Genomic DNA, 57,671 nt, shown 5'->3' with positions numbered 1-57,671 from the left:
GTTGGCGACCCGGGAGAACGAGATGATCAGGCCGAGCACCAGGCCCACCATCGCGGCGCCGATCCAGGCCGCGCGGAGGAAACCGTCGGGGATCAGGTTCCACGCCGCGGCGCCGGAGACGCCGACGATGCCGAGCAGGATGACGGTCTTGACGACGACGTCGTCGATGGTCATCGGCTGTACGGCCGGCGGGGCGGACGGGTAGCCGCCGTCGGCCGACGGGTACGGCTGACCGTAACCCGGCTGACCGGCGCCCGGGTAATAGCCGGCGGCCCGCTCCCGCTCGGCCGCCTGGCCGAGGCGCGAGAGCACCGGGTTGCTTGTCTTCACTGTGTCCAGCCTCCCTTGAGGTTGCGGCACGTCTGGTTGTGCCGTTCAAGAGTAGGCGCAAACGACCAGGTTCGCCGCGCCCGGAAGCTGTGAGCCCCCTGAGAGCGCCCAGGCCGCCGACCTGCGCAAACGGGGGGTGCTGTCCACAAGAGCCGGCGGCCCGCAACCAGTGCGGCGTCCGGGGCCGAGGCCAGGTGTGCGCGGCTCAGGCCGGTCAGAGAGGGAGACACTCCCAGCACGGGCGTCACGCCGGTCAACGGGGACCACAGTTCCCTGGGTGCCCGGGGCGGGGGTCGAACCCGCACGCCTGGTTAGGGCAGCCGCTTTTAAGGCGGCCGTGTCTGCCGTTCCACCACCCGGGCCGTCAAGAACTGGGCTAACCGTATCTGCTGGCCACCGCCGGGCGCCGTACGCCGGACGGCTAGTAAACCGTTGTCCTACCGGGTGCCCGCACCCACCGGCTCGGCGGGTCGATCGCTGGTCAGAGGGGGTGTGACGTGAGTGAACTCCTCGCGCGGCTCGTGCAGCTGGCCGAGTGAAATCGTCTCGCGGCGGAACACGAACGCGAGCGTCCAGTCGGCTACCACCCGGGCCTTGCGGTTGAACGACGGGATGCGGCTGACGTGATAGGTCCGGTGCATGAACCACGCGGGCAGACCGGTGAGTTTGATGCCGTAGACATGCGCCACGCCCTTGTGCAGGCCCAGGCTGGCGACGCTGCCGGCGTACTTGTGCTTGTAGGGCTTGGGCTCGCCGCCGAGCAGGACCAGGCGGATGTTGTCGGCCAGCACCTTGGCCTGGCGGACGGCGTGCTGCGCGCTGGGCGAGCAGTAGGCGCCCTCGGGCTTGGTCAGGTCGGGCACCTGGGCGCAGTCGCCGGCCGTCCAGGCGCCGTCGAGCACCCGGTCGCCGTCGACCACCTGCAGGGTGGGCCGGGCGGTGAGGTGGCCGCGGGGGCCGCGGGGCAGATCGGTGCGGTCGAGCATCGGCGACGGCTTGACGCCGGCCGTCCAGACCAGCGTCTCGGCCTTGAACCGGTCGCCGTCGCTGAGCACCACCCAGCCGTCCACGCAGGATTCCAGCCGGGTCTCCAGGCGCAGGTCGATGCCGCGCCGGTCGAGCTGACGGGCGGCGTACGCTCCCATCTTGGCCCCGACCTCGGGCAGGATCCGGTTGGTCGCCTCGACCAGAACGAAGCGGACTTCCTCTTGCCGGAGCTCGGGATAGGTCGGCAGGGCGTCGCGAACCACGTCCTCCATCTCGGCCAGCGCCTCGATGCCGGCGTAGCCACCGCCGACGAACACGAACGTCAGCGACGCCTTGCGCACTGCCGCATCCGGCGTCACGGCGGCCACGTCGAGCCGGTCGAGGATGTGATTGCGCAGGTAGATGGCCTCGCCGATGGTCTTGAAGCCGATGCCGCGCTCACGCAGGCCGGGCACCGGCAGGGTGCGGGACACCGAGCCGGGCGCGACGATGATGTGGTCGTAGGTCATCTCGGTCGGCGGGCCCTCGATCGGCTGCACGGTCACCGTCTTGCGGTCGTGCTCGATGCGGGTCACCTCGCCGGAGACGATGCGGCAACGCTTGAGCTCGCGGCGCAGCGGCACCACCGAGTGGCGCGGCGAGATGTTGCCCGCCGCCGCCTCGGGCAGGAACGGCTGGTAGGTCATGTGCGGCTGGGGGTCGATCACGACCACCTCGGCCCGCCGCGGGCTCACCCTCCGCGACAGCCGCAAGGCGGCGTAAAGGCCCACATGGCCGGCTCCGACGACAATCACACGCTGCGGTCTCACGTGGTCCATTGTCCGCACCCGACCCCTCGGACGCGTGCGGTTGTGACGCAGCACAACCCCAGGTGGGGGTGCTGAGGAACACACGTAAAAGGTTAGTTACCGGTACGTCGCAGCAACCTTGCCAACAGCAGGGCGGCGGCCGTCGCGGCGGCCAGCCCGACCACCGTCGCGAGCACGAAGGCGCTGCCGGCGAGCACGTCGGACAGACCGAGGGCGATCACGGTGAGTACGGCCGAGACGAGCACCACAGCCGCGGCCCGGACCAGCCAGCGGACCACCACGTCGAGGTTGACCACGCCGTCGAACGGCAGCACCGCGGCCAGCGCGGCCAGCGTGTGCCCGAGGTAGAGGAAGGCGCCGATGGCGATCACCCGCCACGCCTCCACACTGCCGTCGTACCAGCTGGTGCCGGCCACCCAGCCACCGGCCACGACCAGCACCGCGAAGGTCGGGCCGCGGCCGCGCGGCGCGAACGCCGGGTAGGCCGCGACCAGCAGCAGCGGCACCACGAACTGGCTCAGCACGATCTGCGCCGGCCAGGCCACCCCGACCGCCGCGGCGAACGACACCGCCACCCCGAACTTCACCAGCAGGGGTACGAGCGTCGCCCGGCTGATCGCGTTCTGCATGCGGTTGAGCCGGCCTGTCACCCCGTCCAACATCAGTGACCCCTCGGCGCCGAAGCCATCCGGGCCACGTCCCGCAGCACCAGGTCGAGGCTGCCGGCCCCGGCCCAGGACACCACCGGCACGCCGTGCTCCCGGAGTCGCCCCAGCACGTTGTCCCGCTCGATCCGCCACAGCCGGGTGCCCAGCGGCGTCCACTGGCTGCGCTGCGGCGGCGCCAGGCCGTCGGGCAGGGTGTCCACCGCCACCGTGTAGCGGCCGCTCTGAGTCAGCCGGGCCAGCATGTCGGCCGACCGCGGGTCGACCAGCGGGGTGAGCACCACGACGAGCGCGTCCGAGGACACGTGGTGGGTGCCGAAGGCGTGCTCGAAGGCGGCCTCGGCGTCGTCGTCGGCCTTCACGTCGAGCAGCCACTCCAGGACGGTGAGGTATTGCCGGCGGCCGGTGGCGGCGCGCAGCCGGCGGGCGTTGGCGCCGTACTCCAGCAGCGACACCCGGTCGCCGCGCTTGAGGTAGTGCTCGGCGATCGCCGCCGACGCGCGCACGGTCGTGTCCAGCACCGAGGCGCTGCCGTTGACCCCGCCCGACACGCCGGCTTCGCCGAGCACGTCGAGCAGCAGCAGGACCTCGGCGTCACGGTCCGAGAGGGTCGAGGCGACATGCAGATCACGGGTACGCAGGGAGACGCGCCAGTCGATTCGGCGGAGCCGGTCGCCGGGCATGAACGGGCGTACCCCGGCCAGCTCGCCGCCCTCCCCCGGCCGCCGCGACCGGTGCGGCCCGACCAGCCCGGCCGCCGCGGGCATGGCCTCGACCGCGGCGAACGGCTCGGTCACCGGATAGACCCGCACCGCCCGGGCCGGCGTCACCACCGGCCGGCAGGCGAGCAGCCCGGCGCAGGCGGCGACCCGCGCCGCCGCCGGGCCGACCTCGTGCCGGCCCCAGCGGCTGGCCTCGCCGGTCAGTTCGATCTCCATCCAGTCGCCGGCCGGCACGCTGACCGCGAACGGCCGGTCGGCCTGTTCCAGCTCCACCCACGGCGAGGTGCGGGTGCGCATCACGACCAGGTCGTAGTCGATGACGTCGGGGTTGGCCACGGTCACGCCGGCGGCCACCGCGCCGCCCTCGACCAGGTGCTCCTCACCGGCGGTGATGGTCACCTCGGGCGCCGACCGGGGCATCCGGCGCAACGCCATCGCCGCACCGATCGCGAATGGCGCCCCGAGCAGCACCAGGTCGATCCGGCCGAGCGCGACCCCGGCCACCAGCAGCAGGCCGGTGAGCAGCACGGAGCGGCCCAGCGCCCGGGTCGGCACCCAGGCCGGCCCGCTCAGCACCTCGTCGGCCGGCTCCACCGGGGGCGGAGCGGCCTGCCGCAGCCGGAACGCGTCAGTCATGCCGCGCGTACGTGGGCATCGCGCCGCTGGCCGGCGCCGGCACCGCGGCCAGCACCTCCTCGACCACGAAGAACGGGTCGACCTTGCGCAGCCACATCTCGGGCCGCAGCGTGATCCGGTGGGCCAGCGCCGGCCCGGCGACGTCCTTGACGTCCTCGGGCACCACGAAGTCCCGTCCGGCCATCGCCGCCCGGGCCCGGGCCAGCAGCAGCAGGGCCAGCGAGCCGCGCGGCGACGAGCCGACCAGGGCCGAGGGGTGTTCCCGGGTGGCCGCGGTCAGCGCCACGATGTACCGGCCGATCGAGTCCTCGACCACCACGTTCTCCAGGGCCGCCTGCATGGCCTGCAGCGTCTGCGCGTTCACGACCGGGGCGAGCTGGGATTCCTCCTGACGGCGGCCCATCCGCCGGCGCAGCACCTCCCACTCCTCCTCGGAGGTCGGGTAGCCGAACGACACCCGCAGCAGGAAGCGGTCGAGCTGGGCTTCGGGCAGCGGGTACGTGCCTTCGTATTCGATCGGGTTGGCCGTCGCCAGCACGTGGAACGGCGGGTCCAGCCGGTAGGTCACGCCCTCGACCGAGACCTGTTTCTCCTGCATGGCCTCGAGCAGGGCGGACTGGGTCTTGGGCGGCGTCCGGTTGATCTCGTCGGCCAGCAGCATGTTGGTGAAGACCGGGCCGGCCCGGAAGGCGAAGTCGCCCTTGCGCTGGTCGTACAGGAACGAGCCGGTGACGTCGGCGGGCAGCAGGTCGGGGGTGAACTGCAGGCGTCGGAAGTCCAGCCCGAGCGCCTGCGCGAAGGACCGCGCGGTCAGCGTCTTGCCCAGGCCGGGCATGTCCTCGAGCAGCACGTGCCCGCCGGCCAGGATGCCGGCCAGCACCAGCTCCAGGGCGTCCCGTTTGCCGACCATCACGGTGCCGACCTCGTCGAGCACCGCACCGGCCAGCCGCCCCACCTCGTACGGGGGAAGGCCCTGCGCCGCGTCCGCCACCGATTCACTCCTTCGCACAGTCACAACCGTTCCAGGGCATCGACATGGTTGGCCAGCTCCGCCCGCTTGGGCGGCCGCCGACCGGGGTCGGTGAGCAGCTGCCAGAGCGGCTCACCGATCAGTTCACGGGCGCGGCGCGGGTCGGACGCCCGGGTGATGCCGTGCCGCAGACGCAGGCGCTCGTCGGTCAGTTCGCCGAGCACCGGCAGCACGTTACGCGAGAATCGGTCGGCGTCCGACTGCGACCAGTCCAGCCGCAGCTCCCACCGGCGGACCGCGACCCGCAGCGAGTCCGAGCCGGCCCAGTGGTACTCGCCCGGCTCCTCGCCCCGGGTCCGCACGTCGGCGCGGGCGGCCGGGGGTGGCGCGACCGCCGACACGGCCAGCATGAGCAGCCGCAGCGCGACGAACGCGGCCACGATGATCAGCAGCGAGAAGCTGAGCCCGAAGTACCGGAGGGCGGCCACGGTGACCGTGCTGGCCACGGCGACCAGCAGCAGGTTGCGGACCACCCACCAGGCCCGCGACGGCGGCCGCTCGGCCACCGGCTCGGGCGCGGCCGGGGCGGCCGGCGCGTCGGCGTACTGGAACAGCGCGTCCAGCCCGCCGCTGGGTTCCTCGCCCCGGCTCATGACGCCGCCTGCGGTGCGCCGAGGTCGGCGCGGAGCCGTTCCAGCGCGAGGCGGGCCTGGGCGCGCATCTGGTCGTCGACCGTGTGCGTGGCGTAGCGGGCCTGCCGGTAGACCTCCAGCAGGGCGGCCAGTACGCCCGCGTCCACCTGCTGCTCGCGGAGCAGGCGGCCGACCAGGTCGGTGGGGCTGTCGCCGGCGTGCCGGGGGGTGCCGGCCGCGGCGGCGGCCTGTTCCAGGCGGACCCAGCAGGCGATCACCGCCCGGCGCGGGTCACGGTCGGCGTCGGAGAGTTCCTCGAGGCCGGCGTCGAGCGCGGCGACCAGGTCCTCGGCGGTGTTCGGGTCGGTGCGGTCGCGTTCCGGCATGGGCCGGCGGCCGCGGCGGCGGGCCTGGTCGCGCAGGATGGCCCAGACCACCAGGCCGATCAGCACGAGGGCGGCGACACCGAGCACGACCAGCGCGGCGGTGGTCAGCCAGGGTGGCAGGCCGGCGTCGGTCGGCGGTGGGGTGCCGGAGCCGTCGGCCGTCGGCGGCGGGGGCCGGAGCGGCTCGGTCGGCAGCAGCGGCGCCTCATCCTCGGCCTGTCCGGCCGGGCGGATGCGCTCCAGCTGCGGCAGCGACCGGGTGGCGGCTACCGAGGCGAGGAAGAGCAGGCCGATGACGGCGGCCAGCGGCCACCATCGACGAAGTCGGGCGAGGTCCATCGAGCACGAATCATGCCAGGCCCGCGACAGCTTTCGCACGGGCGAGCACCTCGTCGAGCATGACCGGGGTCAAGCGGCCGGTGAAGGTGTTCTGCTGCGACACGTGAAAGCAGCCCAGCAGGGTCGGTACGCCGGGCATCTCGACCTCGGCGCCGTGCCCGAACTTCGGCCGTGGAACGGGCGCTTTCACCCCGTACACCCGGGTCAGGACGGGCCACCACGCGGCCCAGGCGAAGGCACCCAGCGCGATGACCACCCGCAGGGTGGGTCGAATCAACGACAGCTCGCGGTGCAGCCACGGCGCGCAGGTGTCGCGTTCCGACGGCAGCGGCTTGTTGTCCGGTGGGGCACAGCGGACCGGCGCGAACAGGCGGGTGTGCGCGACCGTCAGGCCGTCGTCGGCGGCGACGCTGAGCGGCTGGTTGGCCAGGCCGGCCCGGTGCAGGGCGGCGAAGAGCACGTCGCCGCTGCGGTCGCCGGTGAAGAGCCGCCCGGTCCGGTTGCCGCCGTGCGCGGCCGGAGCCAGCCCGAGAACGCCGATGGACGCGTCGGCCGGGCCGAACCCGGGCACCGGCCGGCCCCAGTACTCCTGGTCGCGAAAGGCGGCCCGCCGTTCCCGGGCGATTTTCTCGCGCCAGGCGACCAACCGGTCACAGGCGAAGCAGTCGGACACCTCGGCGTCCAGGCGGGCCAGGTCGGGCGCCGCCGCCGCGTGCGCCACAACCTCTTCGGGGGTACGAGCGGTCACCTGCTGGGCGTCGGGACCGGCGCCTTGCCGGTCATCCGGAACGGGGCGTTCTTCGCGCAGTACGGGTAGACGTTCTCCTGCACGTTCTCGACATAGTTGCCCTGCTCGTCGACGCAGTTCGGGCTGCCCAGCCGGATCGGCTGACCGTCCTGGTCGAGCAGGCGGGCGCCCTCGACCAGGTTGCCCTCGCGGTCGTAGACGAAGACGTCCCGCACGTTGCCGTACGGGTCGGAGTAGCCCGCGTTCATGTACGGGTCGTAGCGGTTGGTCTGGTCGATGTCGGCGAACCCGACCAGCCCGATCAGCACCAGCACGCCGGTCGCCACGGTGTGCACCAGGCGGACCGGCCGCTTCATCGTGAACCGGCGGCGCCCGAACCAGATCGAGACGACCACGCAGGCACCGAGCAGGCCGAGGGCAACCAGGTCGCTGCCGCCGACCCGGGGCAGCAGACCGATCTGGCTGCCGTCGCCGAGCGCGCTGGCCAGCACCATGGCGAACAGGTAGCCGCGCAGCACCCACCACGCCGGCCGCAGCTGGATCAGGAAGTCACTGGCCCGGGGCTTGCCGAACAGCGGGCCGGAGCTGGTGTCGAGCTCGCGCAGCCGGGAGCCGAGCGAGGCACGGGCCCGGCGCAGCGGGCCGAGGCGGCGCGGCGCCGGTGGCGGGTCGGGGAAGCCGCCGCCCACATAGCCGGCGCTGGCCAGCAACTCGGCGGCGTAGACGGCGGGCGGCCCGAGGCGCTCGGCCAGCGTGCCGATGTCGTCGGCCACCACCTCGGCCAGGTGCTCGGGGAGATCCTCGAGCAGGCCCTCGCGGACCTCCTCGGGCAAGCCGGCGAGCGCGGTGCTGACCGCCTCGACGTAGGCCGTGATCTCGTCGGTGTCGGTTGCGTTCACGCCGTCCCCCGCTCGCCAAGAAGGTCGTCCATGGTTCCTCTGAACTCGTGCCAGATCTTGCCGGAGCGCTGCAACTCGGCCCGGCCGGCGGCGTTCAGCCCGTAGTACTTGCGGTGCGGGCCTTCGTCGCTGGGCACCACGTACGCGTTCAGCAGCCCGGAGTTGAAGAGGCGCCGCAGGGTGCCGTAGACGGAGGCGTCGCCGACCTCCTCCAGCCCGGCCACCCGGAGCCGGCGGAGGATGTCGTAGCCGTACCCGTCCTCGTCACGCAGCACCGCCAGGACGGCCAGATCGAGCACGCCCTTGAGCAGCTGCGTCGCATCCACGCACCGCACACTACTGTGCAGTGCGAAGTACCGCAACCGCGGTGGTGGCCCCGGGCGGCATCTCGGGCTCCGATACCGCTCAGGGCTACCACCGTGGGTTGGGACGGCTAGACGCTGACCAGGCCGTAGGCGATGCCGTCGAGAATGTCGTGCTCGCTGGCCACCACGTGATGCTGCTCGGCCCGCTCCATGACGATGCGCAGGATCAGAGCGCCCGCCCCGATCACATCGGCCCGGCCCGGATGCATGACCGGCCAGGACCGGCGCTCGGCCACGGTCGCGGCCAGCACGTCGGCGCTGACCTTGGCGACCTGGTCGTACGACACCGTCGCGTGGTGGATGCGGCTGGGGTCGTACCCCGGCAGCTCCAAAGCCAGCGCTGCCACCGTCGTGACCGAACCGGCCAACCCGACCAGCGTGTGCGCGAGCCGGCCGGGCACGGCCGCGAGCGCGCGATCCACCTGCGCCGTGATGTCCTTCTCGGCCGCCGCGACCTGCGCGGCCGTCGGCGGGTCGGAGAAACCGTGCCGCTCGGTCATCCGCACACAGCCGATGTCCACCGAGATCGCCGCCTCGACCGCGGCCAGCCCGGTGACGAACTCGGTCGACCCGCCGCCGATGTCCACCACCAGGAAGGGCGGCTGCTCGGCGAGCCCGTTGACCGCCCCGGTGAACGACAGCGCCGCCTCCTCGGCCCCGGTGATCACCTCAGGGCCGACGCCCAGCACCGACCGCACCATCTCGCGGAACTCCTGCGCGTTCGACGCGTCCCGCGAGGCCGAGGTGGCGACCATCCGCACCCGCTCGATGCCCAGCTCGGCGATCTCGGCGGCATAACCGAGAAGCGCCTGCCGGGTACGTTCGATCGCCGCGCCCGCCAGCCGGCCGGTGCGGTCCACGCCCTCGCCCAGCCGCACGATCTCCATCCGGCGGGACACGTCGGTCAGCCGTTCACCGTCCACGTCGGCGATCAGCAGGCGGATCGAGTTGGTGCCACAGTCGATGGCCGCGACTCTCATAGGTGCAACAGCATTCTCGTGTTTCCCAACGTGTTCGGCTTGACCCGTTCCAGGTCCAGGAACTCCGCGACACCCTCGTCGTAGGAGCGCAACAGTTGCTCGTACACCGCGTGCGGCACCGGAGCGCCGTCGATCTCGGTGAACCCGAACGAGCCGAAGAACCGGGTCTCGAAGGTCAGGCAGAAGACCCGGGCCACACCCACCTCGCGGGCCACCCCGAGCAGCTCGCTGACGATCCGGTGGCCGATCTTCTGCCCGCGGTGGGCCGGATCGACCGCGACCGTACGGATCTCGGCCAGGTCCTCCCACATCACGTGCAGCGCGCCGCACCCGACCACCCGCTCGCCGGCGCCGACCGCGACCCAGAACTCCTGCACGCTCTCGTACAGGGTGACCGTGGCCTTGCTGAGCAGCCGCCGGTCGGTCGTGTAGGTGTCCACGAGATCGCGGATCGCCCGCACGTCACCAGTCCGCGCCCGCCGTACCTGGATCATCGGCACTTGCCCTCGGACCAGTACTCCCCGATCGCGTCGCGCACCTCGTCGCCGAACGGGTTCACCCCGGGCCCGGCGGCCAGCGCGTGCGCCAGGTGGACGTGCAGGCACTTCACCCGGCCGGGCATACCGCCGGCCGAGACCCGGGCGATCTCCGGCACATCCTCGATCTCGGTACGCCGGGCCAGATAGTCCTCGTGCGCCCGGGCGTAACGGGCGGCCAGCTCCGGATCGGTCGAGAGCCGCTCCTGCATGTCGCGCATCACCCCGGCCGACTCGAGCCGGCTGCACGCGGCCGTCGCATGGGGACAGGTCAGGTAATACAGGGTCGGGAACGGGGTGCCGTCGGGCAGCCGCGGCGACGTCTCGACCACGTCCGGGTTGCCGCACGGGCAGCGGTGCGCGATCGCGCGGGTGGCACGGGGGCGGCGACCGAGCTGGGACTCGACTACGTCCAGGTCGGCCGGCTGGGGGGATTCCATCTAGTTCCGGGGCTCCGAATCGGCTGCTTGCACACTGGACCACAGGGTGTCGTACCAGCGGTCGGCCGCGGGGGCGGCGGGTGCGTGGCCGGCGTCGCGGGCGGCACCGGCCGGATCGTTGAGCACGATCAGCGGCGTCTCACCGGGTCGTACGTAGTAGAAACGCTCGCGCGCCTGCGCGACCACGTACTCCTCGTCCGACCAGAGCGCGACCTCGTCCGCCTTCTCTGCGATCAGCCGGCGCTGGATGTCCTGCGCCTGCTTCATCTTGGCGATCTGCGACTCCTGGGCGAGATAGACCCGGAGCGGGTACGTGTAGGCCAGGACCAGCGCCACCAGCACCGCGATCACGACCGTGGCCCGGCCGGTGATCGCCCGGGGCCGCGGCGCGACGGTCCGCTTGGTCGCGCCCTTCTGCGCGGCGGTGCGTTTCGCGGCGACCGGACGGGCCTGCCGAGCCACTCGTGGTTCCACCCGGGTCGACGACGTGTCGCGCACGCGAACACGCTGCGTAGGGCGGGAGGTGCGCCCGGGACGGCGCGCCGGGCCCTGGCCGCTCGGCGTGCGGCGCTGCGTCATCCCTGCCCTCCCCCGGTACCACCGCGGTCATGGAGCTGCGGCACCTGCCACGCCGAACCTACGTCCGCGCGCGTCGATGCCACAACTCCATGATCCGACGTTGTGGGACTACGCGGTGCGGTAACGCGGGAACGCGCCCGCTCCGGCGTACCGGGCCGCGTCGCCCAGCTGCTCCTCGATGCGCAGGAGCTGGTTGTACTTGGCCACCCGGTCGGACCGGGCCGGCGCGCCGGTCTTGATCTGGCCGGAGCCGACCGCGACGGCCAGGTCGGCGATGGTGACGTCCTCGGTCTCACCGGACCGGTGGCTCATCATCGTCTTGAACCCGTTGCGGTGGGCCAGGTCGACGGCGTCGATCGTCTCGGTCAGCGAGCCGATCTGGTTGACCTTGACCAGCACGGCGTTGGCGGCGGACTCGGCGATGCCGCGACCGATCCGGGTCGGGTTGGTCACGAACAGGTCGTCGCCGACGATCTGGATCTTGCCGCCGAGCTGCGCGGTCATCGCGCTCCAGCCGGCCCAGTCCTCCTCGGACAGCGGGTCCTCGATGGAGACGATCGGGTACGTCTCGGCCAGCTTGGCGTAGTAGTTGACCATCTCCTCGGACGACTTCGGGGTGCCCTCGAAGACGTACGAGCCGTCGGAGTAGAACTCGGTCGCCGCGACATCCATGGCCAGCACGATGTCGGTGCCCAGGGCGAAGCCGGCGGCCTGCACGGCCTCGGCGATCAGGTCCAGTGCGGCCGCGTTGGTCGGCAGGTTGGGCGCGAAGCCACCCTCGTCGCCCAGGCCGGTGGACAGACCCTTCTTCTTGAGTACGGACTTGAGCGCGTGGTAGACCTCGGCGCCGGTCCGGAGCGCCTCGGAGAACGTGGGCGCACCGATCGGCGCGATCATGAACTCCTGCACGTCGACGTTCGAGTCCGCGTGGGCGCCGCCGTTGAGGATGTTCATCATCGGGACCGGCAGCAGGTGCGCGTTGGGGCCGCCCAGGTAGCGGTAAAGCGGCAGCTCGGCCGAGATCGCGGCCGCCTTGGCCACGGCCAGCGACACGCCGAGGATCGCGTTGGCGCCCAGCTCGGACTTGTCCGCGGTGCCGTCCAGCTCGAGCATCTTGGCGTCGATCAGGCGCTGCTCGTCGGCCTCGTAGCCGAGCAGCTGCTCGGCGATCCGCTCCTCGACGTTCTCGACCGCCTTGATGACGCCCTTGCCGAGGTAACGGTCCTTGTCGCCGTCGCGCAGCTCGATCGCCTCGAACGCACCGGTGGACGCGCCGGACGGGACCGCGGCGCGGCCGACCGAGCCGTCGTCCAGCCCGACCTCGACCTCGACGGTGGGGTTGCCTCGCGAGTCGAGGATCTCCCGGGCGACGATCACTTCGATGGTGGCCATCAGTCGTGTGGCTCCTTGTGCTCGTACGGATGCCTTTGCAGCGCTCCCGGGGCCCTACGTCGCGTCGCCGGGGCTTCATGGCTTCTTCGTCACCGAAAGGGTATCGAGCCTCGGGCAACGCCACGCCAGCGCCTCATCCTCATCCCGTTTGTCCGGGATTATTTGTCTCAGGTTCCGGGACGAGGAACCGATCACGGACGTCATGAGCGAACAGGTGCTTCCCGAGCCCGGCGGCGTCGTCGAGCTCAGCGCGGCGTACTGCGATCCCGTACCCGGCGTGCGCGTCGTCGCCACCGATGCCGGCTCGCTCACGCTGTCGCTCGCCCTCGCGGCGGTCCCCCCCGACGGCTCCAACGTCACCCTCCGGTGGCCGGCCGGCATCCGCGGCCGCTACGCGCTGTCCGCGCACGTCGAGGGCATCGACGAGAACCGCATCCGGGTCCGCCCGATCGGCCGGGCGGAGATCCAGCAGCAGCGGAATTTCGTCCGGGGCGGTGGGGGTGAGCAGGTCATGCTCCGCCGCCCCGGGCTGCCCGACGTGTACGGCTGGGTCCGCGACCTCAGCGAGCAGGGCATGCGCGCCCACTTCGAGGACGTGATCCTGGCCGAGCAGGAGGACATCCGGCTGCGCGTCCAGCTCGAGGACGAGGTCGTCGACATGGCCGCGACCACCGGCAAGCTCGCGTCGCTGCGCCAGACCGTGCCGGTCCGCGGGCCGATGTCGGTCGAGGTGGTGGCCCAGCTCCAGCCGGACGAGCACCAGGCCCAGCTGATCCGCCGGTACATCATGCGGCAGCAGATGCTGACCCGGGCGCGTTCCGCTGGTTAGGTTCTCGTTTGCGCGGCACTGACCGATCGGCTTAGGTGTTGCACGTGCCCGCCGCCCGCCGTGTCGCCCTCGCCGGCCTCCTCCTGCTCGCCGGCTGCGGCGACCTCCCGGCCGCGTCGGCGCAGGGCATCGCCGGCAACGACCTGGTCGCCGAGATGGTCACCCAGCTCGATGCCTCGGCCACACTGACCTACACGGCCGGCTACCACCTGGCCGGCGGCGCCACAGCCACGGTGACCCAGGCGCAAAAACCATTGCGGCAGGGGTACGACTACCCGGGCGGCCGCCTCGTGCAGACCACCGCCTCGGTCACCGACTGCCGGGCCAAGGCCTGCACCCTCACCGGCCCGCCGCCGGCCGGCGCCCTGCCGCCCGCCCTCGACGCGGTCCGCGCCGCCGGTCTGGTCCCCACGCCCGTGGTCCGGCAGCTGCTCAACGCGGCCGCCCTCGACCAGGCCGTGACCGTGGCCTCCCGGGACACCACGATCGCCGGGCACCACGCCACCTGCCTCGACCTGACCGGCGTCGACAACGCCCCCGCACGCGACTTCAGCACCTGCGTCACCAACGACGGCGTCCTGGGCAGCTTCCGCGGCACGGTCTCGGGCACCGCGATCGACATGACCATGACCGAGTACGACCCGTCCGCCTCCTACTCGGCCTTCACCCCGCCCCCCGGCGCCACCGTCACCTAGCACCACCGCCCCACCACCAGTGGTAGCCCCGCCCGCCACCCGAGGCGAACACCGCCCCGACCTACCACCCCAACCAACGGTGGTAGCTGAGCGCGCCATCCGGGCGGAAACACCGCGCTGAGCTACCACTGCGCACGCCGGAACCGGCGGCTGGGAGCGCGGGCCGGCAGCCTGGCCGCCTGGCGAACCTGGCGAGGCCCCACGCCCAGCGCACGCCGCACGGCCAACAACCCCGAGCAGGGTGGAACTCGACGGGTTACACGCCGAGGAGGGTGCGGAGGTGGCGCGGCGGCGGGGAGCCGTGGGCGAGCATCGCGTCGTGCCACGCCTTCGGGGTCGCGCCGAACGGGCGGGCGGCCGCGATCGCCGCGATCTCGGCGTACCCGACGAAGTAGGTCGAAAGCTGCGTCGAGGTGAGCAGCGCGCGCCGCCACTTGCCGGCCGCCTCCCCCGCCTCCTGGAAACCGGCGCCGGTCAGCATCGCCATCGCCTCCTCCTCGGGCAGGTCCTCGCAGTGCACCAGCTGGTCGAGGACCGCGTTGAGGCTGGTGCGCAGCTGCATCTTCAGCTGCTGCAGACGGACCGGAAGGCCACCGAAGCCGAGGCCGGCCATCAGTTCCTCGGCGTACACGGCCCAGCCTTCGACGAACGGCCCGGACCCGCCGATCGCCCGGGCCCTGGTCCGGCCGCGGAACCGCCGCGCGTGCGCGATCTGCAGGAAGTGCCCGGGCATGGCCTCGTGCACGGTCAGGTTGCGGACCATGTGGTCGTTGTACTCGCGGTAGAGCGACTCGGCCCGCTCGGCCGGCCATTCGCTCGGCGCCGGCGCGATGCAGTAGAAGGTGGGCATCTCGACCGGTTCGAACGCGCCCGGCGAGTCGCAGTAGGCGACGGCCACTCCGCGGGCGAATTCTGGCATCTCCTCGATGATCAGCGGGTCGTCGAGGAGGGTCAGCAGGTCGTGGTCGCGCACGAAGGCGGTCGCCTCGTCGACGCTGAGCCGGGCCAGGCCGACGATCGTGTCGCCGTCGGGATGCTGGGCGGCGAGCTGGTCGAGCGCTTTCCGTACGGTGTCGTCGGTGGCCGGCTCGTCGAGCAGGGCGGCGGCCACCTCGCGCAGTTCGGCACCCGTGTCGGCCAGGTTGCGCCGGGCCAGGGCGAGCACCTCGGCCGCGGGCAGCTCGGTGTCGAGTGTGTGCCACAGCCGCGCCTCCCACAGCCGCCGGCCCAGGCGCGGGTCGCGGCCGGGTACGTCGAGCCGGGTCCGCAACCAGTCCCCGAACTCGTGCAGCGCGGTCACCGCGGCCGCGGCGGCGGGCTCGACCACGCCGCGCAGCCCGGGTTCCTCGGCCAGCAGCGCGGGCACCTCGTCCTGGATCAGCCGGGCCACGCCGGCGAACTGGCCGACCGCCGTCTCGGCGTGCACCCTCGGGATGTCCCGCAGCACCGCCCGGGCGGTGGCCAGGGAGTCCGGTATCGCCGCGAGGCGGCCGCCGAGGCTGGTGAGCCGTTCGTCGAGGGGCGCGAACGGCCGGGCGATGAGCGCGTGCAGCAGCCCGCCGGGATTGTGCGGCAGCGGGTTCCACTCGTGCTCGCGTACGTCGGTCAGCTCGAACAGCGCCCGCTCGACCCGGGCCGACAGGATCGCGTGGTCGACCTGCTCCTCGGCGCCGAACGCGTCGGGGTCGATGCCGGCCAGCGCGTCGGCCGCTTCTTTGAGCATGGTGACCCGCTCGCTCACGGCGCCGGCCGACAGGTCGGGCAGCCGATCGTCGAACCGATGGTCACCCACGTACGAGGCCAGCCGCGGGTCGCTTTCCAGCAGCGCGTCCACGATCCGCTCGGCGGTGTCCACGAAGTCCGGCATGCCAGCAACCTACCCGGCGACCTTCCGACGTCTCACTTTGAGTGACTCACCGCCGCCCCCTGCGCCTCATCACCATCGGGGGGCAGGAGGTGGCGAGCCGTGAAGCTGCGTTGGGTGACGATGGTCGTGCTGCTGGTGGCTCTGCTGGCGGCCGTGCAGACCGTGAACTGGGCCTGACGGTCTTTTTGCGACATCATGTCGCATGCGTTACGACGATCCGTTGCGAGATCCAATGGGGCGGTCGCGCTGGGCGTCCCATTTCCGGCCGGGGCTGCCCGCGGGCGCTCCCAGCGCCTTGGTCATGAGGTCGAGCAGCCGGCGCCGCTCGGCGACGGTCAGCCGGGCGACCGGCATCCGCGTCGTCGCCACATCGACCAGCCGGCGCCGCGCCTCGACGCCCGGCTCGGTGAGGTGCAACGCCTTGGTGCGCCGGTCGCCGGGCACGGGCGCCCGGGTCAGGTAGCCCAGCTGCTCCATCCGGTCGGCGAGGAACGTCACGGTCGACGGATCGCAGGACAACATGCCCGCCATCTGCCGCATCGACGGCGGCGGGGCGGCCGGCTCCAACCGCCACAGCATGTCGGCCAGGGCGGGGGTCAGCCCCAGGTCGGCCAGCGTGCCCTGGATCCCGGCGTTGATCGCGTCGTCCATGGCGTGCAACTGCTGCAGCAGCTGGTAGGTCAGCGCCTCGTCGTCCATCCGGTCACAATACCCGGATTATCCAACCCTTGACATATCCAAGTTTCGCGGCAACGCGCGCCGGGAACCCGCCGCCGGCAAGGCCACCCAGGTGCTCGGCCGGCGGCCACGGCCCACGACCAGACGATCGTCGACACCGCCCGCAGCCTCCTCGCGCTGGGCGCGCGTCAGGAGCCGGACTCGGCCGCCCGGACCCGGTCGGCGTAGGCCAGGGTGGCCTGGCGCAGCGCCTGTTCGGGGTCCTCGCCGGCCGCCCGGGCTTCGGCCACCCGGCGCAGCAGCTCGGCGCCGAGTGAGTCGTCCGGTGGCAGCGGCACGGACAGGCCGGCGCGGTCGGTGCGCTGCAGGATCTTGGCCGCCAGGGCCAGGGCCGGCTGGGACAGGGCCACGCCGTCCAGCGCCGAGTCGCGGGCCTTCTCCTGCTTCTTGATCCGCTCCCAGTTGTCGATGATCGCCTCGACCGAGTCGACCTGCTCGCCGGCGAAGACATGCGGGTTGCGGCGGACCATCTTGTCGACCAGGGCACCGGCCACGTCGTCGACGTTCCAGGCCTCGTCCGGGGGCAGGTTCTGAGCCAGACGGGCGTGCAGTACGACCTGCAGCAGGACGTCGCCCAGTTCCTCGCGCAGGGCGTCGAGATCGTTGCCGGCGATCGCGTCGTAGGCCTCATAGGCCTCCTCGAGCAGGTACTGCGCCAGGCTCTGATGCGTCTGCTGCAGTTTCCACGGGTCGCCGCCGGGCGAGGCCAGGCGGTCCATCACGGCCACGGCGTCGAGCAGGCGGGCGCCGGGCGGGTCCCAGGAGCCGTACATCAGCTCCATCTCGGCCAGCTGAGGCTCGCGGGCCAGCCGCAGGCCCAGCTGCCGGGCGAAGTCCTGGTCGCCGGCCGGCCCGGCCAGCCACACCACTGTCTCGTGGGCCGCCAGCTCACCGACCAGAGCCTCGGCATCCGGGCCGAGCACGGTCACGGGCACGCCGGCCGCTTCCCACCCGGAGGCCGGGGCGGCCGCATAGACCGGGTGGGCCCGGACGAGATCCCAGGCCGCGGCGGTCAGCAGGCCGACCGGCAGCCGGGGCGAGGTGACCAGCAGGACGATGCGGGCAGGCATCAGGCCGCGTCGAGCACCGTGGCGTCGCCCTCGTCGGCCAGCGGGATCGACACCAGGTCGAGCGGCTTGTTGTCCGGCCCGTTCTCGGTGTAGATCGGCACCTGGCCGTCGGCGAACCGCGGATTGACCCGCAGGTCGAGCTTGTCCGCCTCGGTCCGCACGTCGTTCCGGACGTTGAGCGCGCGGCCCAGCGTCTGCAGCGCCTCGGGCGACACGCTGCCCTTGAACTCCTGATAGGTCAGGCCGGGCTTCATCGCCCCGGTGGCCGCGAAGACGTCGAAGACGTGCTTGACGTCGGCGTCGGGCGGGGTGCCGGGCTGCGCGGCCTGGAGCAGCTGGTTGAGCAGCAGGCGGCTCTCGCCGTAGAGGCGGACGTACTCGGTGTCGGCCGGCAGTCCCAGGCTCTGGCCGACCTCTTGCACCGGCACCGGGCCCGAGAGCCGCACGTTCTTGGCCGTCGCGACCCGGGTGACCAGCTCGTGGGTGACCATCACGCCGAGCACGTCGGGCAGGCCGACCGGCACCGGCGCGGGCGCGGCCGACGAACCCTGACCGGCCGGCTGCGCGGACAGCTTGCCGGCCATGTCGTCGTAGAGCCGCTGCACGGCCGCCACCGAGATGGTCTGGTCGCCGAGATAGGCGGCCACGTCGGGCTGCGACCGGCAGGCGGCCAGCCCGCCGACGGTCAGGGCGGCGGCGACGGCGACGGACGCGAGACGGCGGGCACGCTGCATGCCGATGACTCTCTCACGTCCACTACGACGCATGCTGGCGACCCCCGGAAGTCACCGGTTCCCCGAGCACGTCCTTCAGCAACTGCGCACACCACTGCAACAGGGGCTGGTCGCGCAGCGGCTCGCCACCGACCCGCCGGGTCGCCGGCCGGGGCACGCTGACCTGGTCGTTCACCGCCTTGTAGACGGAGTCGGGGTGGTACCGCTTCAGCCTCATCTGCTTCGAGTCGGGCAGGGGCAAGGGCGAGAACCTCAGGTGCTTTCCCTGTACGGAGACATCGGTCAACCCGTATTCGCGGGCCAGCAGCCGGAACCGTGCCACCGCGATCAGGTTCGCCACCTGCGCGGGCGGCTCGCCGTAGCGGTCGGTCATCTCGGCCACCACCTCGTCCAGGCGGGCCGCGTCCCGGGCCTCGGCCAGCTTGCGGTACATCTCCAGCCGCAGCCGCTCCACGTTGATGTACTCGGTCGGCAGGTGCGCGTCCACCGGCAGGTCGATCTTGACCTCGGCCTCTTCCTCGGGCCGCTCGCCCTTGAACTGCTGCACCGCCTCGCCGACCATCCGCACGTACAGGTCGAAGCCGACGCCCTCGATGTGGCCGGACTGCTCGCCGCCGAGCAGGTTGCCGGCGCCCCGGATCTCCAGGTCCTTCATGGCCACGTACATGCCGGCGCCCAGCTCGGTGTGCTGCGCGATGGTGGCCAGCCGCTCGTGCGCCTGCTCGGTCAGCGGCTTCTCGCGCGGGTAGAGGAAGTAGGCGTACGCCCGCTCACGGCCCCGGCCGACCCGGCCCCGGATCTGGTGCAGCTGGGACAGGCCGAGCAGGTCGGCGCGCTCGACGATGAGCGTGTTGGCGTTCGGGATGTCGATGCCGGACTCCACGATGGTGGTGGAGACCAGCACGTCGAACTCCTTCTCCCAGAAGCCGACCATCACCTTTTCCAGGGCGTCCTCGCCCATCTGGCCGTGCGCCACCGCGACCCGGGCCTCGGGCACCAGCTCGCGCAGCCGGCGGGCCGCCTTGTCGATCGACTCGACCCGGTTGTGCAGGAAGAACACCTGGCCGTCGCGGAGCAGCTCGCGGTGGATGGCCGCGGCGACCTGCTTGTCGTCGTACCCGCCGACGAAGGTCAGCACCGGGTGCCGTTCCTCCGGCGGGGTGGCGATGGTGGACATCTCGCGGATGCCGGTGATCGCCATCTCCAGCGTCCGCGGGATCGGGGTGGCCGACATGGTCAGCACGTCGACCGACGCCCGCAACGCCTTGAGCTGCTCCTTGTGCTCGACGCCGAACCGCTGCTCCTCGTCCACGATGATCAGGCCGAGGTTCTTGAAGCGGGTCGAGTTGGACAGCAGGCGGTGGGTGCCGATGACGATGTCGGCGGTGCCGTCGCCGGCCTGTTCCAGGGTGCGCTTGGCCTCGGTCGGGGTCTGGAACCGGGACAGCTGCTTGATGCTCACCGGGAACTGGTTCATCCGCTCGGTGAACGTGTTGAAGTGCTGCTGGGCCAGCAGCGTGGTCGGCACCAGGATGGCCACCTGTTTGCCGTCCTGCACGGCCTTGAACGCCGCCCGGACCGCGATCTCGGTCTTGCCGTAACCGACGTCGCCGCAGATCAGCCTGTCCATCGGGACCGGCTTCTCCATGTCGCCCTTGACCTCGTGGATGGCCGAGAGCTGGTCCGGTGTCTCGGTGTACGGGAACGCGTCCTCGAGTTCGCGCTGCCACGGCGTGTCCGGTCCGAACGCGTAGCCCTGGGACGACTTGCGGGCGGCGTACAGCTGGATCAGCTGCGCGGCGATCTCCTTGACCGCCTTCTTGGCCCGCGCCTTGCTCTTCTGCCAGTCGGCGCCGCCCATCTTGTGCAGCGACGGCGACTCGCCCCCGACGTAGCGGGAGAGCTGGTCGAGCTGGTCGGTCGGTACGAACAATCGGTCGCCGGGCTGGCCCCGCTTGGACGCGGCGTACTCGATGACCAGGTATTCCCGCTCGGCCCCGTTGACCACGCGCTGGACCAGTTCGACGTACCGGCCGATGCCGTGCTGTTCGTGCACGACGTGGTCGCCGGCCTTGAGCTCGAGCGGGTCGATGGTGTTGCGCCGCCGGGACGGCATCTTGCGCATGTCCTTGGTGGACGCTCCCCGGCCGCCGGAGATGTCGTTGCCGGTGATCACCGCCAGCCGCGCGGCCTCGTCGACGAAGCCGTGGTTGAGCCCGCCGCAGGTGATCAGCAGCTGGCCGGGCTCGATGGCCGTGGGGATGCTGTCGACCGGTGTGACGCCGAGCCCGGCGTCGCGCAGCAACTCGGTCGCGCGTTGGGCCGTGCCGTGGCCCTCGAAGACCAGCGCGATCGCCCACTGCGCCGAGGACCACCCGGACAGGTCGGAGGCGAGACGAGCGGTGTCGCCGTGATAGAGCGGAACGGGCTGAGCGGAGAGCGCCACCACATCGCCGAGGTCGGGCGAAACCTCGACGGACTCTTGAGCCAGCCAGGGTGTTTCATCGGTTTTGTCCGTTGGGGAGTCGAGACCGAAGGGCGACACCGTCCACCATGGCTGGTGCAGGGTCGCCGCGTGCGCCCGCACGTCGGCCAGGGTGCGGAAGGCCACCGCCCCCACGTCGATCGGCGCCTGCCCACCGACGGCCGCGGCCGCCCAGGAGGCTTCGAGGAACTCGTCCGAGGTACGCGTCAGGTCGTGCGCCCGGGTGCGGATCCGCTCGGGGTCGCACAGCAGCACATGGGTGCCGGCCGGCATGCAGTCGATCAGCAGCTCCATGCTGCCGGTCCCCTGCAGCAGGGCCGGAGCCAGCGACTCCATGCCCTCGACCGGGATGCCGTCGGACAGCTTGTCGAGGATCTCGGCCAGCTCGGGATGCTCGACCGCCAGCTCGAACGCCCGGGTGCGGACCTCGGGGGTGAGCAGCAACTCGCGGCAGGGCGGCGCCCACAGCCGCCGCACCGGGTCGATGGTCCGCTGGTCGGCCACCGCGAACGTGCGGATCTCCTCGATCTCGTCGCCCCAGAACTCGACTCGGGACGGATGCTCGTCGGTCGGCGGGAACACGTCGAGGATGCCACCGCGGACGGCGAACTCGCCGCGCTTGGTGACCAGGTCGACCCGCGCGTACGCCATGTCGCTGAGCCGCCGCGCGACCGCCTCGAGCTCGGCCTCGCCGCCGGTCGTCAGCTCCACCGGTTCGAGGTCACCCAGGCCCTTGAGCTGCGGCTGGAGCAGGCTGCGGACCGGCGCCACGACAACGCGCAGGGCGTCACCGGGAGCGGGATGGGCCAGCCGCCGCAGCACGGCCAGCCGCCGGCCGACCGTGTCGGAGCGGGGCGACAGCCGCTCGTGCGGAAGCGTTTCCCAGGACGGGTAGACCGCGACCGCCCCCGGGTCGATCAGGCAGCCCAGGGCGTCGGCCAGGTCGTCGGCCTCGCGGCTGGTGGCGGTGATCGCGAGCACCGGCCGGGACGCGCCACCGCTCTCGGCCGGGGAGGCGACGGCCGCGACCACGAACGGACGCAGCGAGGCGGGTGCGGTCAGGTCGAGGGCGTCGGAGTCGGCGACGCCCTTACGAGCGAGGTCACGGGCGCGGGCAAGCCCCCGGTCACGCAGGGCAGCCGGGATCAGACCGGACAGTTGCACGGTTTACTCCAAAGGCACGGCGAAGCGCCCCACGCCCTGGCCGGACGGGGGGTTACGCATTCCAGCTTAGTCCGTTGGTCTGACCAGGTGCGCGACTCGGCGGCAACGGACAACATGTCCGACATACCCATCCATAACTGACCAAGACTCCCCGGTCACTGTTGCCAATTCCCGGGGAGGGAAGCCATGCGGGTTCTGCTCTTGGTTTCCGCGTTCAACGGCCTGAGCCAGCGCGTCTGGTGCACGCTGCGGGAACGAGGTCACGACGTCGGAGTCCTGCTCGCCACCGGTCCCGAGGACATGATCGACGGGGTACGCACGGCCGGCCCCGACCTGATCCTCTGCCCGTTCCTCAAGGAGCGGGTGCCGGCCGAGGTGTGGCAGAACTGGCGCACCGTGATCATCCACCCCGGCCCGGTCGGCGACCGCGGCCCGTCCTCGCTGGACTGGGCGATCACCGACGGCGCCCGGCGCTGGGGCGTGACCGCGCTCCAGGCGGTCGAGGAGATGGACGCCGGGCCGATCTGGGCCACCCGCACGTTCCCGCTTCCCGCGGCCCCGCCGCGCAAGTCGTCGCTCTACAACGGCCCGGTCGCCGACGCCGCCCTGGCCTGCGTCGAAGAGGTCATGGACAAGGCCGCCGACCCCGGCTTCCGGCCGATACCCACCGACGACATGCCGACCGAGGTGCCCGGCACCCGGCTGCGCCCGGCCATGCGGCCGGAGGACCGCGGCTTCGCCTGGGAGGACTCGACCGAACACATCGTGCGGCGGATCCGGGCCGCCGACGGCGCGCCGGGTGTGCGTACCGCACTGGCCGGTCTCGATGTCTTCGCCTACGACGCGCACCGCGGCCCGACCCGGGCCGGACCACCCGGCACGCTGCTCCGGCGCCGGCAGGGCGCGGTGCTGGTCGGCACCGGCGACGGCAGCGTCTGGCTCGGCCACCTGCGCGCGCCCGGAGGCGTCAAGCTGCCCGCCGCCCGGCTGCTCGGCAAGAAGCTGCGGCACGTCCCCGACGCTCCCCTGCCGCCGGGCGTCGAGCCGGAGACACCGTCCGCGTACCGGCAGATCCGCTACCGCCGCAACGGTCCCGTGGGCTGGCTGACCTTCGACTTCTACAACGGCGCGATGGCCGCCGGGCACTGCCGCCGCTTACTGGCCGCGTTGCGGCACGCGACCGCGCAGAGCACCGACGTGCTGGTCCTGCGAGGCGGCACGGACGCCTTCAGCAACGGCATCCACCTGAACGTGATCGACGCCGCGACCGACCCGGCCGCCTCCGCGTGGGCCACCATCCGGGCCATCAACGACGTCTGCCGCGAGATCATCACCTGCACCCGGCAGCTGGTCGTGGCCGGTTACGCGGGCAACGCCGGCGCCGGTGGCGTGATGCTCGGCCTCGGCGCCGACGTCGTCGCGGCCCGTTCCGGGATCGTTCTCAACCCCTACTACGACATCGGTTTGTACGGGTCGGAGCTGCACACCTACACCCTGCCGCGGCGGGTCGGCCCGGAGACGGCCCAGCGGCTGATCGACGACAAGCTGCCGGTCGGCGCCGAACAGGCGGTGTCACTGGGACTGGTCGACGAGGTCGGCCCGCGGCACCCCGAGGCGTACTCGGAATGGCTGGCCACCCTGGCCACCGACCTGGCCGACGGGCCGGCGTCCCGGTCCCGCCGCGCCCAGAAGGCCCGCCGTCTGGCCGGCGAGCGGGTGCCCCTGGACGTGTACGAGGCCCGGGAGCTGGCCGAGATGAGCCGGGACATGTGGGCCGACCGGTCCGGGTTCACCGCCGCCCGCCGCGCCTTCGTCGGCAAACAACGTCCGGAGCGGACACCGGAGCGGCTGCTGCTGGCCCCGCCCGGGCCCGGCCCGGAGATCACCCGCCCGCGCGCGGCGAAGTCCGGTGACCGCCGTCCCGCGGTGGTGCGCCCGGCCGTACCCGTCTCCGCCTGATCCCTTCCCGCGCGACCGCCACCGGTACAACCCGGCCGGCCGGTGGTGGCCCGCCCACGCTCTCGCCTCGCCCGCTGAATCCGCTCCACAGTGGTAGGTGGACGGCTCCGCTGCGCAACCGGCTGCCCACGAGAGGTGACGCACGCCATCGACGTCGGTATATCGCTTTCCCGTAGGCGCGCCCTAGGGTCGGGATCGACCGGTCTCGCTCGACCCGAGAAGGCGGACGTCAATGACGGGGACCCGCGCGCGCCGCTGCCTGGCCGCACTCATCGCGTTCACACTCGGCACGTCCGGGGTGGTCGCCACGACGACCGGGCCGGCCTCGGCCGAACCACCACCGGTTCCGGCCCGACCGCATGAGCTGACCGCGCACGAGGCGAGCGAGCGGGCCACGACGACCGGACAGGCCGTCGAGGCGACCGAGGCCGCCAACGACACCGACACGCTGATGGCGAACCCCGACGGGACGATGACGCTGAGCCGTTCCGCGTCGCCCACCCGGGCGCGGGTCGGTGACGAGTGGAAGGACCTCGACCCGACGCTGGTCCAGAACGCCGACGGAAGCTGGTCCCCGAAGGTCAGCACCACGCCGCTGGTGCTGTCCAACGGCGGCGACGCGGCGGTGGCGACGATGTCCGGCACCGGCCTCTCGGCGGGTGTCAAGCTCTCCGCTGCGCCACCTCCGCCGACGGTGTCCGGCGACACCGCCACGTACGCCCAGGTGATGCCCGGCGTCGACCTGAAGGTGACCGCCAAGCCGGACGGCGGTTTCTCCGAGGTCTACGAGGTGGCCGACGCGCAGGCCGCCCAGAACGCCGAGATGGCCACCCTCACCATGCCCACCGAGCTTTCCGGAGTCACCCTCACCACCGACGACACCGGCAATATCATCGGCACCGACCGGACCGGCGGCACCGTGCTCACCGCCCCCGCGCCGACCATGTGGGACTCGACCCCACCACCGGCCGCGAAGTCCGCCGGTGGCCCGCCCTCCGACCGGTCCTCCTTCCGCGGTCCCGGCACCGGCGCGCGGACGGCTTCGGTCGGCACCCGCGTACGCGCCGGAAAGATCGAGCTGACGCCCGACCGAAAGCTGCTCACCGGCGCGTCCACCCACTACCCGGTCTTCATCGACCCGACTTTCCACTGGTCGGTCACCGGCGGCAAATACAACGGCTGGACCACCGTGGCCGAGCAGTTCCCGAACACCAACTACTGGAAGGACACCCCCGACCCGCGCGGCCGCATGCAGGTCGGCAACCCGCGCGGCGAGATCAAGTCCCGGACGTTCATCAACTTCCCGCTGGCCACCACGAAGCTGTCGGGTGCGGTCATCAACACCGCCACCATGAAGATCACCCAGACCCGGGCCTGGTCCTGCACCCCCAGCCGGGTCAACCTGTACGCCCCGGCCACCACCCTCAGCTCCGGCAACAGCACCTGGAACGCCTGGAAGAACGAGAGCCTCGGCTCGATCGTCGACCACCAGACGGCGGCGCACGGGTATCCCGGCTGCGACGCGGCCGGCATCGCCTTCGACATCAAGAGCGCAGTAGAGGCCGACGTGGCGGCCAACCGCAACATCCAGACCTTCGCCCTGGTCGCCGCCGACGAGAACTCCGACAACGGCTGGAAGGAATTCCTCGAGACCAGCCCCACCTTCGAGGTGACGTACAACCACGCCCCCGATCGGCCGACCGCCCTGAGCACCTCGCCCGCCACCACCTGCTCCGCCGCCACGCCCAGCCTGATCGGCCTGAACGACGTCACGCTGTACGCGCGGCTGACCGACCGCGACGGCAACAGCCTGCGCCCCTCGTTCACCCTCTGGAAGACCAGCGACCCCGGGAACATCCTGGCCAGTTCCAGCTCGACGGCGGCCCTGAACCCGTCCGGGCAGACCGCCCAGCTCCGGGTCCCGCACGACAAACTGCAAGGGGCGGCCAACAACGCCGTCACCCAGTTCTCCTGGCGGGTCCGCGCCACCGATCTCAATCGGGCCAGCGACTATTCCGTCACGTGCAACTTCCGGTTCGACGCGTCCAGAACCGGCAAGCCCCAGATCGACCGGCCGGCCGACGGCACCACCCGGATCGGCCAGTCGGTCGACATCGCCGTCACCAAGCCGCTCGATCTGACCCAGCCGACCAGTTACGCGTACCAGCTCAACGGTGGGCCACACGGCACCGTCCCGGCCGCCGCCGACGGCTCGGCCACGATCACCGTCACCCCGACGCGCTACCTCAACACGCTCACCGTGACCAGCCTGTCCGTGGCCGGCAACGTGGGCGAGACGAACCCTGTCATGTTCAACTCGGACGCGGCCGAACCGGCCATCGAGAACGACATCGACGGCGACGACGTCACCGACGTGGTCACCAGCGGCGGGCAGAACAGCCTCGCATCCGGGCTCTGGCTCGCCTCCGGCAAGGACGGCGCCGGATCGCTCGCCCCCGCCGCCGCCAACCTGGGCGCCCGTGGCACCGGCAGCTCGGAGAGCCACCTGCCGTCCGAATTCGACGGCTCGCAGGCGGTCATCGGCCGGTTCACCGGCACCGGCTTCCAGGACGTACTCGCCTACTACCCGGCCGGGACGCAGGCCGGCAGCGCCGTCATCCTGCGCGGCAACGGCGACGGATCACCGTTCCTGACGCAGTACTCCGGCACCATGCTGAACATCGACGCGGACGACCTCACCGACCGCCGCCACAGCTCGCCACTGCAACTCACCAACGCCGGCTACAGCGCCGGAAACTCCATCCCGGACCTGCTCGGTACCGCGGGCAGCGCGGCCACCGGCTACTACCTCAACTTCTACGACAACAAAGGCACCATCGGCCTGTACACGCCGGTTCTGATGCCGCAGCAGACCACCCCGACCGGCGGCTTGGACTGGAACACCTGGACGCTGGCCGGGGCGCCCGGCACCGACGGTGTCGCCACCGTCTTCCTGTGGCAGAAAACCACCGGCCTGCTGTACGGCTGGCGCAACGTCCGGTACGACCGGGACGACCAGATCCTCACGTACGCCCAGCAGAAGCTCGCCGATGGCTGGAACACCGGCAAGGGCCTCACTCTGCAAGCGGGCGACGTGAACAACGACGGGACCACCGACCTGTGGGCGATCGGTGCTGACGCCGTCGCCACCGCGTACCTGGCCGGCGACACCGCCATCGCACCGGCCACCGGCCAGAAAATCCTCACGGCCACCCATGCCTGGCTGCTCAAGGACGCCGACACCGGCCCGGTCACCGGCGACAACATCGCCAAGGACAGCGTCGGCACCTCCGCACTCACCGGTAGCGGCAAGGCGGGCTGGCAGGCCGACGAGCTCTTCGACCGGGTGGTCGGCTTCGACGGCACCAACTCGACACTTGTGGCTTCCGGGGGCGCCGTCCGCACCGACGCCGACTTCACCATCAGCGCCTGGGTGAAACCGGACCGTGCCGGCGGCACCGTGATCTCCCAGGACGGAGCGTTCTCGCCCAACTTCAAGCTGTGGATCGACTCCACGAATCAGAGCTGGAGCTTCGCCATGGCCACCGGGATCTCGGAGAACCCGACCTGGGTCTACGCGACGTCCCGGCCGCGTACGGTGGCGGTCGGTTCCTGGAGCCATCTCAGCGTCAGCTTCCAACGCTCCACCGGCCTGATCGACCTGCACGTGAACGAGATCGACGCGGCCAGCGCAGTGCTGGCGGCGACGCCGGTCGTCCTGGGCGCGACGTTGCGGGTGGGGGCCGAGGCATCTGGCCGTACGGCGGCCAAAGGCTGGTTCACCGGGGAGGTCGCCGAGATTCTGACCTACAACTCGGTGGTCATCTACGACAGGGGCAACACCCGGATCCGGGACTTCAACGGCGACAACCGCACCGATGTCCTCGCCTCCTACCAGGACGGGTCACTGCTGCTCTACCGCGGCAACGGCGCCGGCAACTTCCGGCCCGGCTACGCCGTCGTCGGCAACGACTGGAACTCCTACGACGGGATGCTGTCGCCCGGCGACTTCGACAGCGACGGCAAAAACGACCTCATCGCCCGCAGACCCGACGGCAGCCTCTGGCTCTTGCGCGGCAACGGCGCCGGCGGCTGGCTCAACGCCAAGACCGGCGATCGCATCGGCAGCGGCGGCTGGAACACCTTCACCGCGCTGCTCGCGCCGGGCGACTTCGACAGCGACGGCAAGAACGACGTCATCGTCCGCCGCGGCGACGGCCGGCTCGTTCTCTACCGCGGCGACGGCGCCGGCGGCTGGCTCAACGGCAACGGCGGCACCGTCCTCAACGACGCCGGCGGCTGGACCGCGTACCGCCGCCTCTTCACGGCCGGCGACTTCGACGGCGACGGCAAGCCCGACGTCCTGGCCGCCGGCGCCGACGGCGTCCTGAAACTCTTCCGCGGCAACGGCGCCGACGGCTGGCTCAACCAGTCCAACCCGCGGGTGGTCGGCAGCGGCTGGCTCTCCCCCAACGCCATCATCACGCCGGGCGACTTCACCGGCGACGGCTACCCCGACGTCCTGACCCGCGACGCCGACGGTTTCCTCTGGCTCTACCGGGGCAACGGCGCCGGCGGCTGGCTCAACGGGGCCAGCCCCAACAAGATCGGCAAGGGCTGGAACACGATGACGAAGTTCGCCTGACGATACGCGCCGGCCCCTCCCGGCGGCGTGTTCGCTGCTCGCCCTCCGCGATCATCACGTGCTGAGGCGAATCACCGGCCGGCGCTGCCGCGATGAAGAAGGTGTCTCAAGACTCTCCCGGAAGCCGGAAGGAACAATCGGCCACGCCGCCCGCACCATGGGCCCACGACCAGATCCTTCGGTGTCGCAGGTCGCGGCACCGACACCCGCGGCCTACGGTCCGCGCCGCGCACTCCCACCCACACCGGCCCCCCACGCCGGCACGTCTCGCCTGCGAAGGCCCCCGGCGTCGTGAGCGCGCGAAGCTCACCCAAGAACCCGGCATCGGCGGTCGAAATGGGTACCGGCCGCACGGCCACCGGCGGGCCGTCATCTCCGCCGTCGCGAATCACTACTCGCGTCGTCCGGTTCCCGACGTCATCCAGCCATCGACGAATTGACGACTTGCTTACGTTGGGCAGTCGACGTCGAGGGTCCCCGCACGCACTCCGGCGAACTGCTCCGCAGCACGCCGCAGCGCCGCCTCGAGGTTCGCCATCGCGGTCATTCTGAGGTCGTATTCCTGCTCGGCTGGGACGTTCAGTTCATTGATGCCGTCGAGCTTCAGCCAAGCCTCGTACACGTCCCGCGTCCTCTCCATCGGGAATTCCCGTAGGATCGCTGTCTTCCTCGTTCCCCATCCGGAATTCTCGACGTTTTCCAAGAACCAGACATCGTACAGTGCTTCCTCGGAAACGAAACGCCCGATCGCGTCGCGAACCTGGAAATTGAGAAAGTCGCACGAGAGAAGCCTGATGCTCAAGTTGACCTCGGCATACGGAGTGGGCGACATGAGCTCTTCAGGTGGCTCCCACTCCTCCGGCAGATCGTCCGGCGACGGCCAAGCCGGCGACGGCGAGGACATCACTCTGCCCTCCCGGCCCGAAGAGAACTCATCCGTGCTGTTCCCGCAGCCAATTCTCAATGCCTTTCATCGTCGTCGGTATGCCCTCGACACCTCCGGCACGGAGAACGTTCGCACAGTAGTGCAGGCAACTCTGGTTTCTCAGGCTGTAGCTCGGATAGGTTCCCCGAGCGGTCTTTTCCATCTGAACTTCAGCATACGCGAGCGCACCCCCTGCGTTCGGAAGGCGAACATTGACGCTGAGGCTCTTGCTGGGATCCAAGCTCTCCAGGTCGAACTTCTGGACTCCCGCCCTCGGCTGGGCCACCGAGCCGACCTGCTCCGTGGACAGCACCTCCCCGGCGTCACTCCGGATCGTGATGAGCGCGTGCTTCGCTTCCATATTGCTGAAGTCCAGATGAACAGTGGCCTCGCCGCCGCAATTGTGGACGAGAACGGGGGTGTCGCGGGCGACGACGTAGTAGGTGTGGACGGCGGCAACCGTCAGGTCATGCATCACGCGATGGCCCGAGAAGTTGCGCACCCGTGCCACCAAAACAGTGCCCCGGTCCACGGTGGAAAGCTGCTCGCCGGGTTTGAGGTCGGCCGCATCGACCCATTGCTTGCGGGTGGGGCTCCAGAACGGGTGGTGCTGGGTGGTGTTCAGAGTGGCGGTGCTCGATGGCGACGTCACCGTCAGGTCGGTGAGCTCAGTGTCGTGGTTGGTGAAGTAGTCGGTGACCTCGCGCTCGGTGGTCTCGCCGGTTTCCGGGTCGGTGGCCAGGACACTGTCGCCGACCTCGACCTCACCGATGGGCTTGGTCCTGCCGTTGGCCATCAGGACGAGTGTGCTGGCGGCAAAGCTGTGCGGTATCGCGCAGGACGCGGCGTCCTCGGCCACCGAAGCCGCCGGCGCGGCGGGCGCCTCGCGGGGTTTGGCGCCCTTGAGAGGCATTTTGAAGAACCGACCTGCACCCTCGGTGACGACCGTCGACGCCACGAAGAAGGTCAGGTGGCCCGCGCAGTCGGCCATCGGGCCGCCCTGCTCGCAGCCCAGTTTTTGGCTGGCCTGACCGCAGCCGCCCAGCGGGTCGCCCAGGACCCCCATGACCACGCTGCACTGGGAAATCTCGTAGCTGAAGACCGCCTGGTCCTTGGCCGTGTTCCAAGTGTTGTTGCAGCCCTCACGGCTCCAGCGCAATGTGCACGCGTTGAAGTCGTTGCGTAGTTTCCAGGTGCCGGAGACCGTGCCCTTGACGTCGTCCCAGAAGGCGCCCAGGAAACCGCGATGCGGCTTCGAGTGCTGCGCCCCCGGGTTGTTGGCCTGGGGTTGCGCGGCGTGGCCACCGCCACTGGACCCGCTGGAGCCACCGGAACTGCCGGAGGAACCGGAACCGCCTGAGCCGCTGGACGGATGGCGGCCCGGAACTCCGGTGGTGCCGGGTCCGTCCTCGTCGGTGATCGGCACGGTGCCGGTCGGGTCGGCGAACAGGACCGGGTTGTTGTTGCCGTACGAGTAGCCCTGCCACTGCTGCGGGTCGGCCTTGTCCTGGATCGGGTCCAGCGAGATGAACGTGCCGGTGACCGGGTCGTAGTCGCGGGCGCCGAGCCGGGTCAGGCCGGTCGCCTTGTTTTCCGGCTGATTCAGGAAGCCACGGTTGTCCGGATAGGCGCCCTGGGCGCCGCGCGGTTCTCCGTACGGCGTGTACTGGCGCCACGTCGGGTTCTTGACCAGGCCGTCGAGGTACAGAGTGGGACTGTCGTGGCCGTCGGTCAGCGCGAACGTGTAGTTCGAGCCGCTCGCGGTGCGCACCACGTGGCCGCCGCCAGGTAGCGGCAGGTAGCGGCGTCCGGTGACCACCCCTGTCGACTTGTTCAGCACGTGCTGCTGGCTGCCCAGGTAGAGAGTCGTCTCCTGAGGGTTCCGCTGGATCAGCAGGTTGCCGTCGGCGTCGTAGACGTTGGTGGTGTCCCCGGCGGGGCCGCTGACCTTGGTCAGCTGGCCGGAGTCGTCCCAGGTCAGGGTCTGCGGACCGGTCCCGGCGTTGCGGGTGGTCATGTTGCCGGCCTGGTCGTAGCCGAACGACGTCGCCGGGTGCGGGGCAGTGCTGGTGGTGCTGGTCAGCGTGTGCGGCTGGTTCTTGCCGTTCCCGTCGTACGCATAGGTCGTGGTGTTGTCGGAGCCGCCGGTCAGGTTGTGCTCGGTCTGCTGGGCCCGGTTGCCGATCGCGTCGAACGACCAGCTCGTCCAGTACGCGCTGCCGTCACCGATGGTGTTGCCGACCATGCCACGGTTGTCCGCCGTGGGCTGGGCCGCGCAGTCGTCGGTGCCGGTCCACGCCTCGGTGAGCCGCAACAGCTCGTCGTACCCGTAGCACTGGGTCTCGGCCGCACCGCCCGCGGCCGTCCGCGTCGTGTGCTGCCGTTTGAGGTTGCCGGCCAGGTCGTACGTGAAGTCCAGGTGCTGGACGGTGACCGAGCTGGGATCGCGATGGCTGAGCTCCTGCTGGACCAGCCGCCCGGTGTGCGGGTCGTAGAGGTTGGCCAGCGTGCCCGAGTCGGGGTCCTTGCCGATCAGGGTCGACGAGACCCGACCGTACTCGTCGTAGGCCACACCGCCGCTGTACTGGTTGAGCCCGCCGAACACAGCGGGACGGTCGAACGGGTCGAACAGGGTGGTCGCCGTCTCCTCAGGCAGTCCGCCCTTGCCCGGGTAGTACTGCCGGTGCGGCAGCCGGGTCGTCGAGGTGTAGTCCTGGCCGAACTCGTAGGTGCCGCCCAGCGCCCCTTCGGAGGCGGGGATGGTGATGGCCTCGCCGGTCGACCCGCCGCCGATGTCGTAGCCGAGGATCTGAGTCCGGTAGGCGTTGCCGTCCCGGTAGGCGGTGCTCGAGGTCAGACGACCCTTGGCGTACGGCAGTTCCAGCAGCGCGTTGTCGGAGTTGTCGTACACCCACGACGCGGTGCGGTTGGCGTCGGACTGCTGGGCGGTGGACGAGGCGTACGCCGCGGTCTTCCGGCCCAGAGCGTCGTACGTCGCCGACGTCGTCCGGCCCCGGGAATCGGTGCTCTCCAGCAGGTTGCCGGTGGCGTCGTAGCTGAGTCCGATGGTGGCCCCGCCGTCCGGGTCGGTCTTGCTCATGATCCGGTTGAGCAGGTCGTACTCCGACGTCCACTCGTTGCCGTCGGCGTCAATGATCTTGTTCTGGTTGCCGCGTACGTCGTAGCCGTACCGGCTGCTGGTCGTGCTTCCCCCGCTGACCGTCCAGGTGCCGGTGAACAGGTCGGCCGGAGCGGTCACGGCCGGCCGTGCGGTGTACTGCAGCTGGGCCGTGGTCCGGCCGATCGGGTCGGTGACGGCGGTGGTGACCGTCGCGCCCTCGGGCGGGACGACGGTCACCCGGTCACCACTGTCGATCGTGATCGTCTTCTCGACGGTGACCAGGCGGTTGGCCCGCTCGACGACGACGGCGTCACCGAGACCGTTGTACGTGGTGAAGGTCTGATCGTAGGCCTGGGTGCCCAGGGTCGGCGAGGTGGCGATGGCCGCCGCGCTGGGCGAGTTGTCCTTGTCCCACCAGTCGTTGTAGGTGGCCCGTACCCAGCCCCGGCTGTCGTAGAACGTGTCGGTGATCAACCGTCCGCTCTGCGGCGTCGACGACTGCGTCTGCCGGGGCCGCAGCTGAGCGTCGTAGATCAGGACCCGGACGTCGCGGTACCCGCCGGCGTTGTTGAGGATCTTCGTGGTCGCCGTCGTCAGCCCGGTCCCGGACACCACGTAGCTGTAGGTCTGGTTGGCCGGCGAGGTGGTCGGGCGGGAGTTGAACCAGACGTCGGTCGTGCGGCCGAGCGCGTCGTACGCCTGGGTGGTGACCTCACCGTTGGGCCCGGTGCTGGTCAGCTTGACGCCACGGCTGGGCTCGAGGGTGGTGGAGATGGCGTGGCCGGCCGGGTTGGTCGCGGTGGTGCCGGTGGGCAGGCCGGCCGCGTTCATCGCGTACGCCGTGGTGGTCTTGTTGCCGTTGGCGTCGTACGCGTCGATCGGCCGACCGAGCGCGTCGTAGGTCGTCCGGGCCGCGGTCTGCCAGGTGTACGCCCCGTTCACGTAGTCGGCGCCCTGCCGCACCATCGACGCCAGCCCCCGGGTGGGCGCTGTGGCCTGCGGGAAGGTGGTGGACCAGGTCGGGTCGTCGTAGAAGGTACGGGCGGCGCTGATGGTCTGGGCCGGCCGGGACACCGACGACGGCGCGGCGAGCTTGTTCAGCGACCCGGGTTCGGTCGCCGGGCTGCCCGCGGTGAACCCGCCGCACGCCGTGGCCAGCGTCTCGGTCTGGCTGACCAGCCCGACCAGGTTCTTGGCCGTGTTGACCGGCGCGTACGTGTTGAGGGTGCACTGGTCGTAGGCGGCGTTGACCGGAACGCTGTGGCTGTACGTCGCCTCCAGCACACCGAAGGTCGGCGACGCGACGTTGTCGTCGTAGGAGTTGTCGACCTGGGTGGTCCGCCAGGTCGTCGATCCACCGCTGGTAACCGCCTTGCGGGTATGGGTCAGCACCGGCGCCATCCGGTTGGCGGTCAGCGCGGGCAGCCCCGCCCGGGCCCGGGTCGCGGTCGCCGCGGACACCCAGTACGCGCTGATGGTCGAGCTGTCGACTGCCCCGCCCTCGCCGCGGTAGTTGGAATCCTCCAGCATCGACCCGGCCAGCTCGTCCAGGTCCTCGTGGCTGCCGCCGAGGGAGTCGGTGACGTTGACGACGGTGTCGTTGTTGTTCTTGGACATGCCGCGGTAGTAGGTCGTCTCCGACTTGGTCCGCCGGTCCTCGTCGGCGTTGCCGCTCAACGTCTGCACCTTGCCGTAGCCACGGAACTGCCCGTAGGTGCGGAACTTGGCTTTGATCACCTCGTTGTCGTCGTACCGCCAGGCTGCCCCGCCGAGGAACTTGTAGCTGGTCACGGTGGCCGGGGCGCCGCCGGTCGGGTCGCTGGCGGTGACCTGGTCGACCGCGTACTTGTTGAACCAGTCGACGATCGGCTCGGTCACCCCGGCCGGGCTCCACCGCACCGGGAAACAGGACTTGGTGTTGGTCGCGGGGGTGGGTTTGGTCGCGCCACAGGGTTCGGGCAGCACGTACGAGGTACCGATGACCGATCCGGTCTCGGTGGTGATGGTGGCGACCCGATGCCGGTAGAAGGACGGATAGGCACTGGTCGTGTACACCCGGTTGGGCAGCTTGATGCTGGTGAAGGTGACCTTGGGCAGCTCGATCGAGGCGCCCTTCTCCGGTGGTGCGTACCCGATCCGGCCGATCGACTTGAGCCACAGGGACGGTGACGTGCCGTCATCGGTGGCCGGGAACGACTGGTCCAGCGCGAACTTGTCCACGATGGCCAGCTGCTGCGATGTCTTGTTCCACTGCTTGGTGGTGATCGACCCGAGCCGCTTGGTCGAGAAGAACGACGGCGCGAACGAGGTGCAGTCGGTGCCCGAGTTGCAGACCAGATCGAAGGGTACGTCCGGGTAGAGCGCCTTGGTCGACGAGCTCAGCGCACCACAGGTGCCGGCACATCGGTTGACCGCGCCGAACTCGATCCGGTTGGGCGTGGTGCCGACGACGGCACCGTCCCGGAAGCCGTACTCGATGTGGTCCAGGAAGCTGTCGCGAACGTAGAAGTCGTCTTTGGTGCCCAGGTTCCGCCCGTAGTAGTTGAGCTCCTGGGTGTAGTAGTAGGTGGTGGCGTTGCCGCTCACGTCCGTCGTGTAGTCGAGATTCCAGCGACGGGCCATGGTGCAGAACGAAGCGTCGAACCCGGACGATTTGTAGCAGGGGCCGGTGGAGTGCGGCGAGTAGACCGGGACGGTGTCGACCGACTTGGTCACCCCGGTCGTCCCGCTCCAGCCCGGCAACCGGTTGCGGCCGAACTGATAGATGGTGCCGTCCTGGGTGGTGACCTGCCAGTAGCGCTTGTCGTTGGCCCCCGAGCCGTTGTCGAAGTCGGCCGGCCCCCGGCTGATGACCTCGCCGTTGTCGGTCTCCGGGCGCCACTCGTCCTTGTCCTTGTCCCACACCAGCGCGGTCGTGGTGCCGTTCAGCGACAGCGTCAAAATCGGACCGGCGTAACACAGGTCGTCGGTGGCCTTCGGCGACGCGGTGCCCTCAGGCTTGTCGCGGCACGAGGTGAAGGTCTGCTCGATGTACGACTGTGGCGTGCCCCAGCCGTCACCGACCCACGAGCTCTGCGCCTGGGTCGACGCCGTCTGACCGTCGATCGAGCCCGAGTCGTAGCCGATGGACAGCTTCGGGACCGCGGCGGTGGCGGCGGGCGGCGTGATGATCGGGTAGCTGTAGCTGAACGAGCCCGAACTGCCCCCGGCCGCCCACGAGCCGGTCGGCTTCAGGTCGCTGGCCGCGTAGGTGCCGGCCGCGCCGCCGTCGGGTTTCGGGTCGGCCACCGCGGCCAGCACTGTCGCCCCGGTGAGGGAGACCTCGGCCGAGACGGTCCGGGCGGCGACGTCGTTGGCCGAGGCGAGTTCGGTACGGGTCTGACAGGCGGCCGCCTCCGGTGTGGTCGCGGCACAGGCCGGGAGCTGCACCAGCCGGAGGCGGGAACCGTAGTTCCCGCCGTACGCCTCGGCGAAGCCGCTGTAGTCCAGACCGACCCGCGTCTTGCCCGCGTCCTTGCGGCCGGGCGACACGACGATCAGCTGACCGGTCACTCCGGCCCGGCGGGCCGAGGACTCGTCGGTGAGACGCAGTTTCGCGTCGCCCCGGCCGCCCTGCAGCCAGATCGGCGCACCGGCGGCCTTGGCCCGGGCGGCGCCGAGGGTGACGACCGCCTCGGCCGGCGCGGGCGGTTTCGTCGCGGTCGGACGGTAGTCGTTCCGGGCCGCGTCGATCGGCCGGGTGAACCGGGTCGGGGCGGCTTTGACCCCGCGTACCGAAGGACCGGTCCTGGCCGACAACGGCGCGGGCGGCGCGGGCTTGGCCGAGGCGGGCGAACCCACCGCGAACGACAGCGCACAGAGCACCGTGACGAGAGCGGGAAGGAGTCGTCGAGGTCTGTCCACAGTGCCCTGCACCCCGTTCGCTTCAGGACCATGCCGCCGCGAAACGGAGGCAGCGAAACTCGACCACGGGCAAACATCGCTCGGCAACCACCTGCGTACAAAAGGTGACGCACGCCATTAGATATCGATGCACCGCTATCTGTCCGGGATGCGGAACAGCCACCCTCCGCAGGCTCGCGGAGGGTGGCTGCCGGGTGTTCGGGCGAGGTCAGCCCTTGATGCCGTTCACCGGGGGCACCTCGAGGGTGCGCTTCTCCGGCGTACCGCCCAGCACGATCTTGCGGAGCGACGCGTTGTTGTCGGTCTTGGTCTCGGCCAGCTTGTTGGCCGGGTTGGCCAGCGTCTGGATGTAATAGGTGCCGTTCGGCAGGTCGGTGATCTCGAACGACTGGCCCGGACGGGCCTGCGAGTAGGTGTCGCCGTTGCCGATGTCGAGCACCTCACGCACGGCCACCGCGGTGTTGGCACCGCACGAGGTGGCGAGGTCGGTGTTCTCCGGCCGCCACTTGGCGTTCGCGATGGTGTAGTCGACGGCGTCGGTGTTGGCCAGGCAGAACGCCTCCTTGCCGGAGCGCACGGCCAGGCTCTGGTCGGAGTTCAGCAGGTTGTACTGGGCGAAGTCGGTGAAGTGCCAGTGCATGTGACCCTCGCGCGGATCCCACTCCATCGTCCCGGCCGCGACCGAGCCGACCTCTTTCCCGTTCTTGTCGAAGAAGTACTGGTACGCGTCCATCAGATCGGTTCCGGTACGCCGGAAGCCGTCGACCACGAGCGGCGACGTGCCGGCGTTCCACACCGTGGCACCGAAGTTCACGTACGTCTTGCCGTCCTCCTGGGACAGCTCGATGCCCCAGGCCGGCAGCGACCGCAGATCCGGCTTGGGACCGGACTTCGGCTTGGCGGCGAGGGTGGCGGGCACCTTGGCCGGCGGGCGGAAGGCCGGGTCGTACGCCGAGACCTGCACCGACGCGTCGCCCTGGCCGGCGTGGTCGCTGTGCTCACCACGTACCGCGGTCTGGCCGGGGGGCAGTTCGTCGCCGACCGCGGCGGCCTTCATCGCGGCCTTGGCCCGGAGCGCGCCCTCGGGCGCACGCCCACGGTCGAAGACCTGGTCCTGAACTGTCACGTTGAGCGCCACCGTGGCGCTGTCGGCCGGGACGGCCAGCCACGAGCGGTACTTCTCGTTCAGCTTGACGGTGACCTGGTATTTGCCGGCCGGCAGGTCGAACTCGGGCTCGCCGGCCTCGATGTCGACGCGCGGCGTGGACTCGACCGGCGCGTTGTAGCCGGCCTGCACGCCCCACACCGAGCCCAGGATGAACGGGTTACCGCCGGCACAGTACTGGGGGTACGGCGTGGACGACGGCGCGTCCGGCCGGGTCCGCAGCGAGTTCCAGGTGTTCGGGCACCAGTCGGTGTCGTACTCCTTGACCGTCGCCCCGGCGGCGTCCTTGATGCTGATCGAGGTGAACTTCTCGAAGCCGTTGAACGAGGTGAACAGCCCGTCCGGCACGGCGACCGACGTCTTCTTGCCCTTCGCGTCGGTGACCTCCTGGGTGGCCACGATGGGCTGTGCGTAGTTCTTCCGCTTTGCCCGGATCTCGAACGGCTGCTTGCCGGCGATCAGGTTCACGCCGAGGTCGAAGTCCATCCAGACGCTGCCCTCGTCGACGTAGCGCGTCACAGTCACGTCGTGGGTGGCGGCCCGGAAGGCCAGGGCGGGCGGGTCCTCCGCCGCGCTCGCGATGCCGTACCCGGCTCCGGCCAGAGCCACCGCGGCGGTCACGGCGCCGGCGGTCAGCACGCGGGTGCGGTTCCTTCGAGTGGACATGGGTCCCTTTCGATTCGTTGGTGGGGCGGTAAGGAAATCCGATGGGATGTGAGGTGGCGGTGAGGTGATATGAGACTTGCCTCAAAGCACCCAGCCCGGGACCCGTGCCGATACGATCGCGGGGAAGTCGGGACAGCGCTGTCCGCCGTACGCCGCTATTAAGGAGCGCTGACGTGACCGACCAGCAGGCCCACATCGACCCCGATGGGGCCGACGCGGCCCTCCGGGCCGACATCCGGCGGATCGGCAAACTGCTCGGTCAGACCCTGGCCCGGCAGGAGGGCCCGCCGCTGCTCGACCTGGTCGAGGAGATCCGCGCGCTGGTCCGGCAGGACGCCCGCGCCGCCGCCGAGCGCCTGGCCGCGATGGACGTGACCACCGGCACCAAGCTGGCCCGGGCCTTCTCCACCTACTTCCACCTGGCCAACATCACCGAACAGGTGCACCGCGCCCGCGACCTGCGCCGGCGCCGGGCCCGCGACGGCGGCTGGCTCGACCAGGCGGCCAAGCGGATCGCCGAGCGCGGCGTACCGGCCGAGGAGATCGCCGCCGCCGCCCGCCGGCTCGCCGTCCGCCCGGTCTTCACCGCGCACCCGACCGAGGCGGCCCGCCGCTCGATCCTGTCCAAGCTGCGCCAGGTCGCCGACACGCTGGACGCCGAGGCGGCCGCGGCGGTGCTCTACGGCGCCACCGACACCAGCGGCTCGACCCGGCGCTTCGCCGAGCTCATCGACCTGCTCTGGCAGACCGACGAGCTGCGACTGGACCGGCCCGACCCGACCGACGAGGCCCGCAACGCCGTCTACTACCTCAAGGACCTGTTCGCCGACGCGGCCCCGCAGGTGCTCGACGACCTCGCCGAGACCCTGCGCCAGCTCGGCGTGGAGACGGCGCCGTCGGCCCGGCCGCTGACCTTCGGCTCGTGGATCGGCGGCGACCGCGACGGCAACCCGTTCGTCACGCCGAACGTCACCCGCGACGTGCTGATGATCCAACACGAGCACGGCATCCAGGCCACCGAGCGGGCCATGGACGCCCTGATCGACGAGCTGTCGGTGTCCCGCCGGCTGCGCGGCGTCTCCCTCGACCTGTCCGCCAGCCTGGCCAAGGACCTCGACAACCTGCCCGAGGTGGCGCCCCGGTTCCGGCGGACCAACGCCGAGGAGCCATACCGTCTGAAGGTCCGGGCGATCAAGGCCAAACTGGCCAACACCCGGCTCCGCCTGCGCAACGGCACCCCGCACGTGCCCGGCCGCGACTACCTGGGCTCCGACGAGCTGACCGGCGACCTCGAGCTGATGCGGGCGTCGCTGGCCCGCAACTCCGGCCAGCTCACCGCGCTCGGCACTGTCGCCTCGGCGATCCGCACGGTGTCCGCGTTCGGCCTGCAGCTGGCCACGCTCGACGTCCGCGAGCACGCCGAGAAGCACCACGAAGTCCTCACCCAGATGTACGCGCAGGTCGGCGAGGTGGAGGACTACGCCACCCTGGACCGGGCGTCACGGACGAAGCTGCTCGCGGCCGAACTGAACGGGCGGCGGCCGTTGTCGTCGGCCGACACCCCGCTGACCGAGTCGGCGCGCAAGACGTTCGACGTGTTCTTCACCATTCGCGACGCGCAGAGCCGATTCGGGCCCGAGGTCGTCGAGTCGTACATCATCTCGATGACCCTCGGCGTCGACGACGTGCTCGCCGCGGCCGTGCTGGCCCGCGAGGCCGGCCTGATCGACATCCACTCGGGCCGGGCCGGCGTCGGCATCGTGCCGCTGCTGGAGACGCCGGCCGAACTCGACGCGGGCGGCGACCTGCTCGACGAGATGCTGTCCGTGCCGGCCTACCGCGAGATCGTCCGGTCCCGCGGTGACCTGCAGGAGGTGATGCTCGGCTACTCCGACTCGAACAAGGAGGGCGGCATCACCACCAGCCAGTGGTCGATCCACAAGGCGCAGCGGGCGCTGCGTGACGTGGCCGCCCGGCACGGTGTGCGGTTGCGGCTCTTCCACGGCCGCGGGGGTACGGTCGGCCGCGGCGGCGGCCCCACCCACGAGGCGATCCTGGCCCAGCCGTACGGCACCCTGGACGGCGCGATCAAGGTGACCGAGCAGGGTGAGGTCATCTCCGACAAATACACGCTGCCCGCCCTGGCCCGGGAAAACCTCGAGCTAACGGTGGCCGCGGTCCTGCAGGCGACGCTTCTGCACAAGGAGCCCACGGTCGACCAGGAGCGGCTGAAGCACTGGGACGCGGCCATGGACACCGCCTCGGCGGCGGCCTTCACCGCGTACCGCGAACTGGTCGAGGACCCGGACCTGCCCGCCTACTTCTGGGCCGCGACCCCGACCGAGCTGCTCGGCGCGCTGAACATCGGCTCCCGGCCCGCGAAGCGGCCGAACACCGACGCCGGCCTGGGCGGCCTGCGCGCCATCCCGTGGGTGTTCGGCTGGACCCAGACCCGGCAGATCGTGCCCGGCTGGTACGGCGTCGGCACCGGCCTCAAGGCGGTCCGCGAGGCCGGCCTCACCGGCACGGTGGACGAGATGAAGGAGAACTGGCAGTTCTTCCAGACCTTCATCAGCAACGTCGAGATGATGCTGGCCAAGACCGACCTCTCGATCGCCCGCCGCTACGTCGAGACCCTGGTGCCCGAGGCCCTGCACCCGATCTTCGAACGCATCCAGGCCGAGTACGACCTGACCCGGGCCGAGATCCTGGCCATCACCGGCGGCGACCACCCGCTCGCGGGCCAGCCGGAACTGCACCGCACGCTGGGCGTCCGCGACACCTACCTGGAACCTCTGCACCACCTGCAGGTCGCGCTGCTGCGCCAGTACCGCGAACTGGGCGAGTCCCAGCGCCAGCTGGCGACCGCCCCCGGCGGCCGGCGCGCCCCGTCCGAGTCGACGGCGCTCGAGCGCGCCCTGCTGACCACTGTCAACGGCATCGCCGCGGGCATGCGCAACACCGGCTGAGCCGTCCCTCGCCCCGGCCGGGCGGACCATCCCACCGATGGTCCGCCCGCAGCCGTGACAGTTGAGCGGCGGCCACAGCCGTGACGGTTACGCAGTCGCGGGGCCCGCGGGCTCCGGAGCCGGCTCGGTCGCGCGCTCGTCGGCCGGCATCATCGCCCACAGCAGCGGGTACGCGGCCAGAATCTGAGTGCCGGGAATGACCAGGAGCGTCGCGCCGATCGCGAGGCGCGAGGTCCACGGGTCGAGGCCGAAGCGACGACCGATGCCGGAGAACACGCCGCCGACGACCCGCTCGTCGTTCGGCCGGGTCAGCCCGTGCCGGGCCATCGTGCCGTGGACCGCGTCGACGCCGCGGGCCACCGTCTCACGCACGGAGTCCATGTCGATCGTTCGCTTGCTCTCGTTCTCGGTCATGCATCCATGGTGTGCCCCCGCCGACCCCACATACATCGGGGTCCAACCCTGGCTCGCCCCCCATCCTCCCGCGGGCCGGAGGCTCGGGATGTGATCTTCAGCAAGCACCACGGCCGAGGAATGCAAGGAGAACCGGCGGAGGCTGAATTCTCCGTGGCCGGGCACGTCGTAGGGACTATGCAATCTCTGACAGTCACCGAGGCCGCGGACCGCGCCGCCCGGCTGGATGTGCGCCGGTACGACGTCGAACTGGACCTGACCGAGTTGCTCGACGGGACGACGTTGCGGAGCCGCAGCACGGTGTCGTTCGTGGCGCGGCGGCCGGGCGAGGCCACGTTCATCGACGTTGTCGCCGACTCGGTCGAGGCGTGGCTGGACGGGGTACGGCTGGACGAGTCGGCGTTCGACGGGGAACGGTTGTGGCTGCCGCCGCTGGACGGGGAGCACCGGCTCGAGGTGGCGTCGGTTGTCACGCGTACCCGGCAGCGGGCCGGCATCCACCGGACGGTCGACGCCGACGGCGAGGTCTACGTGTGGACGAACTTCGAGCCGGACGACGCGCGGCGGGTGTACGCCTGCTTCGACCAGCCCGACCTCAAGGCGGTGGTGGCGTTCACCGTGCACGCCCCAGCGGCGTGGACGGTGGTGTCGAACTCGGCCGTGCGCAGCCGTACGGAAGGCACCTGGGTGTTCGAGGACACGCCGCGGCTGTCGCCGTACGTGACGGTGGTCTGTGCGGGGCCGTTCCACCAGATCCGGCGGACCGTCGACGGGTACGACCTGGGGCTGTTCGCCCGCCGGAGCCTCGCCGGGCTCCTGGACGAGCAGGCGGAGGAACTGTTCGACCTGACGGTTCGCGGGTTGCGGTTCTTCGGCGAGCGCTTCGCGTCGCCCTTTCCGCAGCGTACGTACGACCAGGTCTTCTGCCCCGACTTCGGCGGCGCGGCCATGGAGAACTGGGGTTGTGTGACCTGGACCGACCAGTACCTGTACCGGGCCGAGCCGACCGCGGCCGAGGCCAACAGCCGGGCCGTGATCCTGCTGCACGAGATGGCGCACATGTGGTTCGGCGACCTGGTCACGCTGCGCTGGTGGGATGACCTGTGGCTGAACGAGGCGTTCGCCGACTGGGCCGCGCTGGAGGCGGCCGAGCAGGCCACCGGCTACACGGGGGCGTGGCGCTGGTATCTCGGGTCGCGCAAGGAGGACGGCTACACGCAGGACGCCGGACCCAGCACCCATCCGGTCTACCAGGACATTCCGACGGCGGCGGACGCGAAGGCGGCGTTCGACGGACTGACCTACGGCAAGGGCGCGGCGCTGCTGCGACAGATGGCGGCGTACACGGGCGAGGCGGAGTTCTGGGCGGGGCTGCGGCGGTACTTCGCCGATCACGCGTACGGCAACGCCACGCTGACCGATCTGCTGACCGCGGTCGGCGGCGGCGATCTGCGCGAGTGGGCCGACAACTGGCTGCTCACGGCCGGGACCGATGTGATCACGGTGCGGCCGGCGGCGGACGCGGTAGAGATCCGGGTGACGCCGCCGGCGGACCGTCCGGCCCGGCGGATCCACCGGCTCACCGTCGGCTTCTACGACCTGCGCGACGACCGGCCGGTGCTGCGTCGCCGGGTTCCGGTGCAGGTCAGCCCGCCGGTCACCACGCTGCCGGGTGAGCCCGCGGCCGATCTGATCCTGGTCAACGACGACGACAAGACCTTTGCCCGGGTACGCCCGGACGACGCGTCCCTGAAGTTCCTGCTGCGGCACGGGTCCCGTCTGCCCGATCCGGCCGGCCGCGGGCTGATCCGCATCCTCCTGTGGCACCTGCTCGAGGACGGGCTGCTCCCGCCGGCCGAGCTGATCGGGTACGCGGCCGAGGCCCTGCCGGTCGAGACCGACCCGATCGTGCGCGACGACCTGCTGCGCACGGCGGTCGCGGCGGCCGTGGACTGGGCCGGCGAGCCCGGCGATCGGCTGTTCACGGCCTGCGTCGCGCTGGCCTCGGAAGTCCCGCCGGCCCGGACGGCGGCGCTGCGGGCGGCGCTGGACGTCGCCCGGACGACCGGCCAGCTGGCCACCCTGGAGGGTCTGGTGGGCGACTCGTTCGACCTGCGCTGGCGGTGGCTGGCCCGGGCGGCGGCGGTCGGCGAGCACGACCCGGCGGCGGTCGAGCGGCTGCTGGCGAGCGACCCCGACCCGGACGCCCCGTGGTCGGCGCTGGCCGTGCGGGCGGCCCGGCCCGACGCGGCGGCCAAGGAGGAGGCGTGGCAGGCGATCTTCACCGAGCGCCGGGTGCCGCCGTCGACCTTCGGCGCGGTCGGGCGGGCGTTCTGGCAGCCGGGGCAGGAGAGCGTGCTCAGCCCGTACCCGGATCGGTATGTGGAAGAACTCCCCCGCCTGGCCGCCGCCCACCTGACCATCACCGTCGCGGTCCTGCGGCATCTGTTCCCACGGCACGGCGTGGACGCCGGTTTCCCCGATCGCGCGACAGCGGCCGCGGACCGGCCGGAGATGTCGCCGTCGGCCGCCGCCCGCCTGCGGGCCCAGGCCGACGTGCTGGCCCGGATGCTACGGGCGCGGGGCCTGACCGCGCGTTGACCGGTCGCGGTGCTGTTCCAGCAGCGCCTCGAAATGCTCGGCCGGCAACGGCCGGCCGAGCAGGTCGCCCTGGCCCAGCCGGCAGCCGGCCGCCTCGACCGTGGCCAGGTCGTCGTCGGTCTGCAGTCCCTGGGCGACGATCTCCATGCCGAGCCGGCGGCCCAGCGTCACCGTCACGTCCATGATCGCGCCGACCTGGCCGGGCACGCCGGCCGGCTGACCGAACAGCTCTCGGTCGACCCGCAGCAGGTCGACCGGCAGGATGCGCAGCCGGCTGAGCGAGGTCGGGCCGGCGCCGAAGTTGCCGACCGCGGTTCGCATCCCCTGCGCCCGCAGCTGGCCGAGCTGGCCGGCGAGGTCGTGGTCCTTGTCGTTCTGCAGGTCGGCCTCGGCGATCTCGATCACCATGGCCTCCTCGGGCACCAGGTGGGTGGCCATGGCCGTCTCGAGCGCGGCCTGGAACACCGGGTCGGACAGCTCGCGCGGCCGCACGTTCACCGACAGCCACAGGTCTTCGTGCTGGCGGCGCCACCCGGACAGCTGGCGGCAGGCCCGGTGCAGCGTCCAGCGCCGCAGCTCGCCGAGGAAGCCGAGCTCCTCGGCCAGCGGCAACAGCTCGGCGGCGGGCACCAGGCTCAGCGTCGGGTGCCGCCAGCCCAGCACCGCCTCCACCCCGACCGGGCGCCGGCCGGGCAGCTCGACGATCGGCTGGTATCGCAGTTCCAGCTCGTTCCGGGTGATCGCGCCGGGCAGGTCCTGTTCCAGGGTGGAGCGGCGGACCAGCCGGTTCTCCATCTCCTCGTCGTACCACTCGACGGCGCCGGGCGGCCCGGTGCGGATGGCGCGCAGGGCCAGGGCGGCCCGGCGGATCACCTCGTCCATGCCGGCCCCCGGGTCGAGGTCGGCCAGGCCACCGCGGGCGGACAGGTGGGCGTCGGTGCCGGCGGCCGAGTAGGGCGTGGTCAGTACGGTCACCAGCTGGCTGGCGAGCACGTGGGCGCGTACCGCACCGCCGTGGGTCAAGACCGCGAACCGGGTCTCGCCGATCCGGGCCGGCACGTCGGCGCCGTCCATCCTGGTCCGCAGCCGTTTGGCCACCTCGGCCACGACCAGTTCGGTGACCTCGGTGCCGTGCACGTCGGCGATCGCGGTCAGCCCGCCCAGCTCGAGCACGATCAGCGCGCCGGCCTCGGGCATCGGGTCGGCCGCCCGGACCAGGCCGGCCCGGTTGGCCAGGCCGGTGTGCGCGTCCAGATGTGCCGACTGCCGTAGGGCCTGGGCCATTTCCAGCTGCTCGCTGACGTCCCGGACGTGTACGACCAGGGTGCGGCCCGGTTCGGCCGGGTCGGCGCCGCCGGCCGTCCACTCGGTCTCCCGCCAGCGGCCGAAGCCGTCACGCAGCCGCACCGTGAGGGGCGGCCCGGCGGTGTGGTCCTGCGGGTCGGCGATCCGGTCGGACAGGTACTCGTGGACGGCCTCGGCCCGCTCGGGGTCGACCAGCGCGGTGACCGAGCGGCCGAGCACGTCCTGATCGGACAGCCCGAAGTGCCGGGCCGCGGCGGGCGACTGCCAGCGGACGGCGTGCGCGGTGTCGAGCACCATGGCCACGTCGGACGACCCGAACATCAGGCTGCGCAGCCGGTTGCCCTGGTCGGTGAGGTGGTCGGCCTGACGGCGCAGCACGATCGCGGAGACGAACTCGCGGGACGCGACGGCCAGCAGTGCGACGGTGGCCAGGATGATCGACGTGGAGTCCAGGGTGCCGCCGTTGACCAGGTGGTATGCGACGACCAGGCCGGAGCCGAGGACCGGCAGGGCGAAGAGCGGGAAGCCGGCGGCGGGTTCGCTGCCGACCGGGGGAAGCGGCCCGGCGTCCGGTTTGACCCGCACGGCGCCCCACCACATCAGGGCGGCGGCCACGTCGAGGGCGGCGGCGGCCACGACCGTGGCGATCGAGGCGTTGGCGTTTTCCGGATGGTCCAGCCCGACGACCAGCGCGGTCAGCCCGAGCAGGGAGAGGGCGGCGCCGGGGCCGCACCACACCAGGGCGGCGCGGTTGCGGATCGCGTGCACCCCGGCCACCGCCGCGATCGCGGTCGCCGTGCCGCCGAACAGGATCGCGGTGACCGAGGCGCCGCGTTTGTCGCCGTCGCTGAACATCATCAGCCAGGTCGGGAACATCAGGCAGGTGGCCACCCCGACGGTGTCGAGACCGACCCGCAGCCGGGCCAGGGGTTCGCGGCGCTGCTGGGGCCGGAGCACCGCCGGCAGGTAGAGCGCCGCCGCCAGGAAGACGCAGACCAGTGGGATCTCGGCCGCCAGGGGAACGTCGTCGACGGTGACGCCGGGCGCGGCCACGAACGCCACGCCGCTGGCGGTGCCGCCCAGCCCGGTCAGCAGCGCGCCGCCACCGAGGCCGAGCGCGCGGAGGCGGTTGCCGGCGGTCTGGTCGCGGGCCGCCGACCGCAGCATCGCGACGCCGAAGCCGGCCGAACCGACGGCCAGCAGACCGGCCGCGGCGGGCGGCGGCAGCATGACGACCGCGGTCACCAGGACCGCGGCGCCGAGCAGGGCGAGCAGAAGCCGCATCGACCGGACCGGATTCACATCTGGAACCGTACTAGTCCACACGAGATCACCAGATGGAACCCCCGGGTCACTTTGCGCGACTTTCGGCGGATCGGCCTTTGTTGTTTCGGTCCGACACGAAGGTGATCAACCACAGCAGCAGGCCGACGACCAGCAGGATGCCGGCCACCTCGTAGTCGGCGACGTCGCGTCCGGAGAGCGGGCTGGCCAGGTACGCGCACGCCACCGCGCCGATCACCGGGATGGCGGTCGGCGCCTTGAAGTGCTTGTGCTCGACCGGGTCGCGGCGCAGCACCAGGACCGCGATGTTGACCACGGTGAACACGCAGAGCAGCAGCAGCGAGGTGGTGCCGCCCAGCGCGGTCAGGTCGGCGAACCAGATCAGCCCGAAGGCGAGCACGGTGGTGAAGACGATTCCGACCCAGGGGGTACGCCGGCCCGGGTGCACCCGGCCCAGGATCTTGGGGAGTACGCCCTCGTTGGCCATGCCGTAGAGCAGCCGCGACGCCATCAACATGTTGATCAGGGCCGAGTTGGCCACGGCGAACATCGTGATGAACGCGAAGATCCACAGTGGGAAGCCGGCCGCGCCCGCCTCGATCACCTTGAGCAGCGGCGCGTCGCCCTCGCCGAGTTCGGCCGGCGGCACCAGGGCCACCGACGAGATGGAGACCAGGATGTAGATCACGCCGGTGAGGCACAGGCCGGTCAGCATCACCTTGGGGAAGATGCGTACCGGATCCTTGGTCTCCTCGGCCATGTTGACCGAGTCCTCGAAGCCGACCATCGCGAAGAACGCCAGAGCGGTCGCCGCGGTCACCGAGAAGAAGGCGCTCTCTCCCTCGGCCGCGTGGAAGTCGGTCAGCCGCGACAGGTCACCGTGGCCGCCACCCAGCGCCCACGCCCCCACGCAGATCACGATCAGGAGCCCGGACAGTTCAACACACGTGAGGAGTACGTTGAGCTTCACGCTCTCGCCGACACCACGGAAGTTGATCAGCGCCACCAGTGTCATGAAGCCGAGCGCCACCGCGGTCACGGCCGCGCCCTCGCCCAGCGAGAGGTCGAACGCCTTCCCGAAGTTCTCGGCGAACGCCTTGGACGCGCTGGACGCCGACGTCAGCCCCGAGCACATCACCGCGAAGGTCACCAGGAACGTGAGAAAGTGCAGGCCGAACGCCTTGTGCGTGTAGAGCGCGGCGCCGGCCGCCCGCGGATACTTGGTGACCAGTTCGAGGTAGCTGAACGCGGTCAGCAGCGCGACGATGAACGCGCAGAGGAACGGCAGCCACACCGCCCCGCCCACCTCTTTGGCGACCCGCCCGGTCAGCGCGTACACCCCCGTGCCGAGGATGTCCCCGACCACGAAGAGCAGCAGCAGGCCCGGGCCCATGACCCTCTTCAGTGAAGGCTCGGTGGCTGTGTCCGTCATATACGGAGGGTGGTACAAAGCGGCGAAAATGTCGAGCCTAGGTATCGACGCAGAGCGATCGAGCCGGTAGAAATCTGTGACATGCGCATCATCGTGGCTGCGAAACCGGACGCCGACCAACCGTGGATCGCGGACGCCGCGATCGCCCTCGCCAAACAGACGTCCGCCGAGGTCACCGTGGTCTCGGTCGATGCCGTCGAACTGGAACGCCTCGCCGCCGTCCCGCGCAGCCTCTTCACCCAGGCCGCCGAGCATGCCGCCGCCACCATGGCCCGCCGCCTCACCGAGGCCGGCGTCCCGGTCCGCCACACGGTGCTCTCCGGCCGCCCCGCCGACGGCATCCTCCAACTCGCCGAAAGCCAGAACGCCGACCTGATCGTCGTCGGTGCGACAACCAGGCCGGCGGTGGCCGAGCGCCTCCTCGGCAGCGTCCCTCTCGACCTGGTCAAGCGCTCAACCCGCCCGGTCGTGGTGATCACCCACCCGTCATGATCCCGCCGAACGCGACCGCGACGGCCGCGCATGCCCAGCCCCAAGGCTGGACCGAGCACCAACCGCACCCCCGACACCGACCCGGCGGTGAGCCGCCGGACGCCTCCCCGCACAAGTAGGCGGAGAGGCGGGACAGTCAGCTGGTCTCCCCCGCGACGCTGAACGAGCGGAGGCGGTCGATGGCGAAGATGGTGCAGCCCAAGGTCACGATCACCGTCATGATGGTCGCCAGGGTCGGGCTGACCTGGCCGGTGAGCAGGCCGGACGGGGCGATCTTGTCGGAGATGCCGATCACGTACTGCTCGATCGACAGGACCCGGGTACCGCTGACGAAGCGGCCCAGCAGGCCCTCCCAGACCAGGATGTAGACCAGCCCGACCAGCACCGGACGGCTGGTCAGCAGGCTCAGGAGCAGGAAGAAGGCCGAGTACGCGAGCGCACCCACCGCCGCCCCCGCGGCCAGCGCCCCGCCCAGCCTCGGGCCGTCGGCCAGCCAGCCGGCGATGAACAGCGGCACCGCCGAGGTGACCGCCGACACCAGCACCGCCACGCCCAGCTTGGCCAGGATGATGTCCCGGCGCGGCAGCGGCTTGGTCAGGATGTGCACGATCGTGCCGTCGTCCACCTCGGAGCCGAGGACGCCGGTGCCGACGATCAGCGTCACCACGGGCAGGACCACGGCCAGGCCCAGCCCGACCAGGACCGTCGGGCCCCAGTCGCGGGGATTCACGTCGTACGCGACACAGAGTGCGGCCAGACCCACCAGCAGAAGTGGCAACGGCAGCAGGAGCAACGCCCGGCGGCGGCCGAACAGGCCCCGCGCGGTGATGTAGGCGACCGTGGACATCATGCCTCCAGCAGGTAGGAGAAGACGCTCTCCAGCGACTCGTCGGAGGGCAGCAGCTTGCGCAGCCGGATCCCCTCCCCCAGGGCGATCCGGGGCAGGGCCCGGGTGAAGCTGCCGTAGTCGGCGGCGCGCACGGTCAGACCGGCGTTGTCGATCTCCACGCCGCTCACCGACTTTTCGCCGATCAGGGCGACGGCCAGCCGGCGGTCGTCCGAGGACTGCAACGCGAACACGTGCGGCCGGTTGGTCATCAGCCGGCGGATCTCGCGGTAGTCGCCGGACGCGGCCAGGCGACCGGCCACGATCACCTGCACGGTGCCGGAGACCTGCTCGACCTCCTCCAGGATGTGCGAGCTGAACAGGATGGTGTGGCCGCGTTCGCCCAGCTTGTGCAGCAGATCCATCATGTGCATGCGCTGCCGCGGGTCCATGCCGTTGAACGGCTCGTCGAGCAGCAGCATGGACGGGTCGTGCACCAGCGCGGCGGCCACCCGGGTGCGCTGCCGCATGCCCTTGGAGTAGGTGCCGATCCGCCGGTCCTGCGCCCCGGTCATCTCGACCAGGTCGAGGGCGCGGCGGGCGGCGGCGTCCGGGTCGGCCAGCTTGTGCATCTTGGCGCTGGCCCGCACGAACTCGTACGCGGTGAGGAACGAGTGCACGGCCTCGCGCTCGCTGACCAGCCCGAGCTTGCGGTAGACGGCCGGGTTGCGCCAGGTCGGCTCGTCGTCGAGCAGCACCCGGCCCTTGGACGGCGACAGGAAGCCGGCCATCATGTGCAGCACGGTCGTCTTGCCGGCGCCGTTGGGGCCGAGCAGGCCGGTGACGCCGGGGCCGAGGGTCATGCTGATGTCGTTGACGGCGACCACGTTGCCGTACCAGCGGGAAACGTTCTGCAGTTCCACCGAGCTCACAGCGAGGCCACCTTCCGGTAACGGGCCAGCAGCAGCAGGAGGCAGGCGGCGACCAGGCAGACCACTTCGATGCCGTAGATCGGGCCGAATCGGCCGACCGGCAGTCCCGTACCGCCGATCTTGAACAGCCAGGTGCCGACGCCACTGATCAGCATCATCGGGCTGGCCAGGCCGGCCAGCTCCTGGGCGGTGCGCGAGGGCAGGCTCATCAGCACGCCGAAGATCGGGGTGGTGACCAGGAAGACCGCCACGACGCCACCGGCCGCGAAGGCCCGCTTGCCGGTGGTCGACGCCACCAGCAGGCTGATCGAGGCGAAGACGACCGCCCAGATCAGGGTGTACGCCCAGGCCGGCAGCAGATCACCGAGCTCGTGCCACACCCCCGACATGCCGGTCTTGGTGGTGAACGCGGCACCGAGGAACATCACGAACTGGGGCACGCCGAGCAGCAGCCACACCGAGGTCACCAGCGCGACCCATTTGGCGCCCAGGTAGTCGGCGGCTCGCAGCGGCCGGCTGAAGTAGAGCGGCAGCACCCCCGAGCGCAGGTCCCGGGACACCAGCTCGGGTGCCACCACCGCGACGAAGAGGATGACCAGCCAGCTCATCGCGTCGGCGTACTGGACGTAGTTGAGCGGGACGATGCCGGCGTAGGCCCGGACGGCCGCCAGGATGACCCCGACCAGGATGGTGATGCTGAAGACGAGCCAGGGGAAGATCTTCGACTTGGCGCTGCGGCCGAGCCCGAACGCGGCGCGCAGCCCGTGCGCGTAGATCGCACCGAGCACCGCGCCGCGGCCCAGCCGGGGGCCGCCGTACCGCTGGTACCCGATGTCGTGGATGACGCTGGTCTCAGACATCGGCCATCTCCCTCGGGGTGAAGAGTTCGGCGACGCGATGCCGTCGCTGGTCCAGGCGGTGCAGTGGCAGATCCAGGTCGGCCACGGCCTTGAGGATCTGGTCGTACGCGTCGTCCGTGCTCAACTCGACCAGCAGCACCCGGTTGTCCCGGCTGACCTTCAGGCTCAGCCGTTCCAGCTCCTTGGCCAGCTCGTCGGTGCCTTCGGCGACCTCGACGGCCAGCACGTCCGAGGCGGCGGTCATGGCCGAGATGCGGTCGGCCCGCAGCAGCCGGCCGCCCTCGATGGCGATGAGCGAGTCGCAGATCCGCTCGACCTCGCCGAGCAGGTGCGAGCAGACCACCACGGAGATGCCGAACTCGGTGCCGATCCGGTGGATCAGCGCCAGCATGGCGTCCCGGCCGGCCGGGTCGAGGCCGTTGGTGGGCTCGTCGAGCAGCAGCAGGTCGGGGTCGTGCACGAGCGCCTGGGCCAGCTTGACCCGCTGCTTCATGCCGGTCGAGTAGCCGCCGATCTGCCGATACCGTTCTTCGTACAGTCCGACGTGCCGGAGCGCCTCGGACGCGCGCTCGCGGGCGGCGGCGCGGGGCAGCCCGCTGATCCGGCCGAGGTGGGTGACGAATTCGGCGGCGGACACGTCCGGCGGCAGGCTGTCATGCTCGGGCATGTATCCGACCCGGTTGCGCACCCGGTCCGGTTCGGTGGTCGGATCGATGTCGAAGACCCGCACGGTCCCGCTGGTCGGTGCCAGCAACCCGAGCATGATCTTGATGAAGGTGGACTTGCCGGCGCCGTTCGCCCCGACCAGACCGATGACGCCGGGCTCGACGTCGACGGTCAGGTCGGAGAGCGCGGTCACCCGCCCCCCGTATGTCTTGGTCAACGCTTCCGTTGCGATGAGGCTCACGGCGACCAGCCTAGAAACCCACGTCACGCACGGGATCAGGTGGAACCCCGAGAACCCTCTCAGGTTTCTCAGGCCTCTCTCAGCTTCTCGCTCTCCGGGCAGTTATTGTCACTAGACAAGCGGGGGATTTTGGTAAGACCATGCCACCAAAACCCCCTGGTTTTGGTAGATTCGGGCGGGTCGGCGGTGCGCAGTCGAAGCTCTGCCTGGGCCGTGCCGGCGCCGGCGGTGGCCCTGATGCTGTGCCGAGCCGGCGTCAGGAGAGGTTGTTGACCACGTCGACCTGGAAGATGGGCAGGCGGCCCAGGTCGCGGTAGGCGGCCAAGGACTCGCTGGTGGTGTCGACGCGGGAGTCCTGGCCCTTCTGGTTGTGCGGGGTCTCGAAGTGGACCATGGCGCGGATGTTGCGGAAACGCGGGATCTGCTGGGCCATCTCCCGATAGAAGCCGGCCTTGTGGGCGGGGTTCTTCTTCGAGCTCCAGACGCCCCACTCGGCCACCATCAGGGGCTTGCCGCCGTGTCTGCGGATCGCCCAGTTGTAGAAGCCGGGCCAGGCCGGGCGGCTCTCCATGCGCCGGTTCAGCAGCTCGGTGAGGTCGCCGTGGCCGTAGCCGGGGTCGCTGTAGGCGTACGTGTCGAAGCCGATCCAGTCGACCACGTCGTCGCCGGGGTACATCCGCTCGAACCAGCTCTGCGTGGTGTGCGGGACGTAGGCCATGTGGACCAGCACGGTGACCAGGTTGCCGACGCCGTGGGCGCGGAGCCGCTGGACGACGTGGCGGTACATCTTGGCGTAGTCCTCGGCGGTGTAGCCGGAACCCTTCTTCTCCCGGACGTTGTCCTCGCCCTCGTGGTGCACGGTGAAGAAGAACTGCTCGGGGAAGTTCTGGTTGATGTGCGCGGCCAGCCGGTCGAGGAAGCGGTCGGTCGCCTTGTCGCCGGCCGCGATCCGGGCCCAGGAGACGCCGGCCGGTTTCCAGTTGAGGAAGAGCAGGCGCTCGCGGCCGCGCTCGCGGGCGATGCCGATCTCTTCCCGGGTGGGGAACAGCTGACCCTGGCCGCGGTGGTAGGCGTGGTAGATGTCCTGGTGGCGTTCGGTCTTGCGCTCGAACGCGGCGAGCGCCACCGAGGGGCGCTGGTCGGTGAAGGCGCCGGGCGCCACGCCCCACAGGATGCCGCAGGTGGGCACCAGCTTCGCGCCGGTGCGGCAGCGTTCGGTGCGCTGCGGCGGCCCGGGCGGTGCGGCCCGGCCGGGGGTGGGTGGCGCGGCCGGGAGGGAAGACGACAGGGTGGGCGAGGGCAATGTGGGCAGACCTCGATCGGGTACGACGGGTACGCCCGGCTCGGGCACCGTGACGCCGGGTTCGACCCAGCCGTTGCTGGGTGCCACGCGCACTGTCGGGTTCTCGTCGGCCGAGTCGGGCAGCGGAAGTCCGATCTGGTCGACGCCGCCGGTCCACGCCCACGAGAGGGTGGCCACCACGGACAGCGTGAACGCGGTGGTCGTGGCGGCCAGATGCAGGAGGCGAAAACGTCGCACAATCGTGCAGTATTCGACCTATTGTCTGTTTTGTCGAGTATGTGACCCGGTAAGGTGACGAACGAGCCCGGCTCGACCCGTTGCGCCCATGCTGCGAAACTGTCCTCCAGTCGGCTGCAGGGGGATGTCACGGTGAACGGTTCGATGCTGCCCGAGGACGTGGTGCGCGACGCTCCGTCGTACACGCCACGACCCCATGAGCTGGCGGATCTCGAGCTGTTGCTCTCGGGTGCGTACTCTCCCCTCACGGGCTTTCTCGGCCGCGCCGACCTGACCGCGCTGCGGCGCACCGGCCGGCTCGCCGACGGTACGCAGTGGCCGGTCCCGGTCACCTGCGAGATCCCGTCCGAGATGGCCGCCGGCCTCGACCTCGCCGATCCGCAGCGCCGCACGGTGGTGCTCACCGACCCGGAAGGCGCACCGGTCGCCGCCATCGAGGTGACCGACGCGTGGCCGACCTCCGACGGGCTCTCCGCCATCGGCGGCGCGGTCCGCCGGATGGGCGACGGCGGCCACGGCCCGTTCCAGCGGCTGCGGCGCACCCCGGAAGAGGTCAAGGCCCTGCTGCCACCGGGCCGGGTGCTCGGCGTGATCGCCGACCGGCCGCTGCACCGGCCCCAGCTGGCCCAGATCGCGCACGCCGCGCGTACCCTGGCCGCCCATCTCCTGATCTTCATCCCGGTGACCGGGCCGGGTCCCGAGGGACTGCCGCCCGAGGCGCTGGTGCGGGCCATCTTCGCCGCACGCGACCGGATGCCCCCGGCGACGATCGTGGCCGTGCCGCTGATTCCGCGCGGCGACGAGATGCGCGACGCGTTGCTGCGCGCGCGGGTCGCCCAGTCGTACGGCGTGACCCACGTGCTGTCCACCGGCGACATGCTGTCCGGCGGCGGGCTGCGCGTGCTGGTGCCACGTGAGCTGGCGTACGACAACCGCGACGGCCAGTGGCGCTGGCGCGACGACATCCCGCCGCGCAACCGCCGGCTGGCCATGAACATCGCCGAGATCAACGACACCCTCGACCGCGGCTTCCCGCTGCCCGAGTGGCACACCCCGCCCGCCGTGGCCAAGGAACTGGCCCGGGTCCGGCCGGCCCGGCGCTTCCGCGGCCTGGTGGTGTTCTTCACCGGCTTCTCCGGCTCGGGCAAGTCGACCATCGCCCGGGGCCTGGCCGACCGGCTCCGCGAGGACGGCGAGCGCACGATCACCCTGCTGGACGGCGACGTGGTGCGGCGCGAGCTCTCGGCCGGGCTGGGCTTCAGCAAGGCCGACCGCGACCGCAACGTACGCCGGATCGGCTGGGTCGCGGCCGAGGTGGGCCGCCACCACGGCATGGCCATCGCCTGCCCGATCGCCCCGTACGAGTCGGCCCGCGCCGCCTCGCGCCGGCTCGCCCTGGAGGCCGGCGCCGGCTTCGTCCTGATCCACGTCAACACCCCGCTCGAGGTGTGCGAGCAGCGCGACCGCAAGGGCCTGTACGCCCGCGCCCGGGCCGGTCAGCTGCGCGGCATGACCGGTGTGGACGACCCCTACGAGGACCCGGCCGACGCCGAGCTGACCATCGACACCACGACCATCACCGTCCCCGAGGCCATCGACTCGGTCCTGGCCTACCTGGTCGAGAACGGCTGGGTCGAACCCAAACTCCCCTGATTCCCTGACCCTTCGGGCATTTTCGTCCACCGCCGAGCGGTCCGCCCGCGAAGATGCTCAGGTGTTCGACTACGTGGTCGTCGGCGGAGGCGCCGCCGGATGCGCCCTCGCGGCGGAACTCTCCGCCGACCCGGCCGCGACCGTGCTGCTCCTGGAGGCCGGCCGGCGCGCCCCCGGACGGATGCTGCGGATTCCCCAGGCCGGCGCGGCTGTGTACGGAAGCCCGCGATACGCCGTCGGCTACCCGACCGAGCCTTCTGGACCGGAGGGCCGCACGCACACCTGGCGGCGCGGCGCCGTTCTCGGTGGAACCACGGCCGTCAACGGGATGATGTACAACCGCGGGGAAGCCGCCGACTGGGACGCGATCCCGGGCTGGGGCTGGGACGACATTCTGCCGATCTTCCGCGAGATCGAGGACCACGAGCTCGGGGCCTCAGATCTGCGGGGTACGGGCGGCCCGCTACCGATCAGCATCCGGGCCACCGGCGACGTGGTCGACGAGTCGTGGATCGAGGCGGCCGGGAAGCACGGCGTGACCCGGGTCGAGGACGTGAACGCCGGGGCCGGCGAGCGCATCGGGTACACCCCGGCGACCATCCGGCGCGGCGTCCGGCAGACCGCGTACACCGCGCTCCTGCATCCCGTCCGGCATCGGCCCAACCTGACCGTCCGCACCGGAGCCCCCGTCACCCGGGTGCTGTTCAGTCAGGACCGCGCCTCCGGGGTGGTCGTCGGCACCGAGGCGGTGGCCGCCCACAAAGAGGTGATCCTGGCGGCGGGCGGCCTGGAGACGCCGAAGCTGCTCGAACTGTCCGGCATCGGCGACCGTGGCCGGCTGACCCGGCTCGGTATCGACGTCATCCTCGACCGGCCGGCCGTCGGCGAGCAGGTCATGGACCACTACATCCTGCGCATGACGCTGCGGCTGAACCGGTCCGGGCTGGGCCACAACGAGTCGCTGCGGGGCTTCGGGCCGGCCGGCCTCGCGGCATCGTATCTACTGCGGCGCGGCGGTTTCCTGGCCCGGCCCAACGCCGAGGTGCTCGGCCTGCTGCGGTCGGCACCGGGCGAGCCACGCCCCGACTTCCAGGTCGCCATGCTGCCGCTGAGCATCGACGCGAACGAGCGCCCGGAACGCGAGCCCGGCATGATGCTCCTGCTCCAGACCCAGCGCCCGTCGTCCCGGGGTTCACAGCACATCGTCTCGGCCGACCCGGCCGTCCCGCCCCGCATCGTCCCCAACTATCTGGCCACCGCCGACGACCGGGCGCGGCTGGTCGCGTCGCTCGGGCGGGTCCGCGAAATCCTGGCCGAGGAGCCGATCGCCGGCCTGATCCGCGACGAGGTGCGGCCCGGCCCGGCGATCGTCAACGACGACCAGATCGTCGACCACGCCCTGCGCTCCGGCGTCACCAGCATGCACGCGGCCGGCGGCTGCGCCATGGGCGCCGGGCCCGACGCGGTCCTCGACCCCCGCCTGCGAGTCCGAGGCATCGAGGGTCTCCGCGTAATCGACGCTTCCGCCCTCCCCGCCATGATCTCGGGCAACCCGGTCGCCCCCCTCCTAGCCATGGCCACCCTCGCCGCCCGTCGCATCCGCACCAACACCTGACCCCACCCCCACCCCACCCCGCCCCGCCCGCGCCCAGCACACGCCACCGCCCAGCACACGCCACCGCCCAGCGCGCACCCCACCGCCCAGCGCGCACCCCACCGCCCAGCGCGCACCCCACCCGCCCACGCGGTGCCACCGCCCAGCGCGCACCCCACCGCCCAGCGCGCACCCCACCGCCCAGCACACGCCACCGCCCAGCGCGCACGCCACCGCCCAGCGCGCACCCCACCGCCAGCGCGCACCCCACCCGCCCACGCGGTGCCACCCGCCCGGCACACCCAAGCCGCCCGGACTCGTCTCTCCGGGCGCCTTTGCTCTGAGCACAAATATGCATCGCTCCCACATACCAGCGGTATCTGACTGATGCGTATTTGTGCTCAGAGCAAAGCGCGCGGGTGGGACTATGGCGTGCCTGCGCGGGGTGAGCGTGCGTCCGACGGCGCTCGGAACGGACTAC

The 57,671-nt window shown here is 71.1% G+C and carries 40 protein-coding genes and 1 tRNA gene (1 of these 41 only partly in view); 9 read left to right on the top strand and 32 right to left on the bottom strand.

The features are described from left to right. The 16 genes from ACGFIO_RS38120 to eno form a co-directional block, all read right to left on the bottom strand. A protein-coding gene (locus ACGFIO_RS38120; protein ID WP_392834562.1) for a Bax inhibitor-1/YccA family protein crosses the window boundary here: on the bottom strand, positions 1–330 show its beginning. It extends 483 nt beyond the left edge of the window; 330 of the gene's 813 nt are visible here — the first part of the coding sequence; the start codon lies at positions 328–330; the stop codon falls past the left edge of the window. A 278-nt stretch (positions 331–608) separates the two neighbouring features. After that, positions 609–692: transfer RNA gene (locus tag ACGFIO_RS38115), tRNA-Leu, on the bottom strand. Between the two features lie 75 nt (positions 693–767). Further along, a complete protein-coding gene (locus ACGFIO_RS38110; RefSeq protein ID WP_392834560.1) occupies positions 768–2,135 on the bottom strand; it encodes an NAD(P)/FAD-dependent oxidoreductase in 1,368 nt (455 codons plus the stop codon). Between the two features lie 83 nt (positions 2,136–2,218). After that, a complete protein-coding gene (locus ACGFIO_RS38105) occupies positions 2,219–2,788 on the bottom strand; it encodes a hypothetical protein (protein ID WP_392834558.1) in 570 nt (189 codons plus the stop codon). Continuing rightward, a complete protein-coding gene (locus ACGFIO_RS38100) occupies positions 2,788–4,149 on the bottom strand; it encodes a DUF58 domain-containing protein (RefSeq protein WP_392834556.1) in 1,362 nt (453 codons plus the stop codon). Before ACGFIO_RS38100 ends, ACGFIO_RS38105 begins: the two co-directional genes overlap by 1 nt. Then, positions 4,142–5,140 carry an AAA family ATPase gene (locus tag ACGFIO_RS38095; protein WP_392834554.1) on the bottom strand — a complete coding sequence of 333 codons (999 nt, stop codon included), beginning with the start codon at positions 5,138–5,140 and terminating at the stop codon, positions 4,142–4,144. Before ACGFIO_RS38095 ends, ACGFIO_RS38100 begins: the two co-directional genes overlap by 8 nt. A 20-nt stretch (positions 5,141–5,160) precedes the next feature. Beyond that, positions 5,161–5,772 carry a hypothetical protein gene (locus ACGFIO_RS38090; protein WP_392834551.1) on the bottom strand — a complete coding sequence of 204 codons (612 nt, stop codon included), beginning with the start codon at positions 5,770–5,772 and terminating at the stop codon, positions 5,161–5,163. Further along, complete coding sequence (locus ACGFIO_RS38085) at positions 5,769–6,476, bottom strand: DUF4129 domain-containing protein (RefSeq protein ID WP_392834679.1); 708 nt, start codon at positions 6,474–6,476, stop codon at positions 5,769–5,771. Before ACGFIO_RS38085 ends, ACGFIO_RS38090 begins: the two co-directional genes overlap by 4 nt. A 10-nt stretch (positions 6,477–6,486) precedes the next feature. Then, entirely contained in the window at positions 6,487–7,224 is a 738-nt protein-coding gene (locus ACGFIO_RS38080) for a uracil-DNA glycosylase (protein WP_392834549.1), read from the bottom strand. Then, positions 7,221–8,123 carry an HAAS signaling domain-containing protein gene (locus tag ACGFIO_RS38075; RefSeq protein ID WP_392834546.1) on the bottom strand — a complete coding sequence of 301 codons (903 nt, stop codon included), beginning with the start codon at positions 8,121–8,123 and terminating at the stop codon, positions 7,221–7,223. The genes ACGFIO_RS38080 and ACGFIO_RS38075 overlap by 4 nt, the downstream gene beginning before the upstream one ends. Next, a complete protein-coding gene (locus tag ACGFIO_RS38070) occupies positions 8,120–8,449 on the bottom strand; it encodes a PadR family transcriptional regulator (RefSeq protein WP_392834543.1) in 330 nt (109 codons plus the stop codon). The genes ACGFIO_RS38075 and ACGFIO_RS38070 overlap by 4 nt, the downstream gene beginning before the upstream one ends. 107 nt (positions 8,450–8,556) lie before the next feature. After that, positions 8,557–9,468, bottom strand: coding sequence for an exopolyphosphatase (locus ACGFIO_RS38065; protein WP_392834540.1), 912 nt, complete (start codon positions 9,466–9,468; stop codon positions 8,557–8,559). After that, positions 9,465–9,962: an amino-acid N-acetyltransferase gene (locus ACGFIO_RS38060; protein WP_392834537.1), complete on the bottom strand. Its 498-nt coding sequence runs from the start codon at positions 9,960–9,962 to the stop codon at positions 9,465–9,467. The genes ACGFIO_RS38065 and ACGFIO_RS38060 overlap by 4 nt, the downstream gene beginning before the upstream one ends. Continuing rightward, positions 9,959–10,444: a DUF501 domain-containing protein gene (locus ACGFIO_RS38055; protein ID WP_392834535.1), complete on the bottom strand. Its 486-nt coding sequence runs from the start codon at positions 10,442–10,444 to the stop codon at positions 9,959–9,961. The genes ACGFIO_RS38060 and ACGFIO_RS38055 overlap by 4 nt, the downstream gene beginning before the upstream one ends. Further along, on the bottom strand, positions 10,445–11,023 hold the full coding sequence (locus tag ACGFIO_RS38050; protein WP_392834532.1) for a septum formation initiator family protein: 579 nt from the start codon (positions 11,021–11,023) through the stop codon (positions 10,445–10,447). Positions 11,024–11,131: 108 nt separating this feature from the next. Beyond that, the gene (gene eno / locus ACGFIO_RS38045) at positions 11,132–12,415 is read right to left on the bottom strand and encodes a phosphopyruvate hydratase (protein WP_392834530.1); all 1,284 of its coding nucleotides are present in this window, start codon (positions 12,413–12,415) and stop codon (positions 11,132–11,134) included. A 202-nt stretch (positions 12,416–12,617) separates the two neighbouring features. Here eno and ACGFIO_RS38040 point away from each other — a divergent pair, with 202 nt between their 5' ends. Together ACGFIO_RS38040 and ACGFIO_RS38035 are read left to right on the top strand one after the other, a co-directional pair. Next, a complete protein-coding gene (locus ACGFIO_RS38040; RefSeq protein WP_392834527.1) occupies positions 12,618–13,244 on the top strand; it encodes a hypothetical protein in 627 nt (208 codons plus the stop codon). A 44-nt stretch (positions 13,245–13,288) separates the two neighbouring features. Then, complete coding sequence (locus ACGFIO_RS38035) at positions 13,289–13,939, top strand: hypothetical protein (RefSeq protein ID WP_392834525.1); 651 nt, start codon at positions 13,289–13,291, stop codon at positions 13,937–13,939. A 256-nt stretch (positions 13,940–14,195) separates the two neighbouring features. Here the strand turns inward: ACGFIO_RS38035 and ACGFIO_RS38030 are convergent, their stop codons facing one another. The 5 genes from ACGFIO_RS38030 to mfd all read right to left on the bottom strand — a co-directional run bounded on the left by ACGFIO_RS38030 (position 14,196) and on the right by mfd (position 21,997). After that, a complete protein-coding gene (locus ACGFIO_RS38030; RefSeq protein ID WP_392834523.1) occupies positions 14,196–15,806 on the bottom strand; it encodes a DUF885 domain-containing protein in 1,611 nt (536 codons plus the stop codon). A gap of 207 nt (positions 15,807–16,013) precedes the next feature. Beyond that, a complete protein-coding gene (locus ACGFIO_RS38025; RefSeq protein ID WP_392834520.1) occupies positions 16,014–16,505 on the bottom strand; it encodes a MarR family winged helix-turn-helix transcriptional regulator in 492 nt (163 codons plus the stop codon). Between the two features lie 167 nt (positions 16,506–16,672). Next, positions 16,673–17,614, bottom strand: coding sequence for a MazG family protein (locus ACGFIO_RS38020; protein ID WP_392834518.1), 942 nt, complete (start codon positions 17,612–17,614; stop codon positions 16,673–16,675). Next, entirely contained in the window at positions 17,614–18,348 is a 735-nt protein-coding gene (locus ACGFIO_RS38015) for a hypothetical protein (protein WP_392834515.1), read from the bottom strand. Before ACGFIO_RS38015 ends, ACGFIO_RS38020 begins: the two co-directional genes overlap by 1 nt. A 22-nt stretch (positions 18,349–18,370) precedes the next feature. Next, positions 18,371–21,997, bottom strand: a complete 3,627-nt coding sequence (gene mfd, locus ACGFIO_RS38010) for a transcription-repair coupling factor (RefSeq protein ID WP_392834512.1) — start codon at positions 21,995–21,997, stop codon at positions 18,371–18,373. A gap of 186 nt (positions 21,998–22,183) precedes the next feature. Between mfd and ACGFIO_RS38005 the strand changes: the two genes are divergently transcribed. Continuing rightward, entirely contained in the window at positions 22,184–23,956 is a 1,773-nt protein-coding gene (locus ACGFIO_RS38005) for a hydrogenase maturation protein (protein WP_392834510.1), read from the top strand. Between the two features lie 232 nt (positions 23,957–24,188). Next, the gene (locus tag ACGFIO_RS38000) at positions 24,189–28,601 is read left to right on the top strand and encodes an FG-GAP-like repeat-containing protein (protein WP_392834507.1); all 4,413 of its coding nucleotides are present in this window, start codon (positions 24,189–24,191) and stop codon (positions 28,599–28,601) included. 448 nt (positions 28,602–29,049) lie between these two features. Here ACGFIO_RS38000 and ACGFIO_RS37995 read toward each other — a convergent pair whose 3' ends face one another. From ACGFIO_RS37995 to ACGFIO_RS37985, 3 genes are all read right to left on the bottom strand, one after another. Continuing rightward, a complete protein-coding gene (locus ACGFIO_RS37995) occupies positions 29,050–29,508 on the bottom strand; it encodes a hypothetical protein (protein WP_392834504.1) in 459 nt (152 codons plus the stop codon). Positions 29,509–29,533: 25 nt separating this feature from the next. Continuing rightward, the gene (locus ACGFIO_RS37990; RefSeq protein WP_392834501.1) at positions 29,534–36,550 is read right to left on the bottom strand and encodes a polymorphic toxin-type HINT domain-containing protein; all 7,017 of its coding nucleotides are present in this window, start codon (positions 36,548–36,550) and stop codon (positions 29,534–29,536) included. Between the two features lie 208 nt (positions 36,551–36,758). Beyond that, on the bottom strand, positions 36,759–38,381 hold the full coding sequence (locus ACGFIO_RS37985) for a lysyl oxidase family protein (protein ID WP_392834498.1): 1,623 nt from the start codon (positions 38,379–38,381) through the stop codon (positions 36,759–36,761). Positions 38,382–38,554: 173 nt separating this feature from the next. Between ACGFIO_RS37985 and ppc the strand changes: the two genes are divergently transcribed. Further along, entirely contained in the window at positions 38,555–41,350 is a 2,796-nt protein-coding gene (gene ppc / locus ACGFIO_RS37980; RefSeq protein ID WP_392834495.1) for a phosphoenolpyruvate carboxylase, read from the top strand. 87 nt (positions 41,351–41,437) lie between these two features. On the opposite strand, the gene ACGFIO_RS37975 is transcribed toward ppc, so the two are convergent. Beyond that, the gene (locus ACGFIO_RS37975; protein ID WP_392834493.1) at positions 41,438–41,764 is read right to left on the bottom strand and encodes a PspC domain-containing protein; all 327 of its coding nucleotides are present in this window, start codon (positions 41,762–41,764) and stop codon (positions 41,438–41,440) included. Positions 41,765–41,941: 177 nt separating this feature from the next. Between ACGFIO_RS37975 and pepN the strand changes: the two genes are divergently transcribed. Next, the gene (pepN, locus tag ACGFIO_RS37970; RefSeq protein WP_392834491.1) at positions 41,942–44,365 is read left to right on the top strand and encodes an aminopeptidase N; all 2,424 of its coding nucleotides are present in this window, start codon (positions 41,942–41,944) and stop codon (positions 44,363–44,365) included. Here the strand turns inward: pepN and ACGFIO_RS37965 are convergent. After that, the gene (locus ACGFIO_RS37965; RefSeq protein ID WP_392834490.1) at positions 44,336–46,972 is read right to left on the bottom strand and encodes a putative bifunctional diguanylate cyclase/phosphodiesterase; all 2,637 of its coding nucleotides are present in this window, start codon (positions 46,970–46,972) and stop codon (positions 44,336–44,338) included. The genes pepN and ACGFIO_RS37965 overlap by 30 nt on opposite strands. Positions 46,973–47,021: 49 nt before the next feature. Then, positions 47,022–48,386, bottom strand: coding sequence for an APC family permease (locus ACGFIO_RS37960; RefSeq protein ID WP_392834487.1), 1,365 nt, complete (start codon positions 48,384–48,386; stop codon positions 47,022–47,024). 81 nt (positions 48,387–48,467) lie between these two features. Between ACGFIO_RS37960 and ACGFIO_RS37955 the strand changes: the two genes are divergently transcribed. After that, positions 48,468–48,878, top strand: a complete 411-nt coding sequence (locus ACGFIO_RS37955; RefSeq protein WP_392834484.1) for a universal stress protein — start codon at positions 48,468–48,470, stop codon at positions 48,876–48,878. A gap of 136 nt (positions 48,879–49,014) precedes the next feature. Here ACGFIO_RS37955 and ACGFIO_RS37950 read toward each other — a convergent pair whose 3' ends face one another. The 5 genes from ACGFIO_RS37950 to ACGFIO_RS37930 form a co-directional block, all read right to left on the bottom strand. Beyond that, positions 49,015–49,725: an ABC transporter permease gene (locus ACGFIO_RS37950; protein WP_392834678.1), complete on the bottom strand. Its 711-nt coding sequence runs from the start codon at positions 49,723–49,725 to the stop codon at positions 49,015–49,017. Further along, on the bottom strand, positions 49,725–50,636 hold the full coding sequence (locus ACGFIO_RS37945) for an ABC transporter ATP-binding protein (RefSeq protein WP_392834481.1): 912 nt from the start codon (positions 50,634–50,636) through the stop codon (positions 49,725–49,727). Before ACGFIO_RS37945 ends, ACGFIO_RS37950 begins: the two co-directional genes overlap by 1 nt. Beyond that, entirely contained in the window at positions 50,633–51,496 is an 864-nt protein-coding gene (locus ACGFIO_RS37940) for an ABC transporter permease (protein ID WP_392834479.1), read from the bottom strand. The genes ACGFIO_RS37945 and ACGFIO_RS37940 overlap by 4 nt, the downstream gene beginning before the upstream one ends. Further along, positions 51,489–52,403, bottom strand: a complete 915-nt coding sequence (locus tag ACGFIO_RS37935) for an ABC transporter ATP-binding protein (protein WP_392834478.1) — start codon at positions 52,401–52,403, stop codon at positions 51,489–51,491. Before ACGFIO_RS37935 ends, ACGFIO_RS37940 begins: the two co-directional genes overlap by 8 nt. 256 nt (positions 52,404–52,659) lie before the next feature. After that, positions 52,660–53,943: a glycosyl hydrolase gene (locus ACGFIO_RS37930; RefSeq protein WP_392834476.1), complete on the bottom strand. Its 1,284-nt coding sequence runs from the start codon at positions 53,941–53,943 to the stop codon at positions 52,660–52,662. Positions 53,944–54,087: 144 nt separating this feature from the next. Between ACGFIO_RS37930 and cysC the strand changes: the two genes are divergently transcribed. Further along, positions 54,088–55,596 (top strand): adenylyl-sulfate kinase, encoded by a 1,509-nt coding sequence (cysC, locus tag ACGFIO_RS37925; RefSeq protein ID WP_392834676.1) that lies wholly within the window; start codon positions 54,088–54,090, stop codon positions 55,594–55,596. Positions 55,597–55,657: 61 nt separating this feature from the next. Further along, entirely contained in the window at positions 55,658–57,211 is a 1,554-nt protein-coding gene (locus tag ACGFIO_RS37920; protein WP_392834474.1) for a GMC family oxidoreductase, read from the top strand. The last annotated feature ends 460 nt before the right edge of the window (positions 57,212–57,671 follow it).

The sequence above is a fragment of the Actinoplanes sp. NPDC049265 genome (genome assembly GCF_043197135.1).
Classification (GTDB): Bacteria; Actinomycetota; Actinomycetes; order Mycobacteriales; family Micromonosporaceae; genus Actinoplanes.
This window is presented reverse-complemented; position numbering and strand designations above follow the sequence as displayed.

Coding starts and splice junctions, on each gene's coding strand:
- ACGFIO_RS38110 (WP_392834560.1), bottom strand. CDS start 2,135: ATGGACCACGTGAGACCGCAGCGTGTGATTGTCGTCGGAGCCGGCCAT.
- ACGFIO_RS38105 (WP_392834558.1), bottom strand. CDS start 2,788: ATGTTGGACGGGGTGACAGGCCGGCTCAACCGCATGCAGAACGCGATC.
- ACGFIO_RS38100 (WP_392834556.1), bottom strand. CDS start 4,149: ATGACTGACGCGTTCCGGCTGCGGCAGGCCGCTCCGCCCCCGGTGGAG.
- ACGFIO_RS38090 (WP_392834551.1), bottom strand. CDS start 5,772: ATGAGCCGGGGCGAGGAACCCAGCGGCGGGCTGGACGCGCTGTTCCAG.
- ACGFIO_RS38085 (WP_392834679.1), bottom strand. CDS start 6,476: ATGGACCTCGCCCGACTTCGTCGATGGTGGCCGCTGGCCGCCGTCATC.
- ACGFIO_RS38065 (WP_392834540.1), bottom strand. CDS start 9,468: ATGAGAGTCGCGGCCATCGACTGTGGCACCAACTCGATCCGCCTGCTG.
- ACGFIO_RS38060 (WP_392834537.1), bottom strand. CDS start 9,962: ATGATCCAGGTACGGCGGGCGCGGACTGGTGACGTGCGGGCGATCCGC.
- ACGFIO_RS38055 (WP_392834535.1), bottom strand. CDS start 10,444: ATGGAATCCCCCCAGCCGGCCGACCTGGACGTAGTCGAGTCCCAGCTC.
- ACGFIO_RS38050 (WP_392834532.1), bottom strand. CDS start 11,023: ATGACGCAGCGCCGCACGCCGAGCGGCCAGGGCCCGGCGCGCCGTCCC.
- eno (WP_392834530.1), bottom strand. CDS start 12,415: ATGGCCACCATCGAAGTGATCGTCGCCCGGGAGATCCTCGACTCGCGA.
- ACGFIO_RS38040 (WP_392834527.1), top strand. CDS start 12,618: ATGAGCGAACAGGTGCTTCCCGAGCCCGGCGGCGTCGTCGAGCTCAGC.
- ACGFIO_RS38030 (WP_392834523.1), bottom strand. CDS start 15,806: ATGCCGGACTTCGTGGACACCGCCGAGCGGATCGTGGACGCGCTGCTG.
- ACGFIO_RS38025 (WP_392834520.1), bottom strand. CDS start 16,505: ATGGACGACGAGGCGCTGACCTACCAGCTGCTGCAGCAGTTGCACGCC.
- ACGFIO_RS38020 (WP_392834518.1), bottom strand. CDS start 17,614: ATGCCTGCCCGCATCGTCCTGCTGGTCACCTCGCCCCGGCTGCCGGTC.
- ACGFIO_RS38015 (WP_392834515.1), bottom strand. CDS start 18,348: ATGCAGCGTGCCCGCCGTCTCGCGTCCGTCGCCGTCGCCGCCGCCCTG.
- ACGFIO_RS38005 (WP_392834510.1), top strand. CDS start 22,184: ATGCGGGTTCTGCTCTTGGTTTCCGCGTTCAACGGCCTGAGCCAGCGC.
- ACGFIO_RS38000 (WP_392834507.1), top strand. CDS start 24,189: ATGACGGGGACCCGCGCGCGCCGCTGCCTGGCCGCACTCATCGCGTTC.
- ACGFIO_RS37985 (WP_392834498.1), bottom strand. CDS start 38,381: ATGTCCACTCGAAGGAACCGCACCCGCGTGCTGACCGCCGGCGCCGTG.
- ACGFIO_RS37975 (WP_392834493.1), bottom strand. CDS start 41,764: ATGACCGAGAACGAGAGCAAGCGAACGATCGACATGGACTCCGTGCGT.
- pepN (WP_392834491.1), top strand. CDS start 41,942: ATGCAATCTCTGACAGTCACCGAGGCCGCGGACCGCGCCGCCCGGCTG.
- ACGFIO_RS37960 (WP_392834487.1), bottom strand. CDS start 48,386: ATGACGGACACAGCCACCGAGCCTTCACTGAAGAGGGTCATGGGCCCG.
- ACGFIO_RS37955 (WP_392834484.1), top strand. CDS start 48,468: ATGCGCATCATCGTGGCTGCGAAACCGGACGCCGACCAACCGTGGATC.
- ACGFIO_RS37950 (WP_392834678.1), bottom strand. CDS start 49,725: ATGTCCACGGTCGCCTACATCACCGCGCGGGGCCTGTTCGGCCGCCGC.
- ACGFIO_RS37940 (WP_392834479.1), bottom strand. CDS start 51,496: ATGTCTGAGACCAGCGTCATCCACGACATCGGGTACCAGCGGTACGGC.
- cysC (WP_392834676.1), top strand. CDS start 54,088: ATGCTGCCCGAGGACGTGGTGCGCGACGCTCCGTCGTACACGCCACGA.